At 47.7% G+C, this 46401-nt stretch carries 35 protein-coding genes, 8 pseudogenes and 1 riboswitch; of the genes and pseudogenes, 21 read left to right on the forward strand and 22 right to left on the reverse strand.

The features are described from left to right. Positions 1 to 154 precede the first annotated feature (154 nt). Positions 155 to 385: a DUF6965 family protein gene (locus JCM16496_RS15110; protein WP_025835326.1), complete on the forward strand. Its 231-nt coding sequence runs from the start codon at positions 155 to 157 to the stop codon at positions 383 to 385. A 104-nt stretch (positions 386 to 489) separates the two neighbouring features. On the opposite strand, the pseudogene JCM16496_RS15115 reads toward JCM16496_RS15110, so the two are convergent. From JCM16496_RS15115 to JCM16496_RS15130, 4 genes and pseudogenes are all read right to left on the reverse strand, one after another. After that, positions 490 to 2186 (reverse strand): annotated as a pseudogene (locus JCM16496_RS15115) (alpha-amylase family protein). A 32-nt stretch (positions 2187 to 2218) separates the two neighbouring features. Continuing rightward, complete coding sequence (locus tag JCM16496_RS15120) at positions 2219 to 3028, reverse strand: patatin-like phospholipase family protein (RefSeq protein ID WP_025835328.1); 810 nt, start codon at positions 3026 to 3028, stop codon at positions 2219 to 2221. Between the two features lie 263 nt (positions 3029 to 3291). Further along, positions 3292 to 3801, reverse strand: coding sequence for a hypothetical protein (locus JCM16496_RS15125; RefSeq protein ID WP_025835329.1), 510 nt, complete (start codon positions 3799 to 3801; stop codon positions 3292 to 3294). A 69-nt stretch (positions 3802 to 3870) separates the two neighbouring features. After that, a complete protein-coding gene (locus JCM16496_RS15130; RefSeq protein ID WP_025835330.1) occupies positions 3871 to 4992 on the reverse strand; it encodes a DUF362 domain-containing protein in 1122 nt (373 codons plus the stop codon). A gap of 169 nt (positions 4993 to 5161) precedes the next feature. Here JCM16496_RS15130 and JCM16496_RS15135 point away from each other — a divergent pair, with 169 nt between their 5' ends. After that, complete coding sequence (locus tag JCM16496_RS15135; protein ID WP_005825555.1) at positions 5162 to 5809, forward strand: DUF4476 domain-containing protein; 648 nt, start codon at positions 5162 to 5164, stop codon at positions 5807 to 5809. A gap of 22 nt (positions 5810 to 5831) precedes the next feature. On the opposite strand, the gene thiD is transcribed toward JCM16496_RS15135, so the two are convergent. The 10 genes and pseudogenes from thiD to fabD all read right to left on the reverse strand — a co-directional run bounded on the left by thiD (position 5832) and on the right by fabD (position 14416). After that, a complete protein-coding gene (gene thiD, locus JCM16496_RS15140) occupies positions 5832 to 6653 on the reverse strand; it encodes a bifunctional hydroxymethylpyrimidine kinase/phosphomethylpyrimidine kinase (RefSeq protein WP_025835334.1) in 822 nt (273 codons plus the stop codon). Between the two features lie 47 nt (positions 6654 to 6700). Continuing rightward, positions 6701 to 7270 carry a thiamine phosphate synthase gene (locus JCM16496_RS15145; protein WP_128809643.1) on the reverse strand — a complete coding sequence of 190 codons (570 nt, stop codon included), beginning with the start codon at positions 7268 to 7270 and terminating at the stop codon, positions 6701 to 6703. Between the two features lie 18 nt (positions 7271 to 7288). Continuing rightward, positions 7289 to 7984 carry a HesA/MoeB/ThiF family protein gene (locus tag JCM16496_RS15150; RefSeq protein WP_025835335.1) on the reverse strand — a complete coding sequence of 232 codons (696 nt, stop codon included), beginning with the start codon at positions 7982 to 7984 and terminating at the stop codon, positions 7289 to 7291. 35 nt (positions 7985 to 8019) lie between these two features. After that, a complete protein-coding gene (thiH, locus tag JCM16496_RS15155) occupies positions 8020 to 9153 on the reverse strand; it encodes a 2-iminoacetate synthase ThiH (protein WP_005837101.1) in 1134 nt (377 codons plus the stop codon). A 22-nt stretch (positions 9154 to 9175) separates the two neighbouring features. Continuing rightward, positions 9176 to 10858 carry a phosphomethylpyrimidine synthase ThiC gene (gene thiC, locus JCM16496_RS15160; RefSeq protein ID WP_025835340.1) on the reverse strand — a complete coding sequence of 561 codons (1683 nt, stop codon included), beginning with the start codon at positions 10856 to 10858 and terminating at the stop codon, positions 9176 to 9178. Between the two features lie 13 nt (positions 10859 to 10871). Continuing rightward, positions 10872 to 11647: pseudogene (locus JCM16496_RS15165) on the reverse strand (thiazole synthase). A gap of 30 nt (positions 11648 to 11677) precedes the next feature. Then, a pseudogene (locus tag JCM16496_RS15170) lies at positions 11678 to 12338 on the reverse strand (thiamine phosphate synthase). 5 nt (positions 12339 to 12343) lie between these two features. Further along, a complete protein-coding gene (gene thiS, locus JCM16496_RS15175) occupies positions 12344 to 12541 on the reverse strand; it encodes a sulfur carrier protein ThiS (RefSeq protein WP_025835343.1) in 198 nt (65 codons plus the stop codon). Positions 12542 to 12611: 70 nt separating this feature from the next. Continuing rightward, positions 12612 to 12702: riboswitch (TPP riboswitch) on the reverse strand. A 74-nt stretch (positions 12703 to 12776) separates the two neighbouring features. After that, a complete protein-coding gene (locus JCM16496_RS15180; RefSeq protein ID WP_025835345.1) occupies positions 12777 to 13319 on the reverse strand; it encodes a HEAT-like fold family protein in 543 nt (180 codons plus the stop codon). A 209-nt stretch (positions 13320 to 13528) separates the two neighbouring features. After that, complete coding sequence (gene fabD, locus JCM16496_RS15185) at positions 13529 to 14416, reverse strand: ACP S-malonyltransferase (RefSeq protein WP_025835347.1); 888 nt, start codon at positions 14414 to 14416, stop codon at positions 13529 to 13531. A gap of 397 nt (positions 14417 to 14813) precedes the next feature. Here fabD and JCM16496_RS15190 point away from each other — a divergent pair. The 5 genes and pseudogenes from JCM16496_RS15190 (at position 14814) to JCM16496_RS15210 (ending at position 22090) form a co-directional block, all read left to right on the forward strand. Next, a pseudogene (locus JCM16496_RS15190) lies at positions 14814 to 15544 on the forward strand (NUDIX hydrolase). A 125-nt stretch (positions 15545 to 15669) separates the two neighbouring features. Further along, positions 15670 to 17157, forward strand: a complete 1488-nt coding sequence (locus JCM16496_RS15195) for a xylulokinase (protein WP_025835349.1) — start codon at positions 15670 to 15672, stop codon at positions 17155 to 17157. A gap of 90 nt (positions 17158 to 17247) precedes the next feature. Beyond that, positions 17248 to 18564, forward strand: a complete 1317-nt coding sequence (gene xylA, locus JCM16496_RS15200) for a xylose isomerase (protein WP_025835352.1) — start codon at positions 17248 to 17250, stop codon at positions 18562 to 18564. A 341-nt stretch (positions 18565 to 18905) separates the two neighbouring features. Next, positions 18906 to 20391 (forward strand): annotated as a pseudogene (xylE, locus tag JCM16496_RS15205) (D-xylose transporter XylE). A gap of 166 nt (positions 20392 to 20557) precedes the next feature. After that, positions 20558 to 22090 (forward strand): carbon-nitrogen hydrolase family protein, encoded by a 1533-nt coding sequence (locus tag JCM16496_RS15210; RefSeq protein WP_025835354.1) that lies wholly within the window; start codon positions 20558 to 20560, stop codon positions 22088 to 22090. A 19-nt stretch (positions 22091 to 22109) separates the two neighbouring features. Here JCM16496_RS15210 and JCM16496_RS24665 read toward each other — a convergent pair whose 3' ends face one another. Beyond that, positions 22110 to 22238, reverse strand: coding sequence for a hypothetical protein (locus JCM16496_RS24665; RefSeq protein ID WP_262482776.1), 129 nt, complete (start codon positions 22236 to 22238; stop codon positions 22110 to 22112). Positions 22239 to 22285: 47 nt separating this feature from the next. On the opposite strand from JCM16496_RS24665, the gene JCM16496_RS15220 reads away from it, so the two are divergent. The 6 genes and pseudogenes from JCM16496_RS15220 (at position 22286) to JCM16496_RS15250 (ending at position 29567) form a co-directional block, all read left to right on the forward strand. Further along, positions 22286 to 23092: a hypothetical protein gene (locus tag JCM16496_RS15220; RefSeq protein WP_025835356.1), complete on the forward strand. Its 807-nt coding sequence runs from the start codon at positions 22286 to 22288 to the stop codon at positions 23090 to 23092. 683 nt (positions 23093 to 23775) lie between these two features. Then, positions 23776 to 27263 (forward strand): annotated as a pseudogene (gene ileS, locus JCM16496_RS15230) (isoleucine--tRNA ligase). A gap of 33 nt (positions 27264 to 27296) precedes the next feature. Continuing rightward, complete coding sequence (locus JCM16496_RS15235; protein WP_004290962.1) at positions 27297 to 27677, forward strand: TraR/DksA family transcriptional regulator; 381 nt, start codon at positions 27297 to 27299, stop codon at positions 27675 to 27677. Positions 27678 to 27679: 2 nt separating this feature from the next. After that, the gene (locus JCM16496_RS15240; protein WP_025835359.1) at positions 27680 to 28312 is read left to right on the forward strand and encodes a lipoprotein signal peptidase; all 633 of its coding nucleotides are present in this window, start codon (positions 27680 to 27682) and stop codon (positions 28310 to 28312) included. Further along, complete coding sequence (locus tag JCM16496_RS15245; RefSeq protein ID WP_022402446.1) at positions 28309 to 29235, forward strand: DUF4296 domain-containing protein; 927 nt, start codon at positions 28309 to 28311, stop codon at positions 29233 to 29235. The genes JCM16496_RS15240 and JCM16496_RS15245 overlap by 4 nt, the downstream gene beginning before the upstream one ends. After that, the gene (locus tag JCM16496_RS15250) at positions 29232 to 29567 is read left to right on the forward strand and encodes a hypothetical protein (RefSeq protein WP_025835363.1); all 336 of its coding nucleotides are present in this window, start codon (positions 29232 to 29234) and stop codon (positions 29565 to 29567) included. The genes JCM16496_RS15245 and JCM16496_RS15250 overlap by 4 nt, the downstream gene beginning before the upstream one ends. Here the strand turns inward: JCM16496_RS15250 and JCM16496_RS15255 are convergent. Continuing rightward, positions 29515 to 30274, reverse strand: a pseudogene (locus JCM16496_RS15255) (TrmH family RNA methyltransferase). The gene JCM16496_RS15250 and the pseudogene JCM16496_RS15255 overlap by 53 nt on opposite strands. Before the next feature lie 143 nt (positions 30275 to 30417). Between JCM16496_RS15255 and tamL the strand changes: the two are divergent. Further along, positions 30418 to 32724, forward strand: a pseudogene (tamL, locus tag JCM16496_RS15260) (translocation and assembly module lipoprotein TamL). A gap of 83 nt (positions 32725 to 32807) precedes the next feature. Here the strand turns inward: tamL and JCM16496_RS15265 are convergent. Both JCM16496_RS15265 and JCM16496_RS15270 read right to left on the reverse strand, forming a co-directional pair. After that, positions 32808 to 33362: a DUF3332 domain-containing protein gene (locus JCM16496_RS15265; RefSeq protein ID WP_005837119.1), complete on the reverse strand. Its 555-nt coding sequence runs from the start codon at positions 33360 to 33362 to the stop codon at positions 32808 to 32810. Positions 33363 to 33629: 267 nt separating this feature from the next. Further along, positions 33630 to 34916: an NAD(P)/FAD-dependent oxidoreductase gene (locus JCM16496_RS15270; RefSeq protein WP_008664590.1), complete on the reverse strand. Its 1287-nt coding sequence runs from the start codon at positions 34914 to 34916 to the stop codon at positions 33630 to 33632. Positions 34917 to 35124: 208 nt separating this feature from the next. Between JCM16496_RS15270 and JCM16496_RS15275 the strand changes: the two genes are divergently transcribed. Together JCM16496_RS15275 and JCM16496_RS15280 are read left to right on the forward strand one after the other, a co-directional pair. After that, positions 35125 to 36318, forward strand: a complete 1194-nt coding sequence (locus JCM16496_RS15275) for a BamA/TamA family outer membrane protein (protein WP_025835369.1) — start codon at positions 35125 to 35127, stop codon at positions 36316 to 36318. Further along, positions 36305 to 38005, forward strand: coding sequence for a phosphoethanolamine transferase family protein (locus JCM16496_RS15280; RefSeq protein WP_025835371.1), 1701 nt, complete (start codon positions 36305 to 36307; stop codon positions 38003 to 38005). The genes JCM16496_RS15275 and JCM16496_RS15280 overlap by 14 nt, the downstream gene beginning before the upstream one ends. A gap of 24 nt (positions 38006 to 38029) precedes the next feature. Here JCM16496_RS15280 and JCM16496_RS15285 read toward each other — a convergent pair whose 3' ends face one another. The 4 genes from JCM16496_RS15285 to JCM16496_RS15300 all read right to left on the reverse strand — a co-directional run bounded on the left by JCM16496_RS15285 (position 38030) and on the right by JCM16496_RS15300 (position 42002). Then, the gene (locus JCM16496_RS15285; protein WP_005825513.1) at positions 38030 to 38446 is read right to left on the reverse strand and encodes a DUF1893 domain-containing protein; all 417 of its coding nucleotides are present in this window, start codon (positions 38444 to 38446) and stop codon (positions 38030 to 38032) included. 1 nt (position 38447) lies between these two features. Further along, entirely contained in the window at positions 38448 to 39848 is a 1401-nt protein-coding gene (locus tag JCM16496_RS15290) for an aldo/keto reductase (protein WP_025835373.1), read from the reverse strand. Positions 39849 to 39869: 21 nt separating this feature from the next. Beyond that, positions 39870 to 41366 carry a 4Fe-4S binding protein gene (locus JCM16496_RS15295; RefSeq protein WP_025835375.1) on the reverse strand — a complete coding sequence of 499 codons (1497 nt, stop codon included), beginning with the start codon at positions 41364 to 41366 and terminating at the stop codon, positions 39870 to 39872. A 78-nt stretch (positions 41367 to 41444) separates the two neighbouring features. Next, entirely contained in the window at positions 41445 to 42002 is a 558-nt protein-coding gene (locus JCM16496_RS15300) for an NAD(P)H-dependent oxidoreductase (RefSeq protein WP_025835378.1), read from the reverse strand. A 226-nt stretch (positions 42003 to 42228) separates the two neighbouring features. Here JCM16496_RS15300 and JCM16496_RS25005 point away from each other — a divergent pair, with 226 nt between their 5' ends. From JCM16496_RS25005 to JCM16496_RS15330, 5 genes are all read left to right on the forward strand, one after another. Then, on the forward strand, positions 42229 to 42417 hold the full coding sequence (locus JCM16496_RS25005; protein WP_128809645.1) for an N-acetylmuramidase domain-containing protein: 189 nt from the start codon (positions 42229 to 42231) through the stop codon (positions 42415 to 42417). Positions 42418 to 42816: 399 nt separating this feature from the next. Further along, a complete protein-coding gene (locus JCM16496_RS15315) occupies positions 42817 to 44103 on the forward strand; it encodes an OmpA family protein (protein WP_025835382.1) in 1287 nt (428 codons plus the stop codon). Continuing rightward, positions 44100 to 44741, forward strand: a complete 642-nt coding sequence (locus JCM16496_RS15320; RefSeq protein WP_128809646.1) for a FimB/Mfa2 family fimbrial subunit — start codon at positions 44100 to 44102, stop codon at positions 44739 to 44741. Before JCM16496_RS15315 ends, JCM16496_RS15320 begins: the two co-directional genes overlap by 4 nt. Then, on the forward strand, positions 44648 to 44992 hold the full coding sequence (locus tag JCM16496_RS15325; protein WP_128809647.1) for a hypothetical protein: 345 nt from the start codon (positions 44648 to 44650) through the stop codon (positions 44990 to 44992). The genes JCM16496_RS15320 and JCM16496_RS15325 overlap by 94 nt, the downstream gene beginning before the upstream one ends. A 63-nt stretch (positions 44993 to 45055) precedes the next feature. Beyond that, positions 45056 to 46315 carry a fimbrillin family protein gene (locus tag JCM16496_RS15330; protein ID WP_025835386.1) on the forward strand — a complete coding sequence of 420 codons (1260 nt, stop codon included), beginning with the start codon at positions 45056 to 45058 and terminating at the stop codon, positions 46313 to 46315. The last annotated feature ends 86 nt before the right edge of the window (positions 46316 to 46401 follow it).

The following is a 46401-nucleotide window of genomic DNA, read 5'->3' on the forward strand; positions in this document are numbered from 1 at the left end:
ATCTTATATCTAATACTATGAAAAACACATTTATATAACACAACAAATTGGAATTTTGTTCATGCAGATGAGGATAACTTTAGCATAAAAAAATGGGTGGGTCATTTTATTCTGCATCCGGTTTGCACTATCTTTGCATCAAAATATGTAGAATATGGCCGAATATAAATTTGATGAAGATAGCGTTAAAGCGCTGATAGATTGGGCAAAGAGCACATCTTTCCCTCAAAGTGTAACATTGTCTGATGCTGAGAACATAGTGGATGTGAAACGTTTTGTGCAAGCTAACTTGAGTGATATAGATGCACATTATCCTGATGATTTTTATAATCCTGCCGTCACGCGGCTATATCGGCTGAAGGAATATATGGAAGAGAACGAATAAAGACTTGGCACTGATTATGCGGAAAGCCACGAAGCGATTAAGAAATCTGTGTTGTTCCGCATAATCAGTGCCAAACCTAATAAATCACCTGAGTTGTGACTCCATTATAGCTTTATCTTAAGTATCTTTCCTCCATATCCTTCGACGGCCACATTAGTAGCCTTATAGGGAAGCAGACTTATGTTTTCTTCTTTTCCGCTGAGCAGCTCCGTAGCTTTGTACTGGTCCATCTGCGGTATTTGCAGGAAGTCAAAAGCATGAGAAGGAATATTTATGGCAAGGTCTGCCGAGATATGGTCGAAGTTCACGACGAACAGCAGCAGGTCCCTCTCAAATTTGCGCAGGAATGTATATTGCTTATGTTCATTAAAGCGCCATCCGTTGACATTGGCATACATCAAATCGAAGAAAGCCCCCTGAGAGATGGCCTTTTCTTCATTGCAAAGAGTCAGTAGCCGTTTATAAATGCTGTATAGGTGTTTCTGGTCCTCCGTCAGCATCTTGCCGTCGAACTTGCCGCCATTGCGCCAACGGCGGATGGTATCTACACTCCAATAGTCAAAGATGGTTGTACGTCCGTCCCGGCCGCTGAAACCTTCACTATCCATGCCCAGCTCACCAAACTCCTGACCGAAATAAATCATCATCGGATTGGTGTTCATGCAGGCTGACACAATGAGTGCCGGAATCGCCTTGCGCGGATCACTGGCAAAAAAGTCGGAAGCGATACGTTGCTCGTCATGGTTTTCCAAAAAGTTCAGCATGCGTTTTTCTATACCTCCCAGACTTTGCCAAGAGCGGGTGATGGCAGTTGCCGATTCATACCCGCAAGTAACAGCCCGCAAGGTATCATAAAGTCCTACTTTGTCGTATAAATAATCAAACTTGCCACGGAACAAGTAATTCTTGTATTCTCCCGGATTATAGACTTCGGCTATAAACAGCAGGGAGGGATATTGCTCCTTTACCTGTGGGATTGCCCATTCCCAGAATTCTACGGGAACCATTTCGGCCATATCGCAACGGAAACCGTCTATATTCTTTCCCGCCCAGAACAGCATGATATCCAGCATCTTGGTCCATGTGTCGGGAATGGGGTCGAAATGGCAAGTTCCACCGTTCTGATAATCCACTCCATAATTCAACTTTATAGTTTCGTACCAATCGGTGATGTTTGGATAAGCGTCAAAACGGTTGTTTCCGGTAGCTTTTGCCGGAAACTCCCTATAAGGTTCGGCGGCTGCACCTTTCATGTCAAATTGGCCATGCAGTTCCGATTTCGGGATATAATAGAAGTTATTATATGGGCTGAACGCATAGTTGGTATCATCGTTTGAACCAGTTGTGAAGTGCCATCCGGCTGGGCATCCGAGTGATATTGACGGGCTACGTGGTTGGGAACAAAATCTATGATGACCTTCAGACCGCTACGGTGAGTGCGCTGCACCAGATTCTCAAACTCTTTCATACGCTCCGGTACGTCCTTGGCGAGATCCGGATCGACATCATAGTAGTCCTTGATGGCATAGGGAGATCCGGCTTTACCTTTCACAATGGCCGGATGGTCGGGTTGGATATTGTGACGGCGGTAGTCAGTTTGCGTAGCATGCTCGATGATGCCCGTGTACCATATATGTGTAGCGCCAAGTTTCTTGATTTCTCCCAACGCCTTGGCTGTAAAGTCAGCCATCTTGCCGCATCCGTTTTCGGTGATGCTGCCATTATTGATGCAGTGGTTATTGTTGTTTCCGAATAGTCGGGTGAACACTTGATAAATAATCAATTTGTTTTCGTCGTTCATTTCTTTGTTTTCTATGTTATAGAATGGTTATTTTATTCTTTCCAAATGCTGCCTTTGTCTATGAGCAGACGTTCCAATATATCATTGGTCGTATTATATCCCTGCATGAATATCTCCTCCGCCTTTTCCAACTCTGTATTGCTGTATCCCTCCAAGTTATAAGGTTCTATCAGCAAATCAGCCTTCTCGCGTTCAGGAAAAGAGTTGGAGCGGAACATAAAGTTATAGGAACGTAAGGCAATGCTCACAATGTTCATTTTATACTTGGTTGCCATCAGAGGGCTGACATTCACGGCTATCACTTTTTCGCATATACGGCGGAGGGTAGAGACCGGCAGGTTCATCAGCAGACCTCCGTCCACGTAATGGGTGCCGTCTATATTGACCGGGGCAAACAATACCGGCATGCAACACGAAGCTGCTACGCGTTCGGCGATGTCCCCTTTATGGAAATGTACCAGACGTCCGTGGTCCAGGTCAGTAGCCGTAATAATCAGAGGGATTTGCAGTTCTTCCAGTTTCTTGGATTTCAGGTTGCTTTTCAGGAAATCGATGAACTCTCCCAATTCAAACAATCCGACTTTGGGAATCACCAGTTTGGTCAAGTCCTGAAATTTGTGTCCGGCAAAGTAGTCAAGAACTTGATGCGGTTCATTGCCATCGGCGTAGAATACCCCGGCCAAGGCTCCGGCGCTGACTCCGGAAAGTATATTGGGCTTGATGTCATGTTCCAATAAAGATTGCATGGCACCCAAATGGGCAAAGCCTTTGATGAAACCGCCGCTCAAGGCAAAACCTATTGGATATTTTTTAGTGAACCAGTTGTTCGTTACTACCTCCATGTTGAAAATATGATATATTGTTCGGCACGAAATTAATGATTTTATTGTAGGGAGAAAGGAAAATAGCGGAAAAAAGTTCAAAGTATTAAGAGAAAAGTCTTCTCAGCTAGGGAAAAAGTTTTTATCAGTTAAGAAAAAACTTTGTTTATGGTTTGCGGATGTCTATCCCAAGCCTTGGGATAGACATCCGCAAACTGGGGATATGTATCCGCAGTGTGCGAACAAAGTTTTAGGATTAAGGGATACTGTTTGAGAATATACGTTTATTTCTTTGCGATTGCTTTCAGTAGTGCATATCCTCCAAACCACTGAATCAGCATGCCCGGAATGCCCATACGGAAATCTTGTACAGCCAGAAAGAAATTACCGCACAGTGCCCATTCAAAGGCCGTACCGATAATTTGATAGGAGAGGATTACACCCAGCAATGCCAATAAAGAGATGTTTTTGGCATAGCGTGCAGCAAGAGCGGCGGCTCCGGCCAGCAGACCGGACTTTATAAGTATGGCCGGCAACACGGCTGCAGCAGGCATGGCAAAAAGCAGATGATTGATGACCGGAGACAAGATAGCCGTCAGCAGACCTACCTTGAAACCATATTTATAAGCAGCTATCAGTGTGAAGAAATAGATAGGAAGCAGCGTCGGACCGCCTGCCGGGACCAGATGGCAGAGTTGCGGCAGGGCGATGTTTCCTGCCACGAACAGCAGGGCGAATAGATAGGTCTTTACATTGCCGAAAGACAAGGAATAAAGTTTTGCAGATGTTTCCATTTGTATAACATTAAGTATTAGTTGATAAATCTATCTTTATTATGACTGTTTAAAACTGAAAAAGTTTAATTAAATCTTCACCAATTCATATTCCATGGTTCCCAATCCGATTTTCTCGGCATGGCGCAATCCGGCAAGCCAGTCTGTGTCAGGGTGCATCAAGTGGAACTTGTCGTATCCGCACAGGTCATCGTGCTCATGTGCCGTGGCAAGGCGGTTGTTGCTGTGCAGTATCGGGGCTTGGATTACCATATCTGCACATGCCTTGTCCAATGCAACCGGGTCTGCCGAAGCCAGGATGCCGAGGTCGGGCACAATGGCGGCATCGTTGTGATTCCAGCAGTCGCATTCGGGAGATACATTCATGATGAAGCTGATGTGGAAATGGGGCTTGCCCATAACGACAGCCAAGGCATATTCAGCAATTTTGTAGTTCAGACGCTCGGAAGTATCTTCGGCTCCCATCACGGCACCGTCGTGCTGGCAGAGGGCTACGCACTGTCCGCAACCTACACATTTGGCGTAGTCTATTTCTGCCTTGCGACTGGCATTGAGGTGCACAGCGTCGTGTGCGCAATGCTTCACGCAGATGTTGCAGCCGATGCAGCTTGCTTCGTCAATCTTGGGCTGCGAGGCGCAATGCAGTTCCAGTTTTCCGCCTACGCTGGCACATCCCATGCCCAGATTCTTCAAGGCTCCGCCAAAACCGGCTTGTTCGTGTCCCTTGAAGTGGTTCATGCTGATTACAATATCGGCATCGGCTATCGCTGTACCGATTTTGGGTGCCGGACAATATTCCCCGTTCAGAGGGATTTCGCGGTAGTCCGTTCCCTTCAGTCCGTCGCCGATAATGACCTGGCACTGGGCCGAGATAGGATTAAAGCCATTCTCCATCGCACTTTGCAAGTGGTCTACGGCATTGGCACGACGACCGGAATACAGCGTGTTGCAGTCCGTCAAGAAAGGTTTGGCTCCCAGGCTGCGGAGCAGGGTTGCCATTCGAGCTGCATAATTGGGACGTAAGTATGCCAGGTTTCCGGGTTCGCCGAAATGGATTTTAATGGCAGCAAAGCTATCTTTCAAAGGAAGCTGCTCGATGCCTGCCCTTTTCAGCAAGCGTTCCATTTTATCCAAAAGATTGGATGTAGGGGAGGTACGCAAATCAGAGTAGTATACTTTTGCTTTTTCCATGTCTTTTTACCTATTTATTGTGATAGTATCTGCAAAAATAACGGATTATTTCCATATTAATAGGTATATGGCTAAAAAAAGTAGGGAAATCCCTTTTAACAAATAGGGGGATAATAAGAGGTCTATCCATGTTTCTGCCTACCTTTGTGGCAACTAAAAACTCGATAAGATGAAAACAATCAGACTAATTATTGCGGGACTGGTAATGACGATGGGATTCAGCAGTTGTTCCAGTTTGTTTTATGATGCTAAGGTAGATGTGTTGAACAGTATCCAAAAGGGGATGAGCAGGCAGGAGGTCACCAAGATATTGGGAACTCCAGAGTATCGCCGCTTCGACCGGGATATAGAAGAATGGGAATATTCCAGAGTGCTGTCCGGTAAAAGTAATATCAGCCGAACTCAGATTGTCGTGACTTTTGAAGGTGGGAGAGTCGTTGCAATGGACTCATTCTCCGGAGAGCCACGTACCTTGCCGGTTGTTCCCAGTGAAGTAGTGATTGATTCTCCAGCTCCGGTTTATGTCAGGGGGATGCACCCCGAAGACTTCCGGCATTTTTATGAAAAAGTGAAGTCCCGCCCTTTCAAGGATGATCAAATCGAAATGATGAGAACCGTTGCCCGAAACAACAGTCTGAACTGTGTGCAATGTGCCAGTTTGATGGCACTATATACTTTTGATGACGACAAGATGAAAGTCCTCAACATATTCGCTCCCAATATCGTAGACCCGGAAAACTACGAAGCGATTTTAGACGTCATTGATTCACTGTTCAAGAAAGACGATGCCAAGAAAATTCTGGGCATACGCTATTAAGAAGCAGGCTTGTCGAAACGCATTATAAAGGAAAGTGCCATAACGGACCGTTCCCGTGCCCTATATTCATGTCTTTCCCCCGGTTTATCGCAGTACCGATATACTCTTTAGCCTTGCAGACCGCTTCATCGAGTTTGCTGCCACCGGCAAGAAATGTAGCTATGGCAGAGGAAAGGGTACACCCCGTGCCGTGCAGGTTACGGCTTTCTATTTTGGGGTTGGAATAGAGGATGCATCCGGATGGCAGGACGTCAGTCCCGGCAGAAGGTTGCCGGCAATAAAGCACGTCGCACATGTCATTGCCTTCCAGATGTCCGCCTTTGACGAGAACAGCGGTGTTGTATCTGCAGGATAATTCCCGTGCCGCTTGCTGCATCTCCACAGTGCCGGCAATGGTTTGCCCCCAAAGCAGGCTTGCTTCATTCAGGTTGGGAGTAATGAGGGTGCATAGCGGAAACAGTTCCGTCTTAATGACTTGTATGGTTTCTTCGGTCATCAGCCGCCGTCCGCTGGTCGATATCATGACGGGGTCATAGACTATACACTCCGGAGCATAGGTCTGAAGACAATCGACAATGACGGTCACAATACCGGCATCATGTACCATACCTATCTTGACGGCATCCGGCCTTAAATCATCCATAACAGAGGTGATTTGTGCCTTAACCATATCCGCAGGTATCGGATAAACCGATTGTACTCCCAGTGTGTTTTGTGCAGTAACAGCCGTGATGACGGAAGCGGCATAACCTCCCAAAGCGGAAATGGTCTTTATGTCCGCTTGTATGCCTGCACCGCCCGAACAGTCGGAACCGGCAATGGAAAGGATAATAGGGGGAAGCATGAAATAATTAATAATTAAAAATTAAAGGGGGTGAGAGGAGAACTGTTTCAGGTGGAGAAAGTGGGGATGAAATCTTCCTTCGCTTGCTGCCAGATGTCTCCTAGCAGGACGGCACCTCCGAAACCTAAAGCGGCTATTTCCGGAAGATGTTCCAGACTGATGCCACCCAATGCCATCACCTTTGAGTCGATAATACCAGCTTGCTGTGCCTTCTTCAAGGTATCGCAGGAGTAAGCGGAAGAGTAGCCTTCTTTGGATATACTGTCATAAATGGGGCTGAGGAACACATAGTTACAATCTGATTTATGTTTCAACACTTCCTCGAGAGAGTGGCAGGAGCAACTGATGTGTCCCTTATATCCGGACGGTATCTGCGGATTGCGCCCGTTCAGATGAATTCCTTTCAGACCGAAAACGGATGCCAGCTGGAATTGCTCATGCGTGACAATGCGCGGCATATATTCCATCGGTAGCTGCTGCAGAAAATTCCCCATCTTCTCTGCCGAAGCTCCCGGCTTGCGCAAGTGGAGTATTTCCAAACCGTTTTGGAATAAGGAGGTAACTGCCGCTGCTTCTCCTTCAAAGAATTGCGGCGTGGTAATGACTATCAGCTTCATATCTTTATGGATGTTTGTCTATAATGAGAGAATATACGACTGCATGGTCCTTAAATCAATCGTCCATAGCTTTCCAGCCAAGGGTTCACCGTAGCCGCAAATCAGTTTCAACACTTCATTGGCTTCTACGCTACCCACAATGGCAGGGGTTACGCCGATAACCGATTTGTCCGGAGGTGGCATAAGCAGTGTCCCTTCTTCATCCGGATAGAGGTCACGGTAAGTCTTTGCACCTTCACCGTAGCAGAAGACGGACACTTGGCCTTCAAAGCCTTGGATGGCACCATAAACGTAGGGCTTGCCCCAAGCGTTGCATACGTCATTCAGCAAGTAGCGGGTAGCGAAGTTGTCGCATCCGTCTACCACTATATCGTAGCTTCTTACCAGTTCTCCGGCATTCTTCTTGTCCAGTCGGAAGGGGTATACTTCCACGTTTACATCGCTGTTCAAGCCCTGCACTCTACGGGCGCCACATAGAGGCTTGGGCTGTCCAAGGTCAGCTTCGGCATACAGAACCTGACGTTGAAGATTACTGATGCTGACCTGGTCATCGTCCACCAATCCCAGCGTTCCGACTCCTGCTCCCGCCAGATAGAGGGCAATGGGAGAACCCAATCCTCCCACACCGACTATCAGCACCTTGGCATTGCGCAGTTTCTCTTGTCCGGCTTCGCCTATTTCGGGAAGGGACGTTTGTCTGGCATATCGGTTCATTTGTTCATTATTATTGAGGTTCTGTATTCATCCGCTTATCTCTTGAATGCCTTCAAATCAAAACTTGCATCCCAATCTTTCCACACCGGTTCGCGCCCCAGGCGTTTCAATGCTTTGTCCACTTCCACAGCCTTGCGCTCGTCGCTGACATGAAACTGTTCCAGCGTTTGCGGATAGCTGTAATATCCTCCCGGCTCGGTCTTGCTCTCGGCGCTCATGGTTGTCACGCCAAGTGTTGCCATATGGTCGCGTATATCGGCAGGCTCGCGGGTGGAGTAGGAGATGTCCACATCGTGGTCGAAGATACGCATGGCAAAAGTGACTTGTGCCAGTTCGCGGTCGCTCATGATGACATTGGGCTGGAAGCCGCCGTTCTCCGAAGGACGCATACGGGGGAAGTTGACGCTGTATTTCGTCTGCCAATAATGCTTCTGGAGATAGCGCAGGTGATAAGCCATCATGGTGATGTCTGTCCGCCATTCCTTCTCCAGACCGATGAGCACTCCCATGCCGATGGAATGGACACCCGCCTGCCCCATACGGTCGAAACCGTTGACACGCCATTCAAACTTGGACTTCATGCCACGGGGGTGATAGATGTTGTAATTCGCTTTGTGATAGGTTTCCTGAAAACAAATCACACCGTTCATGCCGTGCTCTTTCAGCTCTGCATACTCTTCCGCCTTTAAGGGCATCACTTCTATTTTCAGATTGCTGAAGTAGGGTTTTGCCAGGTCCAGTGCGCGGGCTATGTAGGGCACGCCTGCTTTGGCCGGATTTTCTCCCGTCACCAACAGCAAATTCTCAAAAGGTGCCAGCTTCTTGATGGCCTTGTATTCGTTCACGATTTCTTCTTCCGTCAGTATGGTACGCGGCATGGGGTTGCTGATGTGGAAACCGCAATACACGCAAGAGTTGGTACAGGAATTCGTGATGTAAAGAGGCACGAACATGGAGATGGTCTTCCCGAACCGTGCCTCGGTGTATTTCTTGCTCAATCGTGCCATCGTCTCCAGATAGGGGGTGGCAGCGGGTGAGATGAGGGCCATGAAGTCCTCTACATTACAATGTTCTTTGGAGAGGGCACGGCGCACATCCGCATCTGTCTTTGCATGGATGCGTGCCGTGGTTTCCTCCCAGGATATATGTTCTAATTCGTCTGAAAACATAGTATTTTTTATCAATTCCCATTTATTTCTTTTTTAATTCTCTCGACAACCGCATTGCGCAGAAGTTTGGTCCGCACATCGTGCAATACTCCCCATCCACATGCTTCCCTGCATGGAAATAGCTGAACGCACGTTCCGGGTCGAGTGACAAGTCAAACTGGTCTTTCCAGCGGAATTCATAACGTGCTTTGCTCAGTGCATTGTCGCGCACTTGTGCTCCGGGATGCCCTTTTGCCAGGTCGGCGGCATGGGCGGCTATCTTATAGGTGATGACACCTACACGCACATCCTCCTTATCGGGCAGCGCCAGGTGCTCTTTGGGGGTGACATAACAGAGCATGGCCGTACCCAGCCAACCTATCTGTGCCGCGCCGATGGCAGACGTAATATGGTCGTAACCCGGTGCGATGTCCGTCACGATAGGACCAAGCGTATAGAAAGGCGCATCGTGGCATTTTTCTATCTGCCGCTCCATATTCTCCTTAATCTTGTGCATGGGCACGTGGCCGGGACCTTCGATGAAAGCCTGCACATTCTTGTCCCAAGCACGCAGCACAAGCTCGCCCATCGTGTCGAGTTCTGCAAACTGCGCTTCATCGTTGGCATCGTGCGTAGACCCCGGACGCAGTCCGTCTCCCAAAGAGATGGCCACATCATACTGTGCCAGAATGTCGCAAATGTCATCAAAGTGTTCGTAAAGGAAACTCTCGCGGTCGTGCACCAGGCACCATTTGCTCATGATGCTGCCGCCACGGCTCACGATGCCGCACAACCTTTTCTCGGCCAGATGCACATTATGGCGGCGTATACCGGCATGGATGGTGAAGTAGTCCACTCCCTGCTCGCATTGTTCAATCAGTGTGTCGCGGTAGATTTCCCAGGTGAGGTCCTCCACCTTTCCGTTCACTTTCTCCAATGCCTGGTAGATGGGGACAGTGCCTACCGGAACGGGACAGTTACGGATAATCCATTCGCGCGTTTCGTGGATATTCTCTCCGGTGGAGAGGTCCATCAGCGTGTCGCCGCCCCATTTACAGCTCCACAAAGCCTTTTCCACCTCTTCTTCAATGCCGGAGGTGGTGGCGGAGTTTCCGATATTGGTATTTATCTTCACCAGGAAGTTGTGGCCTATAATCATCGGCTCTGCTTCGGGATGGTTGATGTTGGCAGGAAGCAGGGCGCGTCCGGCGGCAATCTCCTGGCGTACAAATTCCGGTGTGATGTGTGTCTCTATTCCCAGCTCCGCGCAGTTCATGTTCTCGCGAATCGCCACATACTCCATTTCAGGCGTGATGATGCCTTGCTTGGCATAGTACATCTGTGTGCAGCATTTTCCTTGAAGGGCGCGGTAGGGCAGGGTGATGTGCTCAAAGCGCAGAGAATCGAGTGACTTGTCATCGCGGCGCATGCGCCCGTACTCCGACGTTATTTCGGGAAGCTGCTCCACATCGCCGCGTTTTAGTATCCACGGTTCGCGCAGGCGGGGCAGCCCTTTCTTTAAGTCCACTTCAATGGCAGGGTCGCTGAACGGTCCGCTGGTATCATACACATACACTTCCGGATTCGGAGTAATCACCTTTTCTCCATCTATGAAGTTCGTACTGGGCACTTGTTCCACTTTGCGCATAGCTACGCGCAACTCCGGAAACAAGGTACCCGGCAAATATACTTTCTCGGAACGGGGGAATTTTATCTTCTGGTTCATTGCATTGTCAGTTTTATAGGTTTAAGAATGCCGTCAGCGGTGAGCTGGCTTCCGCAACAAAATTATCGGCTTGTGCGCCCAGACCTGCTTCGTATGCCATGCGTCCTGCCTCTACAGCCTGCTTGAACGCTACCGCCATGGCCACGGGGTCGCCCGCCACTGCAATGGCAGTATTCACCAGGCAAGCCGACGCGCCCATTTCCATAGCTTCTGCCGCATGGTCGGGGCACCTATACCGGCATCCACCACTACGGGGATATTGGCTTGCTCAATGATTATTCTCAGGAAATCCCTTGTCTGCAGTCCTTTGTTTGTGCCGATAGGAGCACCCAGCGGCATGACGGTGGCGGCACCGGCTTCTTCCAGCCTCTTGCACAGTGTGGGGTCGGCCTGGCAATAGGGCAGTACCACAAATCCCAACTTGACCAGTTCCTCCGTGGCTTTCAGCGTCTCCACAGAATCCGGCAACAGATAGCGGGGGTCGGGGTGTATCTCCAGTTTCAGCCAGTTGGTGCCAAAAGCCTCACGCGCCATCTGTGCGGCAAAAACAGCTTCTTCGGCATTGCGCACGCCGGAAGTGTTGGGCAGAAGCTGGATGCCGGGATGCTGTATGTGTACCAGCATGTCATCCTCCTTATTATCCAGTTCGATGCGTTTCATGGCCACCGTCACCATTTCTGTACCGGATGCCAGGATAGACTGTTCCATCACTTCGTCGGAATGGAACTTTCCGGTACCTAAAAACAGACGGGAGTTGAACTCGCGTCCTGCAATCACTAATTTTTCCATGTCAGTCGTCATATATTAATTTTTCGTTCTTTATTTTTTCCCTGCTTCTTCATTCTTTATTAAAGAAATGATTCTCCGCATCTCATCTGCCGGACTATCGGCATGCAGCACCGTGCCGGATAGGGCAATTCCGCTGACTCCGGTCTGCATAATGGCGGGAATGTCTGCGATAGTAATTCCTCCGATGGCAACCATGGGCAGGCATACGTTCTCCTCCCGCATCCGGTTGACGATGGCGGCATAGCTTCCAGCCTAATATCGGGCTTAGGTTCTTCTTGGTGGTGGTGTAGCGGAAAGGGCCGCAGCCTATGTAGTCGGCACCGGCTTTGTAGTGTTGCTGCACATCTTCAAAGGTGTTTGCCGTGCCGCCTATGATATACTCGTCACCCAAAATCCGGCGTGCTTCGGCTATGGGCATGTCTTTCTTGCCCAGATGCACGCCGTCGGCATGCAACTTCTTTACCAGTTCCACATGGTCGTCAATGATGAAGGTGGCACCGTATTGCCGGCAAAGGGCTTGCACTTCTAAGGCTACGGGTTCTATCGTTTCCACCAGGGTGTCTTTCATGCGCAGTTGCACCCAGCGGCAACCGCCCTCAAGAGCCATGTGTGCAGCATCCAGATACGAATACCGCTCCGTATAATGCGTGATGAACTGCATGTCTCCGTTTTTCAGTCTCTCGTTCTTCATCTTCCTCACCCTCCGCAAGCTGCTTTGATAATGATGATGGACATGTATTCCCTCAGGGCGCATTTTGTCCATTCCGTGCGAAGTACAATATGGTTGTCTACGGCCACGGCAATGCCTTGCACCGGTAGGGCAAGTTCCTCGATAAGTTGTGAAAGGGTAGTGGCGCCGGTTTTCACTTCCTTGTTGTTGACCAATACTTTCATTTTTCTGTTCATTAAGAAATAAAACAAATGGAAGTAAATACAAAGAAGTATCCTTACGGCAAGTTCAGTGAAGAAAAAAATATCCAATTCCTACGGCAGTACTAACTGCATCAGGTTCGAGGGTATAATCTCAGCCCGTCGGGGCACCCCTTTGTCTTTACGGCAACAAAGGTAAGGGAAAATCGGAAATAAAAAACAAAAGGACGTACTTTTTATTTCAGTGATTACTTTTTGTTTACTCGCGCCCCTTTGTGGCATGTATCTTTTTCAGCGTATTCCGAACAGTGGTTCTGACTCCCGTTGAATAAAAATCAAGCTCTGTATTTTCCAATATCAGTTGCAATTCCTGCAGCAGTTCCGGCTCCTTCCTGCAAAGCAGATAGGCTATTCTGATGGAAAGGGCTTGCACTCCTATGCTTTCTTGCGGAGACAACATGTGGTTCAGGCAGTAATTCAGCAAATCGACGGAGATTGGAGTAGGGATGGGAATATTATACAGTATAGATAATAGGAGGCGTTTGGAACCGTCGTGCGTGCAGTCTATCAGCCGTTGAATGATTTCATCGTACAGTAGGATAAACCAGCCGGGATGGATTTCGCTCAATTTCTCGCATACCCATATTGCCCGCCATGATACTGTCTGTTTTTCATCGTATGTCAATCGGTATATATCTTCGAAATGCTCGGGACAGAGGCATACCTCTTGTACCAGAGAGTCTATCGATAACTTATGAATAGGTACTGCCAGGGCATTTCTGAACTCCGTAATCTTTTCCATATATCCCATTTTGTTGTGAGTGGCAAATATAAAGGAAATGGTTTACTAAAACAAAAAAGAGGGTGTATCAAAACCCTTTTCACCACGGAGTAACACAGAGTATCTCAGAGTTTTTTATTGATAATCAACAGTTAAAAATCATCTCTGTGCTACTCTGTGTCCTCTGTGGTGAATTTTGACACCCTCTTGAAAATATTTTATTTAAAGAATTATGCAATCCCGTGAGCCGTAGCTTCCGGTGCAATCTTCTTGATAAGACCTTGCAGCACTGCACCAGGACCGCACTCCGTGAAGTCCGTAGCACCATCGGCAACCATGTTCTTCACTGTTTGCGTCCAACGCACCGATGCTGTCAGCTGAGCCACCAGGTTCTTCTTGATTTCTGCCGGGTCAGTATGAGGCATGGCGTCTACATTCTGATATACGGGACACTTCGGAGCATGGATTTCTGTTGCATTGATGGCTGCTTCCAGTTCAACTTTGGCAGGGTTCATCAGCGGAGAGTGGAACGCACCGCCTACCTTCAACGGCAGGGCACGCTTGGCACCTGCAGCCTTCATCAGTTCGCAAGCCTTGTTGATACCTTCTATGGAACCGGAAATTACAATCTGTCCCGGGCAGTTATAGTTGGCTGCCACGCAAATTTCACCTCCGGCACTTACCTGGGCGCAGATTTCCTCCACCTTTTCATCCGGCAGGGCAATAATGGCTGCCATAGTGGAGGGCTGTGCCTCGCAAGCCTTCTGCATAGCCATGGCACGGGCATACACCAGTTTCAGACCATCTTCAAAGCTCAGTGCACCGGCAGCAACCAAGGCAGAGAACTCGCCCAGTGAGTGACCGGCAGTCATCTCCGGCTTAAAGTCATCGCCCATGCAGAGGGCAGAAATAACGGAATGGAGGAATACGGCAGGTTGGGTAACTTTAGTCTGGCGCAGGTCTTCATCTGTCCCGTTGAACATAATATCAGTAATACGATACCCGAGGATATCATTTGCTTTCTCAAAAAGTTCCTTGGCTAATGCCGAATTTTCGTACAGGTCCTTTCCCATGCCAACGAATTGGGCACCTTGACCCGGAAATACAAATGCTTTCATATTTACTCGTTTTTTAGTGTTTAAATAAAAAGTGCCGCAAAGGTAGAGGTTTTTCTGATATTCACCGCACAAACGGATGTTTTTTGTGCAATACCCTTACTTTAAGGGGGAAGCTAAAATACAATATGTATGCTTGGGCCTTCTGTGGTATCCGGATGCTGAAATACTTATAAATGAAACACTTTCTCCTTATTGTACTTCCTACAATTAATCCTCTTGTGTATTCTTGTAAATTACATATTGTATTCCATACGATAACAGCTGAAAATGATATTGTATAAAGTAAGATATGTATTCAGTTGAAAAATAATGCTTTATAACATTATAAAAATATTCTTTTCCTTTATTGGAAATTAGAAAAACCTATTTATATTTGCAGCGCTTAAAGAGACATATTATGCAAAACATAGAACAAAAAACGCCATTGGCAAACAATCATATTTCTGTGGACTGTGTGGTGATTGGTTTTGACGGAGAACAGCTGAAGGTTCTGCTGATTAAGCGTGCAGGAGAGGAAGAAGGAGAAATCTTTCATGATATGAAGCTTCCCGGAAGTCTGATTTACATGGATGAGGATCTGGATGAAGCTGCCAAGCGGGTGTTGAATGAATTGACGGGGCTGAAGAATGTCAATCTGATGCAATTCAAGGCATTCGGCTCAAAAAACCGTACGAAGGACCCAGAGATGTGCATTGGCTGGAACGTGCCATGCAGTCCAGGGTAGAGCGTATTGTCACCATAGCCTATCTTTCCCTGGTGAAGATAGACCGCGCATTGAACCGTGATTTGGACGATTATCAAGCCGGTTGGGTAGCTATTCCGGATATAAAGGCTCTGGCATTCGACCACAACCTGATTATCAAGGAAGCCATTGCCTATGTCCGCCAGTACGTCGAGTTCAACCCGTCTTCGCTGTTCGACTTGTTGCCGCGTAAGTTCACCGCATCCCAGCTTCGCACTTTGTACGAACTGGTGTATGACAAGCAGTACGACGTACGCAATTTCCATAAAAAGATAGCCTTGATGGAGTATGTCGTCCCCCTGGAAGAAAAGCAGCAGGGCGTGGCGCATCGGGCGGCACGCTACTACCGTTTCGACAAAAAGATATACAATAAAATTCGACGGTAGCCGGACTGTAAATTAAAAATTAAAGAATTAAAAATTAAAAGAGGATGACTTTCCATTCTTCTTTCATTTTAATTCTTCATATCACTTTCATTCTTTCATTTTTTCATTCTTTAATTGATATAAATATGTATTTATTAGGTTATGACATCGGCAGCTCGTCTGTAAAAGCGAGTCTGGTAAATGCGGAAAGCGGCAGATGTGTATCGTCTGCCTTCTTCCCCAAGACTGAAGCGGAAATTATCGCAGTGAAGCCCGGCTGGGCAGAGCAAGACCCCGGAAATTGGTGGGAGAACTTGAAACTGGCCACACAAGCCGTATTGGCAGAATCCGGAGTAAACGCAGAAGACATCAAGGCGATTGGTATCTCTTATCAGATGCATGGCCTGGTATGTGTAGATAAAAACCGGCAGGTGTTGCGTCCTGCCATTATCTGGTGCGACTCCAGAGCCGTGCCCTACGGACAAAAGGCTTTCGAAACATTGGGAGAGGAGACTTGCCTTTCACATCTGCTGAATTCTCCGGGCAACTTCACGGCCTCCAAACTGGCTTGGATTAAGGAGAATGAGCCTTCCGTCTACGAAAAGATTCATAAGATAATGCTGCCGGGCGACTATATCGCGATGAAGTTGAGCAGTACCATCTGTACCACGGTGTCCGGTTTGTCCGAAGGGATGTTCTGGGATTTCAAGAACAACCGGGTTGCTGATTTTCTGATGGAGTATTATGGATTCGATACCTCTCTGATTGCCGACATCAAGCCGACTTTCTCCGAGCAGGGACGCGTCAATGCCGCCGCAGCCGCAGAGCTGGGTCTGAAAGAAGGTACGCCTATCACTTACCGTGCCGGCGACCAGCCCAACAATGCCCTTTCCCTGAATGTGTTCAATCCGGGTGAAATAGCTTCCACCGCCGGAACGTCCGGTGTGGTATACGGCGTGAACGGTGAGGTGAACTACGACCCCAAGTCACGTGTCAACACCTTTGCACACGTCAACCATGCTGCCGGGCAAACCCGTCTGGGTGTCCTGCTGTGCATCAATGGTACGGGCATCCTCAATTCATGGGTGAAGCGCACCGTTGCTCCCGAAGGCATCTCTTACAACGATATGAATCTGCTGGCCGCACAAGCCCCCATCGGCAGTGCCGGCATCAGTATCCTGCCCTTTGGAAACGGTGCGGAGCGTATGCTGGAGAACAAGGAGATAGGCTGCTCCATTCATGGCATCGACTTCAACCAGCACGGCAAACAGCATATCGTCCGTGCGGCGCAGGAAGGCATCGTTTTCTCCTTTAAATATGGAATCGACATCATGGAACAAATGGGCATTCCCGTGCAGAAAATTCATGCAGGCAAGGCTAATATGTTCCTCAGCCCGTTATTCCGCGAGACATTGGCCGGTGTGACGGGAGCTGTCATCGAACTGTATGATACCGACGGTTCTGTAGGTGCCGCCAAAGGTGCCGGAATCGGTGCGGGCATATACAAGGACAACAACGAAGCATTTGCCACGCTTGAGAAGCTCGAGGTGATAGAGCCGAAAACGGCAGACCGCCAGGCTTATGCCGACGCATATGCACGTTGGAAACGCTGTCTGGAAGAAGCAATGAGATAATGCATGATTGATTCATGGCATCTTGATATGAACAAATTTTTGCAACTTATTTAAATCAAATAATTAATCCTTTAAAACAAAATTAAGATTATGGCAACAAAAGAGTATTTTCCCGGAATAGGAAAGATTAAATTCGAAGGTAAAGAGAGCAAGAACCCGATGGCATTCCGTTATTACGATGCCGATAAAGTAATCATGGGTAAGAAAATGAGCGAATGGCTGAAGTTCGCCATGGCATGGTGGCACACTCTTTGCGCAGAAGGTGGTGACCAGTTCGGTGGCGGAACAAAGAAATTCCCCTGGAACGGTGAGGCTGACAAGGTTCAGGCTGCCAAGAACAAAATGGACGCTGGCTTTGAATTCATGCAGAAAATGGGTATCGAATACTACTGCTTCCACGATGTAGACCTCTGCGAAGAAGCCGAGACCATTGAAGAATACGAAGCCAACTTGAAGGAAATCGTAGCGTATGCCAAGCAGAAACAAGCAGAAACCGGCATCAAGCTGTTGTGGGGTACTGCCAACGTATTCGGCCATGCCCGCTACATGAATGGTGCAGCCACCAACCCCGATTTCGATGTTGTGGCACGTGCAGCCGTCCAAATAAAAAACGCCATCGACGCTACTATCGAGCTGGGAGGTTCGAACTATGTGTTCTGGGGCGGTCGCGAAGGCTACATGTCATTGCTGAATACAGACCAGAAGCGTGAGAAAGAGCACCTCGCACAGATGTTGACCATCGCCCGCGACTATGCCCGTGCCCGTGGCTTCAAAGGTACCTTCCTGATTGAACCGAAACCGATGGAACCTACAAAACACCAGTATGATGTAGACACCGAAACCGTTATCGGCTTCTTGAAGGCCCACAATCTGGACAAAGATTTCAAGGTAAACATCGAAGTGAACCACGCTACTTTGGCGGGCCACACCTTCGAGCACGAACTCGCAGTAGCCGTAGACAACGGTATGCTCGGCTCCATCGATGCCAACCGTGGTGACTACCAGAACGGCTGGGATACAGACCAGTTCCCCATTGACAACTTCGAACTGACCCAGGCAATGATGCAAATCATCCGTAACGGCGGCTTTGGCAATGGCGGTACAAACTTCGATGCCAAGACCCGTCGTAACTCCACCGACCTGGAAGACATCTTCATTGCTCACATCGCCGGTATGGACGTGATGGCACGTGCACTGGAAAGTGCAGCCAAATTGCTTGAAGAGTCTCCTTACAAGAAGATGCTTGCCGACCGCTATGCTTCCTTCGACAGTGGTAAAGGCAAGGAATTCGAAGACGGCAAGCTGACACTGGAGGATTTGGCAGCTTACGCAAAAGCCAACGGTGAGCCGAAACAGACCAGCGGCAAGCAGGAATTGTATGAGGCAATCGTAAATATGTACTGCTGATTTATAGTCGAACAGAACTGATTTGCGAAAAGAAAAGCGAATAGAGCAAGTATCTTAATTCCCCTCCTCCGGGAGGAGGGGTGCCCAACGGGCGGGGTGGTAGGGAGCATAAAGTAATGAAAAATAGTACAGTGTGTATCGCTACCACCTCCCCCTACGGGTACTCCTCCTCCCCGGAGGAGGAGAAGTAAGTTACTCCGTATTTTTTCGCAAACCAATTCTGTTCGACTATAGTGATTAGTGGGCTGCGCATGGAGTGTTTATCAATCACTAATCGTTAATCGCCAGTCGTTAATCACTAATCACCAATCGTTAATCACTAATCGTTAATCACTATTATCATGAATTATACAGAAAAAGGCAGTAAACTCTACCTCTTCTCTATTGTGCTGGTAGCCGTCATCGGGGGCTTGCTTTTCGGCTACGATACAGCAGTCATATCCGGTGCCGATAAAGGGCTTCAGGCATTCTTTATGGGTGCTTCCGATTTTGTCTACACAGATACGATTCACGGCATTACCTCTTCCAGCGCACTTATCGGATGTATCATCGGCAGTGCTCTTTCGGGATTCTTCGCGTCCAATCTGGGACGTAAGAATTCTCTTTTCATTGCCGGCGTCTTGTTTTTTCTGTCGGCGTTGGGCTCCTACAATCCGGAATTCCTTTTCTTCGACTATGGTGTTCCTTCCTATTCCTTGCTCGTGGCATTCAATTGCTACCGTGTATTGGGAGGAATCGGCGTAGGCCTGGCATCGGCCATCTGCCCGATGTACATTGCGGAAATTGCGCCGAGCAACATTCGCGGGACTCTGGTGTCATGGAATCAGTTTGCCATTATCTTCGGCCAGTTGGTGGTTTACTTCGTGAATTTCCTCATTCTGGGCGAGAATTCAAATCCGGTGATAAAGGCCATTGAAGGAGTCAATCAGATTCTGAATCCCGAAGCGGCAGCATGGACCACAGAGATAGGATGGCGTCTGATGTTTGTCAGTGAGGCTGTTCCTGCAGGAGTCTTTGCGTTGCTCGTACTGTTTGTTCCCGAAACGCCACGCTATCTTGCCATGAGTGGCAAGGATGATAAGGCACTCCGGGTGTTAAGCCGTATCAACGGCTTGGCTCAGGCAAAGGTCATTCTGTCTCAAATCAAAGCCACGGCAGAGGAAAAGACGGAAAAGCTTTTCACTTATGGCTGGATGGTTATCTTTATCGGTATCATGCTGAGTGTATTCCAACAAGCGGTAGGTATCAACGCCGTACTCTATTTCGCACCGCGTATCTTCGAAACGATGGGAATGGGTAACCCGATGGTTCAGACCGTCATTATGGGTATCATCAATATCCTGTTCACGTTGCTGGCTGTCTTTACAGTCGAGAAATGGGGACGTAAACCGCTGCTCATCTCGGGGTCTGTCGGCATGGCGATAGGTGCTTTCGGAGTGGCTCTTTGCAACGTTGTGGCAGGACTTCCTCCCATGTTGGCTGTTGTCAGCATCATGGTCTACAGTGCTTCGTTCATGTTCAGCTGGGCCCATCTGCTGGGTACTGATTGCTGAAATCTTCCCGAATACCATCCGTGGCGCTGCAGTAGCCATTGCCGTAGCCTTCCAATGGATATTCAACTTCATTGTATCTTCCACCTTCGTACCTATGTACAATATGAGTTTGGGAGATATGGGAGACAAGTTCGGGCACATGTTTGCTTATGGCCTGTACGGAATCATCTGTGTGGTGGCTGCCCTGTTTGTCTGGAAGCTTGTTCCCGAAACGAAAGGCAAGACACTGGAAGACATGACCAAGCTGTGGAAAGACAGAAGGAACAAGAAATAAGTCTGTTGGCATTTTATAGTAGAACAGAATTGGTTCGCTTTTCTTTTCGCAAATCATTTCTGTTCTACTATAAAACGCGAAAGAAAAAAATCTCCGGAGGGGAAGATAACATGTAAGGATAAACCGTACCTTTGCGCTGTTTTTAATCAGGAATAGCAAGAAAGTTATGGATTCAATGAAAATCAATAAGGTGCAGATACGCAATCTGCAGATTGAAGATTATGACCAGTTGGCACAATCGTTTACGCGCGTTTATTCGGACGGAAGCGATGTGTTCTGGACACACAAACAAATAGAAAAACTGATACGCATCTTCCCTGAGGGGCAGATAGTGACGGTGGTGGACGAGAAAATCGTGGGCTGTGCGCTTTCCATCATAGTGAACTACGATGATGTGAAGAACGACCACACTTACGCCCAGGTGACGGGCAAGGAGACTTTCAACACCCACAATCCGAAAGGCAACATTCTTTATGGCATCGAAGTCTTTATCCATCCCCAATACCGCGGTCTGCGCCTGGCACGCCGTATGTATGAATACCGCAAGGAACTTTGCGAGACTTTGAACCTCAAGGCAATCATGTTTGGCGGACGTATCCCCAACTACCACAAATATGCCGAGCAAATCCGCCCCAAGGAGTACATAGACAAGGTGAAGCAAAAGGAAATCTTCGACCCGGTGCTGACCTTCCAGCTCTCCAACGACTTCCACGTGCGCAAGGTGATGCGCAACTACCTTCCCAACGATGAGGAGTCCAAGCACTACGCCTGCCTGCTGCAATGGGACAATATCTACTACCAGGCTCCCACGCAAGACTACGTAAACCCCAAAACCACTGTCCGCGTAGGCTTGGTGCAATGGCAGATGCGTACCTACAAGACACTGGATGACCTTTTCGAGCAAGTGGAGTTTTTCGTGGATGCCGTGAGCGACTACAAGAGTGACTTTGTCCTTTTTCCCGAATACTTCAACGCGCCGTTGATGGCGAAATTCAACAACGAGGGCGAGTCGCAGGCCATCCGCGGGCTGGCGGCCTATACCGAGGAAATCAAGGAGCGTTTCGTCAAGCTCGCCATCAGCTATAACATCAACATCATTACGGGCAGTATGCCGCTTATCAAGGAAGACGGGCTGCTATACAACGTAGGATTCCTCTGCCGGCGTGACGGAAGTTATGAAATGTACGAAAAGATACATGTCACTCCCGACGAGATAAAGTCCTGGGGACTGAGCGGAGGCAAGTCCATCCAGACTTTCGATACGGACTGTGCCAAGATAGGCGTGCTGATATGCTACGATGTAGAGTTCCCCGAGCTGAGCCGCATCATGGCAGACCAAGGCATGCAGATACTCTTTGTGCCTTTCCTTACCGATACACAGAATGCTTACAGCCGCGTAAAGGTGTGCGCCCATGCCCGTGCCATCGAAAACGAATGCTTCGTCGTGATAGCCGGCAGTGTAGGCAATCTTCCCCGTGTGCACAACATGGACATCCAGTATGCCCAGTCCGGTGTATTCACTCCCTGCGATTTTGCTTTCCCCACAGACGGCAAGCGTGCGGAAGCCACTCCGAATACCGAAATGATTCTTGTATCGGATGTGGACCTGGATTTGCTGAATGAACTGCATACCTACGGCAGTGTACGCAACCTGAAAGACCGGAGAGGCGATTTGTACGAGGTGAAGATGAAAAGATGACTTTCCCGAATGCCACACCTTATCCTCCGAAATGCCACACTTCATCGTCCGGAATGCCATAGGTTTCGGACAACGGAGTGTGGCATTTCAGCTGCTGAAGTGTGGCATCCGGGACGATGAAGTGTGGCATTTCGGATGGTAATTCCATAGTTTATCCGTATCTTTACAAAACTTTTACTCTAAAAAACAGAAACAATGGTCAAGAAAACCCTCTCTGCTCCCGAAATACCTCTCTGCATCAATGTGTTGCGATTACTTAACTACCGTCTGGCTCCCGACGAGCTGATTCTGTTCGACTGGCTTACAGTAAAACAGATTTCTTTTAAATATAAGCCTTTCCATTACTCCCAGGCGCGTGTAGAGGAAGAAACCCGTATCCGCCGTACCCGGCAGGAAGTCATCATCAAGCAATTCTCGGCCTTGGGCTTCCTGAAAACCGACATAAAGGTCAATTCCGTCACCCGTGGACGCGTCCGCTATTACTCCGTGGACTTCAGTGTACTGGCCGACGTGGACGTCCTGGTGGAAATCATCTTGCCCCAAACCACGCTCTTCCGTGACTTCATCCACTACTTCACCTATCACGCCGCCATGCAGAAGAAGAGCAAGGAAGAACCGCTGGAGCCTGCCTCCGCCATCAACCACGAGGCAGCCGCCCGAATCTATGAGCTGCTGAACGACGTCTATGAAAAGCGCCGCCAGTACTATAATGACGGAGGACTGACCGGAGACGTGAAGCCTGAGCGCTTGAAATCTGCCGTGCAATTGCAATGTAACAAACCCATAGAACGTAAACTGGCAAAGTTGGCAGACCGCTACAACGACAGCAGCATCGAAAACGCCTTTCTTGCCTATGTGGACGAAATCCTGACCAAAAAGAAAGAACCCGAAAACCTGATGTATTACTTTCTCTCTTTCGACGAGACTTTGGATTGTTTCGGGGTGGTGGACTATTACCTCAATTATTTCACCTTGCATTATAGCTACGGCAGCAACAGTTGAAGTGCTTGCATGATAGTTACAGCAGCAGTCGTCGTCGAGGTCTATCCGACGACGATACTTTTATTATTTCTTTCAACTATGATACTTTATTATTCTTTCCCATGCTGTTCTCTGCATGCTTGTTGCCGATTACAGCAATGTCATCCGCAGGATTCTGCATACCGTTTGTTGAAATCAGCAAAAATAGCCCTTTCATTTGCAGTTTTCAGCATATTTTTCAAGGGGTAATTTGGGCAAAATCTGCGTTTTTTTGTCGTTTTTTTGCTTAGGGAACCCGTGCATTGCCCCAAACGACATCTACAGATGCACTTCTATGTACTAATTCGGAAAAAGAGAAAAGAGGGACGGTATTATAATATAAGGCGCGGATTGCGCGGAATAACGCGGATTCAGTAAAATAAATCCGTGAAATCCGCGTGATCTGCGCCTAAAAGAAAGTGCCAAGAGGGTTTTGACACACCTCAATCAGGATACTCGCTCCATTCGCTTTTCTTTTCGCAAATCATTTCTGTTCTACTATAAAACCGTACCCGCATGTTTTTTTGTTCTTAAAAAGTCTCTTGTATTTAAGTTTTTTGTAAATTTGCACCCTTAAAATGGAGAAGGTAGCTTTTGACGTACCAAATACCTGCCAAGAGTATCTTCAATCGTAAATCGTAAATTGTCAAATAGTAAATATCAAGATGGGTAAGAAGTTTGCCGAATATTCGAAGCTCGACCTTTCCGAAGTGAACGGAAAAGTGTTGAAGAAATGGGACGAAAACCAGGTTTTCGCCAAGAGTATGACAGAACGTGAAGGTTGTCCTTCTTTCGTGTTTTTCGAAGGACCTCCCTCGGCCAATGGTATGCCGGGGATTCACCACGTAATGGCTCGCTCCATTAAGGACATTTTCTGCCGTTACAAAACGATGAAGGGGTTCCAGGTAAAGCGTAAGGCCGGATGGGATACTCATGGACTGCCCGTGGAACTGGGTGTGGAAAAGGCACTCGGCATTACGAAAGAGGATATTGGCAAGACTATTTCCGTGGCAGAATACAATGCTGCCTGCCGCAAGGACGTCATGAAGTTCACCAAAGAGTGGGAAGACCTGACACACAAGATGGGCTACTGGGTGGACATGAAGAACCCTTATATAACCTACGACAACCGCTACATCGAAACCTTGTGGTGGCTGTTGAAACAACTCTACAAGAAAGGATTGCTTTATAAAGGATATACCATACAGCCGTATTCTCCCGCTGCCGGCACGGGACTCAGTTCGCACGAACTGAACCAGCCCGGATGCTACCGTGACGTGAAAGACACGACCGTAGTGGGGCAGTTCAAGATAAAGAACCCGAAGCCGGAAATGGCAGAGTGGGGGACTCCTTACTTCCTGGCATGGACCACCACTCCGTGGACATTGCCCAGCAATACCGCGCTCTGTGTCGGTCCCAAGATAGACTATGTGGCCGTGCAGACCTACAACAGCTATAGCGGCGAGAAGATGACCGTTGTCCTGGCAAAAGCACTGCTCTATGCTCACTTCAACAAAAAAGCGGAAGGCATTGCATTAGAGGCTATAAGCCGGGTGACAAACTGATACCTTTCAAGATAGTAGGTGAGTACAAAGGCCCCGATTTGGTAGGTATGGAGTACGAACAGCTCATCCCTTGGGTGAAGCCGATAGACGTTGCCGAAGACGGTAGCTGGACGCCCAGCGACAAGGGCTTCCGTGTAATTTCGGGTGATTATGTGACGACCGAAGACGGTACGGGTATCGTACACATCGCCCCGACCTTTGGTGCGGACGATGCCTTTGTGGCACGCGCCGCAGGTATACCGTCCCTGTTCATGATAAACAAGAAGGGTGAAACCCGCCCGATGGTAGACCTCACCGGCAAGTTCTATCTGCTGGACGAACTGGACGAGGAGTTTGTAAAAGCGTGTGTCAACACAGAGCTCTACAAGGAGTATCAGGGCCGCTGGGTGAAGAACGCCTACGACCCGCAGTTCACCGTTGACGGCAAGTACGACGAAAAGGCGGCACAGGCAGCCGAATCGCTTGACATCTATATCTGCATGATGATGAAAGCCGCCAATCTGGCGTTCAAGATAGAGAAGCATGTACACAATTATCCGCACTGCTGGCGTACGGACAAACCCGTATTGTACTATCCGCTGGATAGCTGGTTTATCCGCAGCACCGCTTGCAAAGAACGTATGATAGAGTTGAACAAGACCATCAACTGGAAGCCGGAAAGCACCGGTACGGGACGTTTCGGCAAGTGGCTGGAAAACCTGAATGACTGGAACCTCAGCCGTTCACGCTACTGGGGTACTCCGCTGCCCATCTGGCGTACAGAGGACAATAGCGAGGAAAAGTGTATCGAGTCTGTAGAAGAACTTTACAACGAAATAGAGAAATCCGTAGCTGCCGGCTTGATGCAGTCCAATCCTTACAAGGAGAAGGGCTTCCAGCCGGGTGTATATACCAAAGAGAATTACGACAAGATAGACTTGCACCGTCCTTACGTGGACGATGTCATCCTTGTTTCTAAAGACGGCAAGCCGATGAAACGCGAAACGGACTTGATTGACGTTTGGTTCGATTCCGGTGCCATGCCTTATGCACAGATACACTATCCGTTCGAGAATAAGGAACTGCTGGATAGCCACCAGGTATATCCTGCCGATTTCATCGCCGAAGGGGTGGACCAGACACGCGGTTGGTTCTTCACGTTGCACGCCATCGCTACAATGGTGTTCGACAGTATTTCTTATAAGGCTGTCATTTCCAACGGCTTGGTGCTCGACAAAAATGGTAACAAGATGTCCAAGCGTCTGGGCAATGCCGTAGACCCCTTCTCGACCATCGAGAAATACGGGTCCGACCCGTTGCGCTGGTACATGATCACCAACTCTTCTCCGTGGGACAATCTTAAGTTCGACGTAGATGGAGTGGAAGAGGTGCGCCGCAAGTTCTTCGGAACACTCTATAACACCTATTCATTCTTCGCCCTCTATGCCAATGTAGACGAATTTGACTACAAAGAAGCCGATGTGCCCATGGCAGAACGCCCTGAGATAGACCGTTGGATTCTCTCTGTACTGAATACGTTGGTGAAGAACGTGGATACCTGCTACAATGAATACGAGCCCACGAAAGCAGGACGTCTCATTTCCGAATTCGTGAACGACAACCTCTCCAACTGGTATGTCCGCCTGAACCGCAAACGTTTCTGGGGCGGTGGTATGACGCAGGACAAGCTCTCTGCATTCCAGACACTCTATACATGCCTCGAAACCGTGGCTAAGCTGATGGCACCCATCGCTCCGTTCTATGCTGATATGCTCTATTCCGACCTGATTGCAGCTACGGGACGCGACAATGTGGTTTCCGTACACCTTGCCAAGTTCCCCGAATATAAGGAGGAAATGATAGACAAGGAATTGGAAGTCCGCATGCAGATGGCACAAGACGTCACTTCCATGGTATTGGCATTGCGCCGCAAGGTGAACATCAAAGTCCGCCAACCGCTTCAGTGCATCATGATACCGGTAGTGGATGAAGAACAGCGTGCACACATCGAGGCTGTGAAAGCACTTATCATGAACGAGGTGAATGTAAAAGAAATCCAGTTTGTGGACGGTGCTGCCGGTGTACTGGTAAAGAAAGTGAAATGCGACTTCAAGAAGCTGGGACCGAAATTCGGTAAGCAGATGAAAGCCGTGGCTGCTGCTGTGGCGGAAATGTCCCAGGAAGCCATTGCCGAGCTGGAGAAGAAAGGCTCTTATACGTTCAATCTGGACGGTGCAGAAGCCGTGATTGAAACGGCAGATGTGGAAATCTTCAGTGAGGATATTCCGGGATGGCTGGTTGCCAACGAGGGCAAACTGACCGTGGCTCTGGAAGTTACCGTTACCGAAGAGTTGCGCCGTGAGGGTATTGCACGCGAGCTGGTAAACCGCATTCAGAATATCCGCAAGTCGAGCGGTTTTGAGATAACAGATAAAATAAAGATTACATTATCAAAAAATCCTCAAACAGATGATGCGGTAAATGAATATAATGACTATATTCGCAACCAAGTTTTAGGAACTTCACTGACGCTGGCAGACAACGTAGAAAATGGTACAGAACTGAACTTCGACGATTTCTCGCTGTACGTGAGCGTTGTGAAAGAATAATTAAATACTAACCCTGATTAACACGTAAAAGTTATGGCAGAAAAGACTAGATACTCAGATGCTGAATTGGAAGAATTCCGCGCTATCATTATGGAGAAGTTAGAGTTGGCACAACGTGACTATGAACTGTTAAAGGCCAGCCTGACGGGTGCAGACGGTAATGACACCGACGATACATCTCCTACGTACAAAGTACTGGAAGAAGGTGCCAACACCTTATCCAAGGAAGAAACCACACGTCTGGCCCAACGCCAGTTGAAGTTCATCCAAGGATTGCAGGCTGCTTTGGTGCGCATTGAGAACAAAACATATGGCATTTGCCGCGAAACCGGCAAACTGATACCGGCAGAGCGCCTTCGTGCAGTGCCCCATGCCACTTTGAGCATCGAAGCTAAAAACAACGGCAAGAAATAAAAATGGGTAAATTCTTTACGAAGGGCCGGATAGCCTGCCTTATCATATTTTCGGTATTGGTTATAGACCAGATTATCAAGATTTGGATAAAGACCCACATGTACTGGCATGAGAGTATCCGGATTACGGATTGGTTCTATATATACTTTACCGAGAATAGTGGTATGGCTTTCGGTATGGAAATATTCGCCAAACTGTTCCTGACCTTGTTCCGCATTGCTGCAGTCACGGTCATTGGCTGGTTTCTGTACAAGTTCGTGAAGCAAGGCATGAAGACCGGATTTATCATCTGTGTGTCTTTGGTCTTGACGGGAGCCTTGGGAAACATTGTCGACAGTGTGTTCTATGGCGTGCTGTTCAACGAAAGCACCCATTCGCAGATAGCCTCCTTCATGCCTGAAGGAGGGGGATATGCCCCGTGGTTCCATGGCAAGGTGGTGGATATGTTCTATTTCCCCATCATTGATACAAACTGGCCCGCATGGATGCCGTTTGTCGGTGGAGAACATTTCATTTTCTTCAGCCCGATATTCAATTTTGCGGATGCAGCAATCAGCTGCGGTATCATTGCCTTGCTGTTGTTCTACAGCAAGGACTTCAATGATGCCTATCATGCCGCCATAAAGAAATCATGAAAGGAATAAATCGAATTCAATGGTGTAGCGTAGTCCTTCTGGCGTTCAGTCTGACGGCTTGTAAGGTGAAAAGGCCTGAGACCGTCCTCCCGGATGCCAAGATGGAAAACGTGCTTTATGATTATCACATAGCCAAAGCTATGGGTGAAGAAGTGCCGTATAACGAAAGTTATAAGCGGGTGCTATACATTGAATCGGTTTTCAAGAAATATGGCATCACTCAGGCCGATTTTGACTCTTCTATGGTCTGGTTTGCCCGTAATCCGGAAGTACTTACCAAAATCTACGAGAAAGTGAATGTACGGTTGAAAGCCGAAAGAGACGGTATCAACCACTTGATTGCCCTACGTGACAACAAGCCGAAAGAATCACTTCCCGGAGACAGTATCGACGTGTGGATATGGCAGCATATCTATCAGCTGACGGGTATGCCCCTGGACAACAAGATAACGTTTACGTTGCCTTCAGACACCAATTTCCACGACCGTGACACGCTGCGCTGGAGCGTGCGCTTCCGTTTCCACAACGGTGCACCGGACAGCATACATGCTCCGTTGATGGCGATGCAGATTCTTTACGAAAAGAATGACAGTGTCATCAGTGCCATTCGGAAAGTACAAGACACAGGTGTGGAAACGCTCACCTTGTTTGCCGATACTTTAGGAGAAATCAAGGAAATACGCGGGTTCATCTATTATCCGCAGCAGGAGACTCCACAGCCTTTGCTGGCAGACCGTATCTCACTGATGCGCTATCACGCCACGGACAGCTTGGTCATTGCCCCAAAGGACAGCCTTCAGCAGGCGACAGACTCCCTTCGCAAAGACAGTATCGGAAAACCAGAGAAATTAAAACCTCTGGAAATTCAGGAGCAGGAAAATACCACGACTCCCAGAACCATACGTCCCCGTCCGAAAGCATGAAACGCTACGCTTCCCATTTTCTGTTTCTTCCCGGGCATGGCTATCTGAAACAATATGTGGTGGAGATAGGTGAAGGACAATGTGTATCACGTATCTTCCCATTGACAGAAGAGGTGGAGAATACGGAATGGCTACCGGGAGTCATAGCTTTGCTTACGGAGGCGGAAACAGACTATCCTCATTTTGATACGTGCTGCAATATACTGACGGCAATCCCTCCGCTTATCGAGGAAGAATTGCCTTATTTGATTCCCTGGTTGTTTTTTCCTTTTGATTTTACTACAATGCAGCCTGGCGCCGGAACTCAGCGCAAACTACTGCTGTGGCAATAGCCACGTTCAATGACTCCGAGGTCTCACGGCTGGCGGGATAATTCGGTATGTATAGTTTGCGGTTGATGAGTGCCTCCACTTCTTTTCCGATGCCATTTCCTTCATTACCCATCACAATCAGCCCATTTTTCGAGAGCGGTTGTCCGTACATATTCTCTCCGTCCAGGAAAGTGCCGTAAACGGGAATATCCTTCAGTGAGCGGATGAACTCGGGTAGGGGAGTATAATGCAGTCTGACGCGTGCGATACCTCCCATCGTGGCCTGCACAGTTTTGGATTATAGATATCCACCGTGTTGGGCGAACAGAAAATATGCTCTATCCCAAACCAATCAGCAAGGCGGACAATCGTTCCCAGGTTACCGGGGTCTTGCACATCATCCAAAGCCAGACAGAGGGAGTGCTGATGACGGAAATATCCGTCTCCTCATCCGGCTGCCGGAACACAGCCAGCACTTGTTGGGGAGTTTTCAGCAGGCTGGCACGCGAAAGTTCCTCCTCCGATACTTCCGTGACATCTGTTACGGTGGAGAGAGGGCGGTTCCGGGAAAGCCATTCTGAAGTTGCCAGCAAGAACTGACAAGGAAAATGTCCCAACAAATCCCCTACGAGTTTAGGCCCTTCTGCCAGAAATACCTTGTCTGCCTTCCGGTTCTTTTTCTGCTCCAACGAGTGGATATATTTAATGCGGTTTTTACTTAATGCCATAGAATACACATGTTATCATTTGACAAAAATACGTGATTATTTCAATATAATCAAAAACTCCGCACTCTTCCGGCGTTTTTTATTTCGGGAACAAAAAAATACAAGTATATTTGTAGCTGTTTATGCGCAATTAATGATTCGGTATGGATAAAGGTTTCCGCTACGCGATACTTACTACTATCGTACTTTTGTTGGCTTCCTGTTCTTCTACCAAATATGTGCCTGACGGTTCGTATTTGCTGGATGAAGTGCGCATACATACCGACAATAAGGAAGTAAAACCATCCAATCTCTCCATGTACATCCGCCAGAATCCCAATGCGAAGTGGTTCAGCCTGATAAAGACCCAGTTGTATGTCTACAACTGGTCCGGACGGGACTCTACACGCTGGATAAACCGTACATTGAGGAAATTAGGTGATGCCCCGGTCATATACAGTGAGGAGGAAACCAACCGGACCAGGGAAGAGATTACTAAGGCTGTGCAGAATATGGCTATATGGGTGCTCTGGTGGAACCGGTACGCCAAGTCAAGAAGAAAAAGATGAAGTTGGTCTATAAGGTGACGACCGGCAAGCCCTATAAAGTGCGTACCTTGAAATATGATATCCGGGACAGTAAAATAAAGGAATACATGCGGCAGGATTCCGCAGTAACCCTATTGTCCGAAGGCATGTATTTTGATGTCAATGTACTGGATGCAGAACGCCAGCGTATCACAAACAAACTGCTTCAGAATGGATATTACAAGTTCAACAAAGAGTACATATCCTATACCGCAGATACCGTCCGTAATTCTTATCTGGTAGATTTGACGTTGCACTTGGCTCCATACAGGCAGCACAACGAGGATACACCGCAGAATCACCGGCAATACACTATCAATAAAGTGAGTTTCATTACCGACTATAATGTGTTGCAGGCATCCACCCAGAACAGCATTGAGGTGAATGATTCATTGCACTACAAAGGATTCCCCATCTACTACAAAGACAAGCTTTATCTGCGTCCCAAAGTGCTGACCAACAATCTGCGCATCATTCCGGGAACTCTCTACAACGAGCAGAACGTGCAGCGTACCTACTCCAACTACGGACGCCTGCAAGCCCTGAAATATACCAATATCCGTTTTTTCGAAGTGCAGCAGAGTGACAGTGCAAAGCTCAACGCTTATGTGATGCTGACCAGAGGCAAGCATCAGTCCGTATCCTTTGAAGTGGAAGGCACAAACTCTGCCGGCGACTTGGGAGCTGCCGCTTCGGTGGCTTTTCAGCACCGCAACATGTTCAAAGGTTCCGAAACATTCATGTTCAAGCTACGTGGGGCATACGAGGCTGTGTCCGGTCTGCAAAGCGGATTGAACCAGAACTACATAGAACTGGGTGCGGAAGCGACCATCAACTTCCCGCGTTTCATGTTCCCGTTTCTTTCCGGCGATTTCAAGCGGAAGATAAGGCTACTACCGAGTTCGGATTGCAATACAACTACCAGATACGACCGGAGTTTACGCGTATTGTGGCTTCTGCCGGATGGAGCTACAAATGGGGGGTACAACAACGGCGTTCACAGCATCGCATTGATTTGCTGGATATTAACTATTTGTATATGCCCAGTATAGATTCAACTTTTAGAAAAAAATATCTGGAGAAGGACGAGAACTATATCCTTAAATACAATTACGAAGACCGTTTTATTGTCCGCACCGGCTACAGCTATATCTACAACAGCGCCGGAAGGGCTTTGATGAATAACTCCGGTATCGGAAATTCCTATACCATCCGCCTCAATTTTGAATTGGCGGGTAACTTGTTGTATGCTGTGGCAAAGCTCGGAGGAATGAAGAAGAATGCATTGGGGGAATACACTTTGTTGAACATTCCTTTTGCCCAATACCTGAAAGGCGATTTTGACTTTGCCAAGAATCTGGTCATTGACAACCGCAATTCATTGGCATTTCATTTTGGTGCCGGTATCGCCATTCCATATGGCAATGCAACAATGCTTCCATTTGAGAAACGCTACTTCTCCGGTGGCGCCAACAGTGTGCGCGGATGGTCTGTACGTAATCTGGGACCCGGTTCTTTCCCCGGCGATAATAACTTCATGAACCAGTCGGGAGACATCAAGCTGGATGCCAGCATTGAATACCGCACACGGTTGTTCTGGAAATTCAGAGGAGCCTCTTTGTAGATGCCGGGAATATCTGGACAATACGGGATTATAAAGACCAGCCGGGAGGTCAGTTTAAATTTGACAAGTTCTATAAGCAGATTGCCGTGGCATATGGTTTGGGATTGCGTCTTGACCTGGATTTCTTTGTATTGCGTTTCGACGGAGGTATGAAGGCCATCAATCCGGCTTATGAAAAGAAAAAAGACCGTTATCCCATTATTCATCCTAAATTCAGCCGCGATTTTGCTTTCCACTTTGCTGTGGGATATCCGTTCTAATGAAAGTTGAAAATGGAAAGTGAGAAATGCTTATTGGGCATCTATGTACCAGCCACTTTCCATTTTCAATTTTCCATTTTCCATTAATTAAAAGCGTAGTACGTGCCAATCATCGTCGCCTGACGTGCTGCTGCCACACCTTGGGCATCCAGCGTCACTGTCATTTCCTCACCGTTCGGAAGGGTCATTTGTGCAGTGCCGTCATTGTTCATTTGCAGCAATTCTGTGCTGACACCATCGGCAACAACATTCCAAGTATTCAACTCTTTGTTGTAAATGAGTTCCATAGAAGCAGTCTCACCTTCTTTGGTGATAGAATAGCCGTTTTCAAGTGTCTCTACCAGGTAGTCACCGTTTTCGCCTTTCACTTTCTTTACATCACCAATGCTGGCCATAGGGTTTGAACCACTCCAGAATTCGATGGAGTTGATGACCAATGCATCGGCCAGATAGCAAACGCCATATACCGGGATAATATTGAATGCCAGATAAACCAGTTCGTTTACAAACTTGGTACCAATACCTTGATTCCAGCTGACCAGTTTACTATGCAGTCCAAAAGAACCGATACAAGAACTGAAAAGAAACGAGCCGCAAATCATTACGGTCGCAGCCATCTTCAAATTGAACTTTTTCATAATCACTCTTTTTTATTTTACTGTGTTTAATTAGCTTTATAGCTCATCGAGTTATTTTAAGCATCCGCAAATATAGGATTTTTATATAAAAAAACTCCTATTTGAGCTTAAAATCTGTTTTCAGTAAAATGGAAGTGTCTATTTATGAGCTTTTTGAGAAAGAGCCTTTCCTATCCGGCTGTCAACGGCAGCCATGAATTACAAAAAAGGCAACAGCCATTGTAAACACCATTGGCATCAGCTTTTGAAAGATTACTCAATAAAAGTTTACTCCCGCTTCAAGGGTTTGATGATAATCCGTAAAGACGGGTCATAGGTAAAGTAACTCCACATCCAGTCTACGAAGATGAAAAGACGGTTCTTTACACCCACAATACTCATCAAATGGATGAACAGCCACACAGCCCATGCCGGAAAACCGCCAAAACGCAGTTTCTTAAGCTCGACGACGGCATGATTGCGGCCAATGGTCGCCATGGAGCCTTTGTTTTGATATATAAACGGCTGCAACGGCAGGCCTGTTTCTGCACGCTGCAAGTTCCTTATCAAGTTGCGGGCCTGCTGGATGGCTGGTTGCACCACTTGCGGGTGTCCTTTGGGATACTCCTCAGAAATCATAAGGGCCGTATCCCCGATAGCGAAAATATTGGGATATTGAGAAAGACGGTTATAAGTGTCCACCTTCAAGCGGTTTCCCGGTCCATAGGCATCGGCAGGCAATCCTTGAAGGCTGTTTGCCTTGACACCGGCCACCCAGAATACATTTTTGGTATCGATGGCAGTCCCGTCATTCAATGCCAATTGATAATTCTCGTATCCCATCACCCGTTGGTTCAATTTGATTTCCACATCACGCTTCTTCAGATAATCGGCCACTTCTTTGGAAGACTCTTCTGAAAAAGCAGACAAGAGCCGGGAAGAGCCATCCAACAAGATGATACGCATCTCATTGATATTCAAGTCCGGATAGTCTTGAGGAAGGACAAACTTCCTCATCTCGGCCAAAGCACCAGCCAACTCTATTCCCGTAGCTCCACCGCCTACAATGGCAAAGGTCATCAGACGCCTGCGCTCTTCTTTATTACCGGTGTTCTGGGCTTGTTCAAAACTATCCAATATCTGGTTTCGGTTGAACAAGGCTTCCGAAGTATTCTTTAGTGCCATGGTCTGTTTCTCCAGCCCGTCGTTTCCAAAATAATTTGTGTTGCAGCCGGTGGCAATGACCAAATAGTCGTATGCCAGCGTGCCGATGGAAGTCTCCAGCAGATTGTGTTCCGGGAAGACTTGCTGTGCTTCACAAATACGTATATGGAAATGCTCTCTTTTTTTGAAGATTTTTCGGTATGGGAATGATATGGCACTCGGTTCAATACCTGCTGTGGCCACTTGATAGAGTAACGGTTGGAAGATGTGATGGTTATTCTTATCCAGTAAAACTATCTGAAACTTGTTGCTTTTCAATTTTCGTGCCAGCTTTAATCCGCCAAAGCCGCCGCCTACGATTACCAGTCGTTTCTGTCCCTCTTTATCGGGAATGTCCATTGCTGTTTTCATAATTCAATATCATGTTGTTCTTTGTAATATTAAAATAACAGTATAAATCGAGGAAAGTTCTATAAATGATGTAGTTAAAAAGAGTAAACCCCACATGCAATGTAGAAATGAACATTAAAAGAGAAAAATTGGAAACAAAAAGAACAGTAACATTGTTGTAATGAAGAACATAAAAACTAACTTTGCCACGGAAGTTTTCTACAAGTAAATGGACACTAAATTGACAAAATGGATATTACCAATATTGATGCTGATTACAGAAACGGCTGTTCATGCACAAACACACCTTGCAGAAGCAAAAAACTCTGTGGACTCAATTTCTACGTATCCGATAGACTCGCTTCCCAAGAAACGCAGTTTTTTCGGAAAAATTTTGAATTACTTCAACGATGCCAACAAAGAAAAGAAAAACAAGAAATTTGATTTCAGCATTATAGGCGGGCCTCATTATTCCAGTGACACCAAATTTGGAATCGGACTGGTGGCGGCAGGACTCTACCGTACCGACCGGAACGATAGTATTCTCCCTCCGTCCAATGTCTCTCTGTATGGGGATGTCTCCACAGTGGGATTCTATTTGCTGGGAGTACGTGGAAACCATCTGTTTCCCCAAGACAAATACCGGTTGAACTACAATCTGTATTTCTATTCTTTCCCAAGCCTTTACTGGGGACAAGGATATGACAATGGAGCCAATGATGACAATGAGAGTGAATACGATCGCTTTCAGGCGCAGGTTAAGGTGGACTTTATGTTCCGGATGGCACGTAACTTTTATATCGGTCCGATGACAGCATTTGATTACGTGTATGGGCGTGACTTTGAAAAACCGGAATTATGGAAAGGAATGAAAGCGCGCAGCACCAACGTGAGCTTGGGTTTTTCCTTGTTGTATGATTCACGCGATTTTCTGACAAATGCCTATAAAGGATATTACCTACGGATAGACCAGCGCTTCAGTCCGGCCTTTTTGGGAAATAAATATGCATTCAGCAATACGGAACTGACGACCAGCTATTACCAGTCCGTGTGGAAGGGTGGGGTGTTGGCAGGCCAGTTCCATACTCTGCTGAACTACGGAAATCCGCCCTGGGGACTGATGGCAACATTGGGAAGTTCCTATTCTATGCGTGGCTATTATGAGGGGCGCTACCGTGACAAGTGTGCAATGGATGCCCAGCTGGAACTACGCCAACATGTATGGAAGCGAAATGGAGTTGCCGTATGGGTAGGGGCGGGAACCATATTCCCGAATTTCTCGGAATTGGAGGCCAGGCATATTCTTCCTAATTATGGTTTCGGCTACCGCTGGGAGTTCAAAAAGAGAGTAAACGTACGTTTGGATTTAGGTTTTGGCAAACACCAGACCGGATTTATATTCAATATCAATGAAGCTTTTTAGAGACATAAAAAAATGGTTCGACAATCAGGAACATTTGTTCTATCTGTTTCTGGTCATTCTGATAGTGCCCAATGTAGTGCTATGCTTTACAGAACCCATATCATGGACGGCAAAGATATGTAATATCCTGCTACCCCTTTCTATATATTATGCTGTAATGGCTTGGTCGAGAAACTGTGGCAGGACATTCTGGCTGCTATTTCCGTTCATCTTCTTCGGAGCCTTCCAGCTTGTATTGCTGTATCTTTTCGGTCAGTCCATTATCGCAGTGGATATGTTTCTGAATCTGGTGACAACCAATTCGAGCGAGGCGCTGGAACTGCTGGACAATCTGATACCTGCCATCGTTATTGTGGTAGTGCTCTATATACCTGCATTAATTCTGGCAACCATATCCATTGTACACAAACGCAGACTGTCCGAAGCATTCATCCGGCAAGCTCGCCGTCGCACTCTGTATGTGTTGTCTGCCGGAATATTATCCTTAGGCACTGCTTATTTGACAGATAACCGGTATGAGCCGAAATCCGAACTGTATCCTGCCAACGTATGCTACAACATAGCACTTGCTTTTCAACGGACGGCCCAGACGCGGAATTATCACAAGACCTCTAAAGATTTTACCTTTCATGCTAGAAGTACTCATCAGGCTGATGAAAGGGAAGTATATGTAATGGTGGTGGGAGAAACCTCACGGGCATGCAACTGGGCTTTGTACGGCTACGAACGGGAGACTAACCCGGGACTGTCGGGCATTGGCGGACTGACAGCTTTCAGCCATGTGCTGACAGAATCAAACACTACCCACAAGAGTGTTCCGATGTTGCTGTCACCGGTCAGTGCTTCCAGTTTTGATTCCATCTATTATCAAAAAGGGATTATCACAGCATTCAAGGAAGCCGGTTACCAGACCGCCTTTTTCTCGAACCAGCGCTATAACCACTCATTTATAGACTTCTTCGGCAAAGAAGCCGACACGTATGATTTCATTAAAGAAGATGTGGGGGATTCCAATTACAACCCCTCTGATAACGAACTGTTGAAACTGGTAGCAAAAGAACTGGGCAAAGGAGTTTCCAGGCAATTTATAGTTCTCCACACTTACGGTTCTCATTTTAATTATAAAGAGCGCTATCCGGCAGAGCAGGCTTTCTTCCTGCCGGACATGTCCGTTGATGCGGAAGTGAAATACAAAGACAACCTGATTAATGCCTATGACAATTCTATCCGCTACACGGATAATTTTCTGGTTCGTCTGATAGATATGCTTCGAGAACAACATGTCAATTCTGCCCTGATATACACTTCAGACCATGGAGAAGATATTTTCGATGACAACCGGCATCTCTTTCTGCATGCTTCACCGGTACCTTCCTATTATCAGATACATGTGCCATTCTTTATTTGGATGTCCGACAACTACCGGCAGAGATACCCATCGTTATTGGAGGCCGCACAAGCCAATAGGCAGAAGAATGTATCTTCCAGTGCCTCATTCTTCCAGACAATGCTGGAAATAGGTGGAGTGGAGACCCCATACCGGAATGACTCTTTATCTGTCACCAGCGCTCTGTTTATCGAAAGACCCAGAGTCTATCTGAACGACCACAATGAAGCCCGCACACTGGATGATGTCGGTATGCTCAAGGAAGACTTCAAGATGCTGGAAGAGAAAGGCATCAGGTAATCAGGGAAAGAGAGCAGGCTGTTGCTATTTTGCCCTGATTCTTGATATAAAATTCTGAATCACCGGATACATCTCCTCTACCGTATTCAGCTCCATGCAAGCCGTCTCCAACGGGCACCAGCCGGTCTTGTCACGGTTAATGATATGGGGAACCTCTTGGGCAAAAGTCGTTTCAATTCCTGCTTCGCACAGCAATGCCAGCGCAGGAGTGCTGATTATATCGGCATAGACCGTTTTAAAGCCTCCCAGTACCATCAAAGCAGCGGCACCTTTCCCTATAACCTTATCGGCAATGGCAGCCCCCTTCATAAATGCAGAATCTGCCTGGTACAAATCATACAAATCCGCTACTCCCCGTTGGGTGAAAGTACGGACTTCCTCCCGGTTCTTCATAACACAAGAGTATCCTCCCTTGTGCAGTATGTCAATGATACTCTCCATTTTATAAAGTCTCTTGTTTCAACTGTTCTACAAATTTGTCAATACGATGCAGTTCTTTGGGAATATCAATCGTTTGCGGGCAATGCGGAGAACACTGGTTGCACCCGGTACAATGGTCGGCCTGCCTCAGTTTGGGTACACTTCGGTCATATCCTACGAGAAAAGCACGGCGTGCTTTCCGATAATTCTCATCCTGGCTGCTTTCCGGCACATTTCCTTCATTGACACATTTATTGTAATGTATCAATATGGCAGGAATGTCAATTCCATACGGGCAAGGCATGCAGTACTTGCAGTCGTTGCAAGGTATGGTGGGGTACTCCATCATCAAATCTGCCGTATCATACAGATACTGAGTTTCCTCTTCCGTGAGTGGTACCAATGGAGAGTAAGTACGGATGTTATCCTGCAAATGTTCCATATAAGTCATGCCGCTCAGCACTGTCAGTACATCCTGGGGAGAACCGGCATAACGGAATGCCCAAGACGCCACACTGCGTTCGGGTTCGCGCTGCTTCAGCCGTGCCACAATATGGTCGGGGACATTGGAGAGCCGCCCACCCAGCAGAGGCTCCATAATGACAGCAGGGATCTTACGCTTGGCCAGCTCGTCATACAGATACTCTGCCTTGAAGTTGCTGCCCGAAGCATGTTTCCAGTCCACATAATTCAACTGTATTTGTACAAAGTCCCAATGAACTTCACCACGGTCATGCATCTGCAAGGCATAGTCATAGACTTCGATATCTCCGTGGAACGACCATCCCAAACGGCGGATGCGTCCTGCTTCACGCTCCTTGACAAGAAAATCAATCATACCGTTGTCTATGTAGCGTTTGCGGAATTGCTCCATGCCACCGCCACCAATCATGTGTAGCAGATAGTAGTCTATATAGTCCACCTGCATATCCTCGAACGACTTACGGTACATGGCGATGGAACCCTCGCGAGTCCAGGTATCAGGATGAAAATTGGATAGTTTGGTGGCAAGATAGAACGATTCGCGTGGATGGCGTTTCAGAGCTATTCCCGTAGACTTCTCACTCCATCCTTGTACATACATCGGAGACGTATCGAAATAATTCACGCCATGGGCAATGGCATAATCCACCAGTTCGTTCACAGCATCCTGGTCTATCATTTCCCCCTTTCCATCCGGAGCAGGAACCGTAGGCCAGCGCATACAGCCATATCCTAAAATAGAAACTTTGTCACTCCCCAAACCGGGAAAACTACGATAGGTCATTTTATCCGTCGGAATGGGGCCCAATACTTTGCTGCCTTCACTGCTCCCTTCCTTAGAACCGCATCCATAGAGGGCAGCAGTAGATGTGGCGGCCGTAATCCCCACAATCTTCAGGAAATCACGACGGTTTATATTGTTTTTATGATGTTCTTCCATACTTATAGAAATTCTACTTTACTATATAATTCGATGTCTTTCATGCCCTTCCACATAAATGGCACTGAACGGACGGGCCGGACAAAGATTCTCACATGCCCCACAGCCGATACAACGCTCCACATTGATTACCGGAATCTTTGGAGAATCCTTGTCTTCAGGTATACTCGGCACCATTTGTATGGCTCCCGTCGGACAATGGCGTGCACAGTTGCCACACTGCACGCCGTCCGTCAGTGGTATGCAATTTTTCTTTACCCATACGGCATGCCCTATCTGAACGGAAGATTTATCAGCTTTGGTTATCGGACGAATAGCTCCCGTAGGACATACCTCCGAACATTTTGTACATTCCGGTCTGCAATAGCCGCGTTCGTATGACATTTCCGGCTGCATCAATTTCCTTAAGTCCGTAGAAGGACGAAGAACCTGATTGGGACATGCCGATACGCAGAGCTGGCAGGCCGTGCAATGTTGCGCCATATTGCGGGCACTCAATGAGCCGGGAGGGGTGAGGGAAGTGCTTCGCTCAGGAATCTTCTTATCCTCAATGGCTGCCAGTCCTCCGTCTACTTTCTTTTCCTGCGCTTTTAAAACGGAAGTGGCTGCAACCAGAGCCGTTGCTGTGAAAAAACTGCGGCGGGTTTCGTTTATCTGTTCCGAATCTGCATTGCCCGCAGCAGGTTTGCCGAAAGGATGATACTTATAGGAAATGGCTCCGTGCTTGCACTTCCCAATGCAGTCCATGCAGGCCACACAACGGCTTGCATCAATCTGATGCTCCTTAAAGTTGATGCAGGCTGCCTTGCAGTTGCGTGAACAAAGACTGCACTGGTTGCACTTTTCCGAATCTATTGTGATGCGGAAAAGCGAATAACGTGAAAGGAAGCCCAAGACTGTTCCTACCGGGCAAATCGTATTACAATAGGTTCGTCCGTTGCGTCCGGCCAGAACAACAAGCACAGCCAAAGTAGCGGCAGCAATAATAAAAGTCGGCAGGCTCTTCAACCATACATCCGTTTCATAAAAGGCATAACTGTCTGCCCGTTCAGCCAGATAAGCAAGCAGATTGTTGCCCCATTGCCATATAGGTTGAAAAAGATTATTGGCAATACGTCCGTATGCACTATAGGGTGCAAGTAGAGCAGCCAATGAACCAATTCCGGCAATCAAGGCAATGATAAACACACCCAATACGCCATAGCGCAGCCAAGATAAGGCCGGAGAATAAGAGTAAGGAAGCTTCCTGCGTTTTTTAGGTTGCCGGCCCAGCCATGCCAGTATATCCTGAAATACCCCTAAGGGGCAAATCACAGAACAATAGATACGCCCGCATACCAAAGTGAGAATTACAAGAAACAATATCACTCCCACATTCAGCGCCAATACAGCCGGCAAAAACTGGATTTTGGCCAACCAGCCGAACCATCCATGCAGTGTTCCCGTAAAATCAAAGAACAGCAAGGTGATGAGTGCAAAGCAAATCGTTGCTAAAGTCAGTCTAATCTTCCGTAACATGATAATCTGTTTGATATAATATAAAGTGTCATGCATGAGTTAACACAAGAAATATGCCAATTCGATATGGTCCTACTATTACCAATTATCACTGGAAATGTCTTTCTTCACCAATGCTTCAATTCTTTGTTTATAGCAATTTATCCCTTCTGCTATAGTTTTACTAGCTTCCGAAGTCCCCATTCCATAGACTACAAGAGGAGTTTGCCATATCATTCCGGCATGTACAGCACTTGCTTGATAAGGTCTCAACAACTCATCCACCGTAAAACGATTTCTTCCTCCACTTCTATAAGCATCATGTTCAGAGCCGGTAGTAGTGGCTACCATCAATGCCTTACCAGCCACAGCAGGAGTTTTTGCCAGATAAGTAAATACTTCATCCAACCATTTTTTCAATAAAGAAGGAGCTGACATCCAATAGAACGGAAACTGAAATACAAGCGCAGATGCATGCGATATGATAGTGCTCCATGTCTCTACATTAAAAGCATCTTCCACACGCATCTCATATAAATTATATATGGCCACCTCTCCCATGTCACTAATAGCATCCATCAATGCCTTGTTAGCTCGCGACTCTTTTATATTGGGATGTATCAGAAGAACCACTACTTGCTTTGAATCTTTATCCATATTGTTTTTCTTTTAGTTTAAAATCATTGATGTGTGTACAAATATACAAAATATAGATATACGAGTAGGAGGAAAATAAAAGTTTTCTTCCTACTTTCTTCGATGAATCATCATTCAATCGAAAGCAACAAGTATTTCCCATAAGGAATTCTTTTGCTCCTTTTCCTTTCAGCGTCGGTATTGCCTTGATTTTTGTTGCCATATTTCTCCTTTCCTTTTACTAAGTATGCAAAGCTACAGTATTTTAATAACCGACATTTTCGCACGTTTTATCCGCAAGGTTACCACGTTTCCGACACTCCAAAACAAGAGCCGGACAGAGTTTGCCGAGAGGTATAACGGGGCGGCTTTTGCCCAAAATGGATACGTTACCAAGCCGGTGTCAGCCTGCTTGGAGTTGAAGACAGGCTTGTGAACATATATCCGGGGAACGGGAAAAAAGCAGATTTTCCTCCGCACGAAAGTAAAAGAAGGCGTGAAAAGCAATCTTTATAGAGTGTTTTTTACGCTTTTCTGCACCATGTAGACATATTTGTAGACAACAGATTTTTTGAGGTCAATTATTAAAGATTTACTTTCGTACCATTATTGTTTTATTGGTATATATGAAAGGACAGGGGAGAATCCAAACGGAAATCGGGCGCGTTTCCCGATATGCGGACACCGAGACGGAAGCCCCGTCGCCGGATGGCGGGCAGCTATCCGGACCCGGTCGGAGAGGTGGGTTCATTTATCCCGATGAAGCAAAACGCATCTTGTCGGTACTGTAAATAATTAATACGGCGTAATGCCATATATCTAAATATCTGTTTTTATGAAATACAAAAACATATTCCGCCTGTTCGCCCTCATGGGAGCAGCGATGATAGTCGGAATTCCCTTGCAGGCACAGGAAACCCCTGCCACCTCCAAATCTCCCACTTGGTATATGGGGATAGACGGCGGAGTGCCTTTCGGCTACTCCACCTTCCGGTCTTTCGGGGCGAACAAGACACGTCCCGGTTTTGATGCCGGAGTGTTTGGCGGCTATCGTTTCAGCCCCCTGCTTTCTCTCGAAGTTTCCGCCCGCATGGGCAAGTTGGGAATGTCCGCCACGGACTGCTGCATCCTCTCCGGTTATTGGTTGGGGCAGGACGGACGGCACTACCACGTCCCGGCACTCGGTCTGGAAGGTTGGAACTACGGCGACCTGAAGAGCGACGTGCGGATGCAGGAATACGCCTTGCAGTTCAACGTGAACCTGCTGGGCTTGTGGAGCAAGACCCAAAACAGCCCGTGGGCGGTGGAAGTGTCGCCACGCCTCGGCGCAAGCCTCACGCAGACGGACATCAAGACCATCGGCGACAACGCGCTCCACATCAAGGGCGGCAACCGCTGGCACCTTGCCGCCGGAGGACGGCTGCAAGTGTCGCGAACCATCGGCAAGCACTTCCTGGCAGGAGTATATACGGGCATGACCTTCCTCACCGGACGGGGCATCGACAATATGCCGCGACACATACACCGCAGCAACTATGTATGGGACAGCGGAGTGCGCATCGGTTACCTGCTTGGCAGGCGGACGAAGAAAGCCAAAGCTGCCGCATCCACAGAAAATTCTGTCTCTGCACCGATAGCGGGAGAAAGAACGGAAGAAACAACAATACAGCAGCCTGCACCCGTGCAACCTGCCGATACAGTTGTTATTCCTGATACTGCAACTGTTCCTGATGCAGCCGCAGTCTCTGCCATCACCGATATCGCCATGACAGCCGAAGCGACCGATACGCTCGTCACCTTCCCCGTCATCTATTTCGGCTTCGACAAATACACCGTCGCCACCACGGAAACCGCCAAACTGCAAGAAATACTCTCCCTGCTGCAACAGCGCAGTGACGTGCAGGTGCAGATACACGGCTATTGCGACCGCCGGGGCACTGCCGCCTACAACTCACCTCTCTCCCTTCGCCGTGCCGAAAGCGTGAAGAACTGGCTCACGGAGCACGGCATCCCTGCCGAACGGATAAGCACCGCAGGCTACGGCATAGACCGCACCACCACCGACAACCGCCACGCACGCCGTGCCGTCATCATTCAACTAAGAAAGGAGGAATCGAAATGAAAAGACCGTTACTATACACCTTATATATAATGTGCATCGCCGCCCTGCTGCCCTTCACCTCATGCAGCCGTGGCATACACGAGCAGGGCAACGCCCTTGCCATCGAGATTGTGTGGGATGAGAACTCCATGAGCGAGGGGGACGATACGGACACACCGCCCGACCTTACAGGCATCACCGTCTATATCTACGGCACGGACGGCACGCTGCGCGACAGCATCCGCTACAACAATGCCGGAGAGGTAGCCGCCAACTCGCACCAAGTGCCCGCAGGCGACTACGTCATCGTCACCACCAGCAACGTGGAAGGCTCGCTCTCTGTCAACGATGAAGAAATAGTGTCTCTGGAGCAGCTCATGATAGAGCAGGGCGAAGACGCGCCGCCGGGACAAGCCTACTACAGCATCCAGTGGGTACACGTGGATGCCACCGGAGTCACCACCTCCCGGCAGGAACTCCGCCCCGTGCTGTCCCGGCTTCAGGTCAATGTGGTGGGAGCCACTGAAGGATCCACCCTGCAGGCGGAAGTGCTGAACGCCGCCAAATGCTTCTACCCTCGCGCCCCAACAGCGCAGGCAGCTACGGCATCCCCAGCGAGGAGACAACCGCCTACACGCTGCCCGCAGGTGCATTCGTGACCGACACACGTGCCGAAACCACGGGGCGGATGAGTACCGACAGCCACTTAATGCCCACGGCAACGGGCGAGACGGAAGCGGTGGTACGCATCACCTACACCCCACAGGGCGGCACACCCGTCACACAGACCTACCGGAGCAAGCCCATGCTCTCCGGCAAGCAGTACGAACTGACGCTGAACCTCGATATGGAAATCGTGCTCGACGGTTACGACTACGGTACAAGCGACTGGGACCGGGTGGAGTTCTGACCATTCCGATAAAAGAAAAATGTAATTTCAATTAACTATAATTTTAAATTAAAAGAAAGAAGTATGAAGACAAAGAAGTTTTTAGCAATCGCCGCATTAGCGGCAGGATTCGTTTCTTGCAGCAGCGAGGACGAATTTGTACAGTCGCAGAATGGAAATGCGACAAAGGGAGAGAGCACCATTGAACTGGCAGGCTATGTCAAAGGCAAAGCAAACTCTCGTGCCGTTTCAACGGATATTCCTGCCGGGGACACAGATTTTGCCGCCACTGAATCGAAAGACATCCGCGTATTTTTCGCTGAGAACACAACAGCGGGTATTGACGATGTGCAGACCTATTCGGAAACAGGTTACAAATACACCGCACTCAACGGCAGCCTTACCCAAGTGCTTGAATCCGGACAAAGCAAACCCATGTGGTCAAAACGTTCTGAGAATGCCAATATTTCTTGCTATGCTTTCTATCCGGCCGATGTGGTTTATCCCGATAAGTTTTTAGCTACGACCAACCCTACCGCTTCTACAGGAAAGGGCAGCTACAATGATTTTGATATTATGCAAGATGACTTGATAGCTCATTGTGCAGGTGATGTATCTAAAGTTACTACATTTGATGCTTCCGGCTACAATACCAAACTTATTTGTGTAGAAGCAGACCAATCCAACATTACTGATTATCAAAAATCTGATATATATGTCGGCTACCCTAACGACAGCAAGAACTGGGACATGACACGTCCGACACAAGATGCTACGAATAAATTGAGCTTCTATCATGCCGGTGACAAAGTGACTGTAAAACTTGTAGCTGACAATACCACAGCCGATGCCAATACCTATTATACCGCCGAACAACTTGCAACCGCTAAAGTCGAATTGCTTAACTGGCCAGTTGCAGGTGCTATTTACCCTCTTAATTACAATGGACTTGGTGGATTTGTTGCAATATTTACACAACACCCTACTACTGACATTACCTATACTGATGCGGCAGGTACAGAATTTATTTGCAATGGATTTTATAGCATCGGAACTACAGTTATTGCAGCTAATCCGATTGGTAGCTCGTTGAGTTGCAGTGCGCTTATTCCGCATGTATCAAAACTTGCCGGAGCATTTGGTTTTCTTATAACTATAGGTGATGATGCTATGACCTGGTATTGTAAAAAACTGAGTGATCCACAATTAGATGCGATACATAGCGCAGGTGTGGAATATATTTTCACGCTCACAGTATCGAAGAAACTTTCTCTCCCAATCCGATTGACCGACTATGATCTAAAGAAGTGGACAACGTCTGAATATAATGGCAAGATAGAATAGTTTTTGTTGCAGCGGATGGGGAACATCCGCTGCAACGGATATATCTTCCTCAATCCCATTCGAGGAAGTGAAGCAAACCTAAAGTC

This window comes from Bacteroides rodentium JCM 16496, from assembly GCF_000614125.1.
Lineage (GTDB): Bacteria > Bacteroidota > Bacteroidia > Bacteroidales > Bacteroidaceae > Bacteroides > Bacteroides rodentium.

Excerpts from the sequence above, each read along its gene's own strand:
- JCM16496_RS25005 (WP_128809645.1), top strand. The coding sequence starts at position 42,229 with ATGCAAAGCTACAGTATTTTAATAACCGACATTTTCGCACGTTTTATC.
- JCM16496_RS15240 (WP_025835359.1), top strand. The coding sequence starts at position 27,680 with ATGGGTAAATTCTTTACGAAGGGCCGGATAGCCTGCCTTATCATATTT.
- JCM16496_RS15195 (WP_025835349.1), top strand. The coding sequence starts at position 15,670 with ATGTATTTATTAGGTTATGACATCGGCAGCTCGTCTGTAAAAGCGAGT.
- JCM16496_RS15320 (WP_128809646.1), top strand. The coding sequence starts at position 44,100 with ATGAAAAGACCGTTACTATACACCTTATATATAATGTGCATCGCCGCC.
- JCM16496_RS15285 (WP_005825513.1), bottom strand. The coding sequence starts at position 38,446 with ATGGAGAGTATCATTGACATACTGCACAAGGGAGGATACTCTTGTGTT.
- JCM16496_RS15325 (WP_128809647.1), top strand. The coding sequence starts at position 44,648 with ATGCTTCTACCCTCGCGCCCCAACAGCGCAGGCAGCTACGGCATCCCC.
- thiD (WP_025835334.1), bottom strand. The coding sequence starts at position 6,653 with ATGCTTCCCCCTATTATCCTTTCCATTGCCGGTTCCGACTGTTCGGGC.
- JCM16496_RS15265 (WP_005837119.1), bottom strand. The coding sequence starts at position 33,362 with ATGAAAAAGTTCAATTTGAAGATGGCTGCGACCGTAATGATTTGCGGC.
- JCM16496_RS15290 (WP_025835373.1), bottom strand. The coding sequence starts at position 39,848 with ATGGAAGAACATCATAAAAACAATATAAACCGTCGTGATTTCCTGAAG.
- JCM16496_RS15150 (WP_025835335.1), bottom strand. The coding sequence starts at position 7,984 with ATGAACCGATATGCCAGACAAACGTCCCTTCCCGAAATAGGCGAAGCC.
- thiS (WP_025835343.1), bottom strand. The coding sequence starts at position 12,541 with ATGAAAGTATTGGTCAACAACAAGGAAGTGAAAACCGGCGCCACTACC.
- JCM16496_RS15295 (WP_025835375.1), bottom strand. The coding sequence starts at position 41,366 with ATGTTACGGAAGATTAGACTGACTTTAGCAACGATTTGCTTTGCACTC.
- JCM16496_RS15145 (WP_128809643.1), bottom strand. The coding sequence starts at position 7,270 with ATGAAGCTGATAGTCATTACCACGCCGCAATTCTTTGAAGGAGAAGCA.
- xylA (WP_025835352.1), top strand. The coding sequence starts at position 17,248 with ATGGCAACAAAAGAGTATTTTCCCGGAATAGGAAAGATTAAATTCGAA.
- JCM16496_RS15270 (WP_008664590.1), bottom strand. The coding sequence starts at position 34,916 with ATGAAAACAGCAATGGACATTCCCGATAAAGAGGGACAGAAACGACTG.
- JCM16496_RS15315 (WP_025835382.1), top strand. The coding sequence starts at position 42,817 with ATGAAATACAAAAACATATTCCGCCTGTTCGCCCTCATGGGAGCAGCG.
- JCM16496_RS15275 (WP_025835369.1), top strand. The coding sequence starts at position 35,125 with ATGGACACTAAATTGACAAAATGGATATTACCAATATTGATGCTGATT.
- JCM16496_RS15110 (WP_025835326.1), top strand. The coding sequence starts at position 155 with ATGGCCGAATATAAATTTGATGAAGATAGCGTTAAAGCGCTGATAGAT.
- JCM16496_RS15220 (WP_025835356.1), top strand. The coding sequence starts at position 22,286 with ATGGTCAAGAAAACCCTCTCTGCTCCCGAAATACCTCTCTGCATCAAT.
- thiH (WP_005837101.1), bottom strand. The coding sequence starts at position 9,153 with ATGTTTTCAGACGAATTAGAACATATATCCTGGGAGGAAACCACGGCA.
- JCM16496_RS15300 (WP_025835378.1), bottom strand. The coding sequence starts at position 42,002 with ATGGATAAAGATTCAAAGCAAGTAGTGGTTCTTCTGATACATCCCAAT.
- JCM16496_RS15245 (WP_022402446.1), top strand. The coding sequence starts at position 28,309 with ATGAAAGGAATAAATCGAATTCAATGGTGTAGCGTAGTCCTTCTGGCG.
- JCM16496_RS15235 (WP_004290962.1), top strand. The coding sequence starts at position 27,297 with ATGGCAGAAAAGACTAGATACTCAGATGCTGAATTGGAAGAATTCCGC.
- JCM16496_RS15280 (WP_025835371.1), top strand. The coding sequence starts at position 36,305 with ATGAAGCTTTTTAGAGACATAAAAAAATGGTTCGACAATCAGGAACAT.
- JCM16496_RS15210 (WP_025835354.1), top strand. The coding sequence starts at position 20,558 with ATGGATTCAATGAAAATCAATAAGGTGCAGATACGCAATCTGCAGATT.
- JCM16496_RS15330 (WP_025835386.1), top strand. The coding sequence starts at position 45,056 with ATGAAGACAAAGAAGTTTTTAGCAATCGCCGCATTAGCGGCAGGATTC.
- fabD (WP_025835347.1), bottom strand. The coding sequence starts at position 14,416 with ATGAAAGCATTTGTATTTCCGGGTCAAGGTGCCCAATTCGTTGGCATG.
- JCM16496_RS15125 (WP_025835329.1), bottom strand. The coding sequence starts at position 3,801 with ATGGAAACATCTGCAAAACTTTATTCCTTGTCTTTCGGCAATGTAAAG.
- JCM16496_RS15130 (WP_025835330.1), bottom strand. The coding sequence starts at position 4,992 with ATGGAAAAAGCAAAAGTATACTACTCTGATTTGCGTACCTCCCCTACA.
- JCM16496_RS15135 (WP_005825555.1), top strand. The coding sequence starts at position 5,162 with ATGAAAACAATCAGACTAATTATTGCGGGACTGGTAATGACGATGGGA.
- JCM16496_RS15250 (WP_025835363.1), top strand. The coding sequence starts at position 29,232 with ATGAAACGCTACGCTTCCCATTTTCTGTTTCTTCCCGGGCATGGCTAT.
- JCM16496_RS15120 (WP_025835328.1), bottom strand. The coding sequence starts at position 3,028 with ATGGAGGTAGTAACGAACAACTGGTTCACTAAAAAATATCCAATAGGT.
- JCM16496_RS24665 (WP_262482776.1), bottom strand. The coding sequence starts at position 22,238 with ATGGAATTACCATCCGAAATGCCACACTTCATCGTCCCGGATGCCACA.
- JCM16496_RS15180 (WP_025835345.1), bottom strand. The coding sequence starts at position 13,319 with ATGGAAAAGATTACGGAGTTCAGAAATGCCCTGGCAGTACCTATTCAT.
- thiC (WP_025835340.1), bottom strand. The coding sequence starts at position 10,858 with ATGAACCAGAAGATAAAATTCCCCCGTTCCGAGAAAGTATATTTGCCG.